A 55,507-nucleotide genomic window follows, 5' to 3' on the forward strand; every position below is an offset into this window, starting at 1 on the left:
GGCGGCGCGGCGACGTCGTCCTGGTGCACGACTCGGCGTTGCCGTGGTTGTTGCGGACGGCCGACTACGTGGTGCGGAACGAGCGGCGGCGGCAGCGGTTCCGGTGGCTGAACCTGCACAAGCAGGTGCCGGCCACCGACGAGCCCGATCACGCCGACCGGGTGGCCGCGCGGATCGACGACGAACGCGAGGCCCGGCAGTTGCGGGCCTTGCTGGCGAAGTTGCCGCGGCACGAGCAGGAGATCGTCGAGCTGTGCTTCTGGAGCGGCCTCGACGCGCAGTCGGCGGCCGTCGCACTCGACGTACCGCTCGGCACCGTGAAGTCCCGGCTCGCCCGGGCGCGGAAGCGCCTGCGCGAGCTCAGCGTCGTCGTACCGTCGGATTCCCTGGAGAAGCTGTCATGAACGAACTGCTCACCCGCCGGCCCGACCACCCGCTGCCGCCCGAGACCCACGAGCGGATGCGCGCGGACCTGCTGGCCGCCATCGAGACCAAACCACGCCGCACCCTCGCACCGATCGTCGCGGCCGCCGCCGTGCTCGTCGTCGTCGCCGGTCTGATGATCGCCGTACGAACCAAGCCGCACACCGCCCCGCCCGCCGCCCGGCCGAACGCGACCCGGGCGCTGACGGCGGCCGAGACCGAAACCCTGCGCACGCAGTGCCTGACCGAGGCGAACCGGATCACCAGCAAGTCACTGCCGCATCCGTTCACCGACTTCAAGGTGGTACGAGCGTTCGAGTTCACCGGCGTGCGGGATCCGAAGGTGGTCAGCACCTGGCTGATCGGCTACGGCATCGAGAAGTTTCCGCAGCCGAAGGGGATGCCGGAACTGCCGGACCGGAGCCATCCCACGTACTGGCTGTGCAGCCGGACGGCGGGCGGCGTCGTCAGCGAGCCGAGTATCCGCTTCGGTCCCGGCGCCCGGTTGTCCGGCAGCCCGTTCATGCGAATCGCCCGGAACGCCGGGGTGTACACGAAGACGGTCGCCCGGATCACGGTCCAGCCGAAGGGCGGGTCGCCGCTCGACGCCGTACTGCAGGACGGCTTCTGGTTCGCCCCGACCGTCGGGCGTACGGACTGGGGACCGTACGACTCCGACGATCCGGGCCGCAACGACTTCGTGATCCGGGCGTACGACGCCGACGGCAACCTGCTCGGCACCGACAGCGGGATCGACCCCAGCGCGCCGACGGTGACCTGCCCGTTGGTGTTCGTCACGCTGCCGAACGGGAAGACCGACACGGTGCCGAAGACGCCGACGCCGCCCGAATGTGTCGAGTACCGCTGGCCCTCCTAACCGACGGAGGGGCCGAGGCCGAGGGACTGCGGCGTGCTGGAGTCGGGGGAAGGCTGGTGCAGGCCTTCGTCCAGCGCGCCGTACTCGGTCATCAGGGACGGGCTGCCGCCCCACGGGGTCTGTTCCTCGGCGATGAGGGTGTTGGTGGTGAGCAGCAGGCCGGCGACCGAGGCGCCGTTCTGGAGGGCGGAGCGGGCCACCCGGAGCGGGTCGATGATGCCCATCGCAAGCATGTTCCCGTAGCGGCCCTCCAGGGCGTCGAAGCCCTCGTCGACGTCCATCGCGGTCGTGCGTTCGAGCACCTCGGCGCCGGAGTACCCGGCGTTCGCGGCGATCAGGTACGCCGGTTCGCGCAGCGCGCGGCGGACGATCTCCACGCCGATCCGGTAGTCGCCCTGTACGTCGAGGTCGTCCAGCGCGGGCGATGCGTGCAGCAGCGCCATCCCGCCGCCCGCGACGATGCCCTCGGCCATCGCGGCCCGGGTTGCCGACAGTGCGTCCTCGACACGATGCTGCAGCTCCTTCAGCTCGACCGGTGTCGGCGCGCCGACCCGGATGATCGCGACCTTGCCGGACAGTGCGCCGATCCGCTCCGTCAGCACGTCCTCGTCGACGCCGAACGTCGCCCGCTCCAGCTCGGCCCGCAGCTGCGCCACCCGGAACGTCACGTCCTGCTCGTGCCCCGAGCCGGCGACGATCGCCGTACGGTCGGCCGTCACCCGCACCTGGTCCGCCCGGCCGAGCTGGTCGATCGTCATCGTCTCCAGGCTGAACCCGGAGTGCCGGCTGTACACCGCGCCGCCCGTGATCGCGGCGATGTCCTCCAGCTTGTGCAGCCGCCGGTCGCCGAAGCCGGGCGCCTTCACCGCGACGCACTGGAACAGCCCGTTGACGTGGTTGTGCACCAGCATGCTGAGCGCCGTACCTTCGAGGCTCTCCGCGATGATCACCAGCGGCCGCGGCTCACGCATGATCTTGTCGAGCAGCGGCATCACCTCCTGGACCTTGGTGATCTTCTCGCTGCACAGCAGGATGTACGGGTTGTCCAGGACGGCTTGCAGGCTGCCCGGGTCGGTCACCATGTACGGCGACAGGTACCCGTTGTCGAACTCGAACCCCTCGACGAAGTCCACGCTCATCCCGTGGACGGCGGACTCCTCGACGGTGACGATCCCGCCGTCGCCGACCCGGTGCAGCGCGCGGGCGATGACCGCGCCGACCACGTCGTCGTCGTTCGCCGAGATGGCCGCGACCCTCGCGTAGTCGAGCTCGGTCTGCACCGGATGCGCGACCTCGCGGAGCCGGTCGACGAGCTTGCCGACGGCCAGGTCGATCCCCCGTTTCACCAGGACCGGGTTGCCGCCGGAACCGATCGCGGCCATCCCCTCGCGGATGATCGCCTGCGCGATCACGGTCGCGGTGGTGGTGCCGTCGCCGACGATGTCGTTGGTCTTGATCGCGGCTTCCTTGACCAGTTGCGCGCCCATGTTCTCGAACTGGTTCTTCAGGTGCACCTCGCGGGCGATCGTGACGCCGTCGTTGGTGACCACCGGCGAGCCGGTGATCTTCTCCAGGATCACGTTGCGGCCCTTCGGGCCCAGCGTCGACTTCACCGCGTCGGCGAGCTGGTCCACCCCCGCCAGCAGAAGTTCCCGGGCGTTTTCACCGAATCGCAGTTCCTTTGCCATCACTTACCTCCGGGCACCAGGATCGCGCGGCCTCTGATCCGGCCGGCGTCGAGATCGGCGACCGCTTCGACGGCCGCGTCCAGCGGGTAGGTCCGGGTGTGCAGCGTGACCTTCCCGGCCTGCGCGAGCGCCATCAGCTCGGCCAGTTCGTTGTACGTGCCAACGATGTTGCCGACGATGTTCCGCTCGGTCGAGATGATGTCCAGCGTCGGGATCCGGACCTGGCCGCCGTACCCGATGACGAAGTACGACCCGCCCCGGCCGGTCATCGCGAAGCCGTCCTGCTCCGCGCCCTGCTCGGCGACGAAGTCGAGTACGACGTGCGCCCCGGCGCCGTCGGTCAGCTCCAGCACCTTCTCCACCTGCTTGCCGTCAGCAACCACCGTCTGGTCCGCGCCGAGCTGCTCGGCCAGCTTCAGCGCGTCCGGGTTGCGGTCCACGACGATGATTTGCGCCGCCGTCAGCGCCTCCAGGCACTGGACGCCGATGTGTCCGAGACCGCCCGCGCCGATCACCACGGCCGTCATACCAGGAGGCAGCAACGGCAGCGCCTTGCGCACCGCGTGGTACGCCGTGATGCCCGCGTCCGCGAGCGCCGCGACGTCCTCCGGCCGGGTACTCGGATCCAGCTTCACGCAGGCCCGCGCCGAGGTCAGCAGGTACTCCGCCATCCCGCCGTCGCTGTCGAGCCCCGGGAACGTGCTGTTCGAGCAGTGCATGTCGTCCCCTGCACGACACGCACGACACAGCCCGCAGGTCGGTGTCGGGTGCAGGATGACCGTGTCGCCGACCTGCACGTTCGTGACCGCGGAGCCGACCTCGTGCACCCAGCCGGCGTTCTCGTGCCCGATCGTGTAGGGCAGCGCCGGGTGCATCGCGGCGTCCCACTGCCCCTCGATGATGTGCAGGTCGGTACGGCACACGCCGGCGCCGCCGATCCTGACGACGACGTCCAGCGGGCCTTTCACGACCGGTTCCGGTACGTCGTCGACGACTGGTTGCTGGTGGTACCCGTGCAGTCGAACGGCCTTCATCCCAGCTCCTCCTCGCCCGCACCGGTCGCGGCGTACCGGTGCCTCAGCATTCCCCTGCAGATCCCGGTGTTGGCCTCGATCCCGGTCCGCGTCAACCGCGCCAGCCCGAGATGCCGCGCCGCCTCCCCCGGCCCGATCGGCGCTCCTGTCTCCACGTCCACCAGCAACGGCGCGTCCGGCCCGGCAGGCAGCCCGAGCTCCGCCCGCCGCCGAAGCAGCCGCTCCAGCGCCGCCGTCGCCGGCACGTCCCCGACCACACACCCCACCGGCTCGATGCCCACAGCAACCAGTTCCCGGCAGACGACATCAGTCCCTGCCAGTACCGACTTTCGGACGAACGTACGGCGCAGTTCGTCCAACTCCCCCGCCGCCTCCCCGGCGAATGTCTGCACGAAACCAGCTCGCGCTGATACCCCTGCATTGATCTGGGTAGCGGCGAAGTGGTCTTCCAGGGCTACGTCCACCGTGCGCACGTGGGGTAGCGCCGCGACGGCGTCGTACGCGTCGGCCACCATCAGGAAGGCGAAGTTGGGGGCGCAGAAGTAGGTCGGGAGGCGGAGGCGGACGACCGCGTCGCCGGCGGCCGACACGACGCAGGTGGACACGAAGCCCAGCGTCGTGATCGGCTCGTCCAGCTCCGGGTCCCGGACGGCACCCAAGGCGTCCAGCACCCGGTCCCGTTCGGTGACGACGGCTGTCATCAGGAAGCGACCAGATTCAGTTGCAGTTCGTTCGGAACCTTCAGGTCGTACAGCCTGGCGGCGTTCAGCCCGAGGATCTTCTTCTTCCCCTCGACCCCGAGCCGCGGGTAGTCCGCGAACTCCGGATCGTCCGGGAACTCCCAGTCCACGAACCCCTCGACCTGCCACTTCGGTTCCCAGATCCCGTAGTCGCTGCCGAACGTCATCTTGTCCTCGCCGACCCAGAACAGCAGCTCGCCCATCACCTTGGCGAAGAACCGCGGCCGGGCGTGCATCAGGCCGCCGATGACGACCGACAGACCGGCGTACACGTTGGGTTCCTGGGTGGCCATGAAGCAGAAGTCCTCGATCCGCGGCAGGCCGACGTGCTCCACGATGAAGTTCAGCTCCGGGAAGTCGGTCGCGGCGTGGTCGACGTCCGAGACGTCGAACGCGTCCTTGTCCAGCGGCCAGATCGTCGGGCCCTTGTGGACGTGGATGTTCTTGATCCCGAGCTCCTGCGCCTTCGCCAGGTAGGTGTACGCCGCCGGGTCGGTGAGCTTGTACCCACGCGATCCCGCGTTCCACTCGGCCGTGTAGAGCTTGACGCCCTTCGAGCCGTACCGGTCGACGTTCGCCGCCAGCTCCACCAGCCCGGCGTCGCCGTCGCGCGGGTCGAAGCGGGTGTTCAGCACGAACATCCCCGGATGCTTCTCCCCGAGGTTCGCGTTCTGCTCGGTGGTGTTGAAGCCTTCCTTGTACCACTCCTTCAGGTACGTCGGCTGGAAGATCGCCACGTCCACGTAGCCGTCCTCGAAGACGTCCTTCATCAGGTCGTCCTCGGTGTAGCTCATGAACTTCTCGATCGGCCAGTGGGTCTCCTTCGGCCCGAGGCCCTGGTACGCGTGGAAGCACTCGATCCAGCCCTTCGCGTACTGCTCGGCCCCCGGCACCCAGTTGTCCGGGCCGGCCTTCCACATGTGCATGTGGCTGTCGACCACGAAGTACTTCTCACCGTTCTTCTCGTACACGGACAGACCCCCTTGTCAGCTGGATGCGGTCAGGTCGAAGCCGATGTAGTCGGCGGCGTCCTCGGGGTTGGCGAACATGATCGTCCGATCGTCCAGGTGCACCATCCGCCCGTAGTGGGTGGACATGTTCTCCTCGAACTCGGCCTGGTCGAAGTACCCGGGCTCCTCGCCCAGCGCTTCGGAGATGTCGTCGTACACGAAGTCCATCCGGCCGACGGCGTCGACCCGGATCATCGACGGCAACGGCGTCACGGTGACGTTGTCGTAGGCCTTCATGACGTCCGCGACGACGACGCCGACCTGGTTGTTCATCAGCGTGACACCGCACTTGTTGGACGCCGTGTTGTCGGACTTGAACGGGCTCTCGACGACCGTCTTCAGCGTGGTCACTGTGCCAACTCCTTCGGTTCGGTGAGGCCCAGCGCGGTGACGATGCCGCTGAACCGGCTCTTCACGCGGTCGAGCCCGTCCTCGAACCGCGGCGGTTTGGCGTCCGGCTGCGACCAGAGCGGCTGCAGGGTCCGGGCCGCGGCCAGCGCCTTCGCGGTCCAGGTGCTCGCCCAGCCCGCCAGGATCGCCTTGTTGTGGTCCGCGAACTCCTTGTCGTTCGTGAGCAGTTCGAACATCGCGGTGGTGTAGCGCAGGTCGCGTTCGGCGAAGTCGTACTCCGCCGCGCCGATCACCGTCGGTGTCACGAAGTCGCCGTTGCGCGGGGCGGCCTGCTGCACCAGTTGGCTGCGGAACAGTTCGCCGACGAGCGGTTCGAAGACGACGTTCGCGGCGAAGATCGCCTCGCACCAGTCGTCGATCGCGGTCAGTTCCTCGGCGACCTCGCGGACGCCCTGCCAGGCCGGGTCGTGGTTCCAGGTTTCCAGGTGCGCCGTACCGTCGAAGCCCTCGATCTCCTCCGACAGCGTGAGGTTGTAGAGGGCGAGGTCCTGCGCGGCGCGGATCCGGTGCATGCTGTTCACCGAGATCGCGTTGTTGTGCATGTTCGTCGGTGCGCGCCGGTTCGCGTTCGCGTACAGGTAGAGGCCGAGGCCGTGGTCGACGTGCATCCAGGCGCCGACGTGCTGCTCGACGAACCGCACCCAGTTCGGGTTCCACTGCTCGAAGGCCTTGGTCGCCTTGGCGGCCTCGACGTTCTGGGTGACCTGGCGGACGACGTTCGAGTTGTAGCGGTAGAGCGTCAGCTCCCACTCCTCGTTCGGGTCGCGGAACTCGTGCCAGCCGGTGGCCGGCCATTCCTGGACGAACAGTCCGCCCGTACCCGGTCCGCGTTCCGGCGACGGCTTGTCGGAGCCCCACGCCTTCAGCACGGTCCAGTCCATCGGATAGCCGCCGCGGCCGTCGGCGAAGCCGTACAGCCAGCCCTGGCTGAGGTAGTGCCGCGGATCGGGCTGGACGTCGACCGTCACGTCCTCGTAGTGGCTCTGCTTGCGCTTCTGCGGTTTGTAGTAGTTGTAGTGCCGCAGGGTCGAGTCCGGGAACTCGCGGGCGCCGGCTTCGGCGTCGGTGAAGACCGGCTTGGGCACACTGCGTTCGGTTTTACCAAAATCCGGCGCAGCTTCCTGTGTGGTACTCATCTTGCCTCCAGCACCTTCGAGTCACCGGCGTCGCCGGTCGTCGTGAACTTGTCGTAGTAGATGTGCTTGGTCGCCACGCCGAGCCGCTCGAGCAGCGGGATCGCCGCCTCGACCATCGGCGGCGGGCCGCACACATACGCGTCGGCTCCGGTCAGGTCCGGCTCCAGCCGTTTCACTACGTCGGTGATCAGGCCGTTCTCGCCGTCCCAGTCCTCGTCCGACAGCGCCGGTACGTACTTGAACCGTGGCAGCGGCAGCGCCCGGAGCTCCTCCTCGAAGCACAGGTCCCTGGGCGTCCGCGCGCCGTAGTAGAACGTGGTCGGCCGGTCGATCCCGCGCTCGGCCATCGACCGGAGCAGCGCGAGGATCGGCGCCAGCCCGGCGCCGCCGCCGAGGAAGACCAACCGGGCGTCGAGGTTGTCCCGGAGGGTGAACACCCCGAACGGCCCGGTCAGCTCCAGCCGGTCGCCGACCCGCAGACGCCGGTCGAGGAACTCCGAGAACACGCCGCCCGGGTACACCTTGATGACGAACTCGAGCTCGCCCCCCTCCCCGTTGACACCGCCTCGGCTGGAGGTGTTCGCCATCGAGAACGACCTGGTCTGATCGGTGTCCGGGACGGCGATGTCGACGTACTGCCCGGGGAAGTACTTCAGCTCCCCGGGCTCGGTCAGCCGCAGCACCAGGTGCCGCAGGTCGTGGGTCACCGGGGTGATCGCCACGACCTCGGCCGTACGTTCCTGGATCGGCAGCCCGGAGCGGATCATGTCCGCGTCGTAGTTGAGCAGCTCGATCGTGAGGTCCTCGAAGGCGTGCGCGCGGCAGAGCAGCGTGTAGCCCTCGTCCAGTTCGTACTCCGGGAGCGCGAAGGTGCTGTAACGGTCCAGGTCGATGTCCTCACCGTCGAGGACGAACGACTTGCAGGACGCGCACTGCCCCTCCTTGCAGCCGTGCATCAGCATCACGCCCTGCTCGGCCGCCGCCCGCAGGATCGTCTGGTCCTCGTCGACCTCGATCTCGATGCCGACCGGTTCGAACCTCACGACGTGCTTCATCAGGCGTCAGCTGGTGCCGGGCGGCCGGCGGGGCCTCCCTTGACGTAACGGGCGGCGAACGCGGTGCGCTCGTCGTCGGACATCTCGTTCAGCAGGACGTTCGGGCTCGCCAGCGGCGGGCACTTGCGCAGGTGGTCGAGCGTCCACATCTTGCTCGGGTCCAGGTCGAGGTGCGGCTGCGCGACCATGGTCTTGCCGTCGTCGCGGACGAAGCCCATGTCGGACACCACATCGGCCCAGTTCCAGCCGTGGTACAGGGTCTCCCACTCGCGGTGACCGATCAGCTTGCCCATGTTCGGCGTGTTCCGGCCCATGTACGTCGGGCGGAACGCGGTCTCGTCGGTCCACTTGCACATCTCGTGGCAGTACGTCCGCCACTGCCCGTCGACCTTCGCCATCACCATGTCCTCACGGACCAGGCACGGCACCATGCACGTCCAGCAGCGGTGCGGGTACTCGTAGTCCACGTCCTCGAACACGATCGGCTTGTGCCCGTTCGGCCGGGAGAGCCGGTTGTAGTTCTCCCACCACGCGCCGTACTTGTCGTACCAGCCCGGGTACTTGTACTCGAACCACTCGAAGTCCTTGTCGGTCATCGGGTCGATCCGCCAGTAGTTGGCCAGCCACCCGGTGGCGAAGAACTGCGCGACCTCGTGCACGTAGCCCTTGTTCCAGATCTGGTTCCAGGACTCCTCGATCAGGTCGTGCGGGATCTCGAGTCCGTACTTCTCCAGCGGCACCAGGTAGCTGCGGTAGTAGTCGTCGTAGATCCAGCGGCGCCACATCTCGGCGTACGACTCGCGGTCCTTGCGCCGGTCCTTGGTGCCGTACTCGATGAACGTGCCGATCGCCGCGTCGACGACGCGGTGGTTGTTCCACCAGGCGTACCGCAGGTCGCGGGCCAGCAACTGGTGGTTGTCCTCGTCGGCGAGCGCCATCAGGAGGGTCGCGTAGCCGTTGCTGATGTGCCGCGACTCGTCCGACTGCACCGAGTGGAAGACCGTCGGCAGCAGGTAGTCGCCGTTCGCGGCGGCCTCGGCCGGCATCGCGACGAACAGCGTGTTGGTGAAGGCGGTCTCGGCCACGATCGTCAGGTAGATGCTGGCCGCGGTGATCGCGTCACCGGTGATGAACCCCTCGGCGAACTGCCGGCCGATGGTGCCGCAGTAGTCGCTCTGGAAGTTCCGCAGGCTGGAGTTGAAGCCCGCCGGGTCGATGTAGTTGTTCATGTACAGGCGTTTGAGGTTCTGCTGGATCGTCGAGTGCCTGACCTCGTCGATCATCTGGATGGCCTGCCCGTTGTGCAGTTCGGGGTTCGGCACGGTCCGGAACAGCAGCGGCATCGCCCGCGCGGCGGAGATCTCCGGCAGCGGGATGATGCTCAGGAACAGCTTCTGCCATTCCAGCCAGCGTTCCTGGACCTGGCGGAACATGTTGCCGCGGATCGCGCCGTCCGAGGCGCCGTACACCCGGTGGTCCTTCTCCTCCTGCATCGGGAAGTACGACCGCAGCACCTGCTTCAGCGGGTCCTTCTTCTGGGCCTTGCGGAACGTGTAGTCGGTGCCGTACTGGGAGACCGGCTCGTGGTACGCCGGTTCCCAGGACAACTCCTGGATCTTCTGGTGGGCCTTCGCCACACTCTGGCGACTCATGGCACTCCTCCCGCTCATGTGACCGGCTGTCACCTGCAGTACAGCCCGGGCCGGAGTGTGATGGAGGTCTCAAATTGAGAAGCCGTCAGGAATCGCCGAAGAACGTCTCCCGGAGCTCCGCCAGCTTGGCGTCCTTCTCGTCCGTGAGCCGCTGATCGCCTTGCGGATCGGGCCGGATCCCCAGGCAGCGCAGCAGTTCCGCGGCCGGTTCGCCCGGATGCCCGGTGGCGCCGAGGACCGGGTGCAGGCCCGCGTCGGCGAGGTGCTCGAAGACCAGGTGTACGACCGACCACGGGTTGTAGGACTCGTCCTCCATCTGCCCAGCACAACCTAGCGGCGAGCGGTCGGTTGTCTCATTCTGAGACAGCGCTTGCGGCCCACTGCACTACGCTCGAAGGGAGCGTCAGGGAGGCCCCGTGGACGAGCTCACACCTACGGCGGACGACAACCTCCGGACCGCGACGGCCCGGCTGAACTTCCTCACGTTCGATCCTGTCGAGGTCCGCGACGTCCGGCCGCCGATCCTCGCCTCCTGGGTCCGGTCGCAGCACTGGAACCTGCCGCCGGACCGGATCCAGTTGCCGTACGTCGCCGACCCGGACCTGGAGGTCCCGCTCGCCCGGAGCGCCGGCCCGGTGCTGCGCAAACTCCACGAGAACCTCGACGGCCAGCCGATCAGCGTCATCCTCACCGACAGGTCCGGCCTGGTGCTGCAACGGCTGACCGCGGACGCCGGCCTCGCCCGGCACCTCGACAAGGTCTACCTGGCGCCGGGCTTCAGCTACGCGGAGGAGTTCGCCGGGACGAACGGGATCGGGACCGCGCTGGAGGGCGGCGGGCCGATGCAGGTGTTCGGCCACGAGCACTACGCGGAGGACCTGGAGGACCTCGCGTGTGCCGGCGTACCGATCAAGCATCCGCTGAACGGCAAGACGGTCGGCGCCATCGACCTGACCTGCTGGCGCAAGGACGCCGGGTCGCTGCTGATGGCGCTGGCGAAGACGACGGCCGAGAACATCCGTGCCGCGTTACTCAAGGACAGCTCGACCCGCGAGCTGACCTTGCTGGAGACGTACCTGCAGCGCTCGCGGCGGCTCGGCGACCTGGTCATCGCGGTCGACGAGGATCTGCTGCTGATGAACGCGAAGGCGCGCCAGTCGCTGGACACCGACGACCAGCGCGCGGTCCTGGCGTACGCCACGGAGATCCTGCAGAGCGGGACGACCGAGGCGATCCTGACCGAGCTGCCGAGCGGGTCCTGGGTCCGGATCACCTGCCGGCCGGTGGGCGCCCGGCCCGGCGCCGGGATCATCCAGGTCAGCCCGCAGTCGACGGCCCTCGCCGTACGGTCGCCGGAGTCCGGGCACCGCCCGCCGCCGCGGCCGGTGCTGCCCGGGCTGGTCGGCCGGAGTGCGCCGTGGCTCGGCAGCAGCCGCGAGGCCGACAACGCGTGCCGCGCCGGTCAGTGGGTCGTGCTGACCGGCGAGCGCGGCGTCGGCAAGGTCGCGCTGGCGCGGGCGGCGCACCGGCAGAACAAGGCGGGCCTGTTCCACATCGTCGACGCCACCCGCGACGGCTTCCCCGCGGAACTCGACGCGGAGCTGTCCGACGACTCGGTGCAGACCCTGGTCGTCCAGCACGTCGAGGCGCTCGACCCGGCCGGCGTCGCCGGTCTCGCGGACGCGCTGTACGGCGTGCTCGAACGGCGGCCGTCCGAGCCGCCGTGGGTCGTGCTGACCCTCACCGGTGACCAGCCGCAGCACCTCGGCGAGCTGCTCACGCTGTTCCCGCTGACCGTCGAGGTCCCGCCGCTCCGCCACCACATCGAGGACGTCCGCGAGCTGGTCCCGTACTTCCTGGAGCAGCTCAGCCACGGCGAGCTCACCTGCGGTCCCGACACGATGCAGCAGCTGCTGCGCTCGGCGTGGCCCGGCAACACGGCGGAGCTGTGCCAGGTGCTGCAGCAGGTCGTCGTACGGCGGCGCCGGGCGGGCGTGATCGTGCCCGCGGACCTGCCGGGCCGGACCCAGGCGGTCAGCCGGCGCAGCCTGAGCCAGCTGGAGGCGCTCGAACGGGACGCGATCATCCGCAGCCTGATCGCGAACGACGGGCACAAGGGCCGGGCCGCGAAATCGCTCGGGATGTCCCGCGCGACGATCTACCGGAAGATCCACGATTATGGAATACAGCCTCCGTAAGTGTGATCGGAGCTGCACCTGAAATCGTCGTTCCTGACAGATTTGATCAGATTGCTCTTGCCGCGAGCCTGCCGCTCGGGGTGAGATTGCTCCATGACTGACACGCGACCCACCTCGGCGGCGGAGGGGCAGGGCTTCTCGTACCGGCCGTTCATCTGGCTCGCGGTCGCGACGTTCTCGATGGGCATCGACGGCTACGTGCTGGCCGGGCTGCTGCCGCAGATCGCCGGCGACCTCTCGGTCACCCCGGCGGCCGCCGGCCAGCTGATGTCGGTCTTCGCGTTCACCGCCGCGCTCGCCGGTCCCGTACTCGGCACGCTGACGTCGCGGTGGGAACGCCGTACGACGATCGTGCTGTCGCTGGGCGTGTTCGTGCTCGGGAACGTGGTGGTCGCGGTCGCGACGAACTACCCGGTCGCGCTCAGCGGCCGGGTGCTCGCGGCGCTCGGCGGCAGCCTGCTGAACGCGGCCGTCACCGGGTACGTGATCGCGCTGACCCCGGCGGAGCACCACGGCAAGGCGTTGTCGTTCGTGCTCGGCGGGTGGATGACCGCGACCGCGCTCGGCGTACCGATCGGGCTGGTGATCGGGCAGTCGAGCTGGCGGTTCCCGATGATCATGGTGGCCGTGGTCGGCACGATCGCGCTGGTCGGCATCATGCTGCGGCTGCCCCAACTGCATCTGCCCGGCGGCACGCTGGTCGAACGGCTCCGGCCGCTCGGGCAGCCGCGGCTGGTGGCCGGGTTGCTCGTCACCAGCGGCATCCTGTGCAGCAGCTACGCCTGCTTCACGTACGCGACGCTGATCCTCGAGCCGCACTTCCACGTCAAGTGGGCGATGATCGCGATCATGTTCGGGTACGGCGTGTCGAGCATGGCCGGCAATGCGGTGACGGGCCGGCTGGTCGACAAGTTCACCGCGCTGAAGGTGCTGACCGTCGTACTCGTCGGACTCTTCCTGAACGCCGTTCTCGGCATGATCGCCCTGATGTTCGCGCCGGCGATGCTCGCGGCGGTGTGGGGGCTCGTGTGGTTCTTCTCGGCCGGGGTCGGCAACGGCGGCGGCGCCGTACCGCAGCAGGCCCGGCTGGCCTCGATGGCGCCGGACTCGGCCGCGATCGTGATGGCGCTGAACGGCAGCGCGATCTCGCTCGGCGGAGCGATCGGTAGCGCGCTCGGCGGCGTCGCACTGACCGCGGGCGCGGCGCCGAACGGGCTGCTCGGCGTCTCCGCCGTCGTGCTGGCGCTCACTGTCGGGCTGCATCTGCTGGTCGCTCGTGCTTCAAAAGCCGCCGCAGGGTGACCGAGACCTGCGCCGTTGAAACGGAGTTCTCGTACCGGCCGCTGGTGTGGCTGGCCGTCGCGACGTTCTCGATGGGGATCGACGGGTACGTCCTGACCGGGTTGCTGCCGCACATCGCGGCCGACCTGCACGTGAGCGTGGCCGCGGCCGGGCAGTTGATGTCCGCCTTCGCGTTGACCGCGGCGTTCGCCGGGCCGGTACTCGGTACGGCGACCTCGCGCTGGGAGCGCCGTACGACGATCGCGACCGCGCTGGGCGTGTTCGTCGTCGGCAACCTGGTCGTCGGATTCGCGACGACGTACCCGATGGCGTTCGCCGGGCGAGTGCTGGCGGCGCTCGGTGCGTGTCTGCTGAACGCGGCCGTGAGCGGTTACGTGATCGCGGTGACGCCGGTCCGGCACCGCGGGAAGGCGTTGTCGTTCGTGCTCGGCGGATTGCTGACCGCGACCGCGCTCGGCGTACCGCTCGGGCTGCTGATCGGGCAGTCGAGCTGGCGCTACCCGATGGTCCTGGTCGCCGTGATGGGCACGGTCGCGCTGGCCGGCATCCTCCGCGGCCTCCCGCGCCGGCACCTCCCGGCCGGGCGGCTCGCGGACCAGCTCAGGCCGCTCGGACGGCCTCGGCTGCTCGGCGGGCTGCTCGTCACGACGGGCGTGCTGGCCGGCAGTTTCACCTGCTTCACGTACGCCGTCCTGATCCTCGGCCCGTCCTTCCCGGCGGGCTGGATGATCGTCGCGATCATGTTCGGGTACGGCGTCGCCAGCGCGCTCGGGAACGCGATCACCGGGCGGCTGGCGGACCGGTTCGCGGCGCCGCGGGTCCTCACCGTCGTACTGGTCGTCCTGTTGCTGAACTCGGTTCTCGGGATGACAGGGCTGCTGCTGATGTCGTCCGGCGTCATCGGCGTGACCTGGTTCTTCGTCCAGGGCGTCGGCAACGGCGGCGCCGCCGTACCGCAGCAGGTCCGGCTGGCCGGCCTCGCCCCGGAGTCGCCCGCGATCGTGATGGCGCTGAACGGCAGCGCGATCTCCCTCGGCTCGGCCCTCGGAAGCGGCCTCGGCGGCGTCGCCCTCGCCACCGGCCTGGCCCCGGACGGACTGCTCGGCGTTGCGGCCGTCGTCCTCGCGCTGACACTCGGGCTGCACCTCACCGTCGGCCGCTAGAATACGGTCATGGCCGGAAAGCTGCGGATCGTGCTGGCGGCGACGCCGTCGTACCTGAAGATGGTGTTCGCGCCGGAGAGTATGGCGCGGTTGGAGACGCTCGGGGACGTCGTCGTACTGCCTGATCCGGGGAACGCCGACGCCTTGCGGGCCGCCTTGCCCGGGAGCGACGTACTGATCACGTCGTGGGGTGCGGCGCCGCTGACCGCGGAGGTGCTGGACGACGCGGACCGGCTGCGGCTGGTCGCGCACAGTGCGTCGTCGGTGAAGCACTTCGTCACCGACGAGGTGTTCCGGCGCGGGCTGCGGATCACGCAGGCCGGGCAGGCGATGGCCGAGCCGGTCGCGGAGGTGTCGCTGGCGTTCACGTTGAGCCTGCTGCACCGGATCCAGCGGTTCGACCACGCGATGCACGCCGGCCGCTGGCGGGACCCGGTCCCATCGCAGCATGGGCTGACCGCGTCGCGGATCGGGGTCGTCGGCGCGTCGCGGACCGGGGCGGAGTACATCCGGATGCTGGTCGCGCTCGGGGCCGAGGCGGTTGTCTACGACCCCTATCTCACCGACGAGCGGGCGGCCGGGCTCGGCGTACGGCGCATCGCCCTGGACGAGCTGCTCCGCACCAGCAGGGTGGTCGCGCTGCACGCGCCGACGCTGCCCGAGACGCACCACCTGATCGGCGCCCGCGAGCTGGCCCTGATGCCCGACGGCGCCGCGCTGGTGAACACGGCCCGCTCCTGGCTGGTGGACACGGACGCGCTGCTCGACGAGCTGCGGTCCGGCCGGCTGGACGCCGCGCTGGACGTGTTCGACGAGGAGCCGCTGCCGTCGGACAGCCCGTTCCGCGGCCTGCCGAACGTCCTGCTCACCCCGCACCAGGCTGCGGCCACCGTGGAGTGCTACTTCGGGATGGGTGCGATCACGGCCGACGAGATCGAGCGGTACGCCGCCGGGCAGCCCCTGCGGTACGAACTGACCGAGGCTGCCCTCGCCCGGATGGGGTGATCAGCAGGTCGCGGTCGAAGCGGTCCGCAGCGCGCGCCGGTGCAGCGGGTCCAGGTGGTGGCGGGCCGCACCGGTCGCGTCGGCGACCACCAGCGCGATGTCGCAGTGCAGGCCGCTCTGACGCAGGTGATCCACGCGGACCAGCTCGGCCAGCAGTTGGGTGGTGATCGCGTCGAGCTTCTGCCGGATCACGTTCAGATCCGGACCGCTCGTCGGCGCCTTGTCCGGGTTCGCCGCCCAGTACGCGAGCAGCCCGCGCTGCACCACCTTGCTGGCGTCGATCTGCGCCTGGAAGAACGCCGCCGTCGCGTCCGGGTCGATCCCGAGCTGCACCGCGGACGCCCGGACCGAGGTGAGGATCTGCTGCTCCCGGACCGGGTCGTCGACCGGCTTGCCGCTGAAGTACTTCGACGCGGCCACGTCGTCGCCGACCAGGATCCGCTGGATGACCAGCTCGGTCAGCCCGTCGAACGTCACCTGGCCGTCGTGCACTCCCCCGAGCTGCACGGACGGTTCAGGTGCCGCGTTCGCGGCCGGCACCAGGAGGAACGACGTACCGGCCGTGGTCGCCACCACGGCCCCGGCGATCAGCTGACGAAGCACTTGCGCCACCTCTCCACGACGGTTCCGGACCGGCAGGCGACTGTACGCCGCCAGGGGTGCACGAACATTCACTTTTCACCAGGATCGAACCCATCCGGGCCGCGACCGGTGCCGAAGTACCTCCGACAGCACCCTTCGAGGAAGGCACACCAGTCATGCCCGCGAACGCTACGGTGAGCTGATCGTGACCGAACCCACCGCGCTCCCGTGGCCCGGCGGACCGCGGCAGCGGGCCGGGGCGATCACGGACGGCGACCTGCTGACGCTGACCGCGACCGGTGACGTGGCCGCGTTCAGCACGCTCTACGACCGGGTGTCGCCCTGGGTGTTCGGCCTGGTCCGCCGGATCCTGCGGAACCCGGCGCAGTCCGAGGAGGTCACCCAGGAGGTGATGCTCGACGTCTGGAGGACGGCCGGCCGGTACGACGCCGGCCGCGGCTCGGCGCACTCGTGGATCCTGACCATCGCGCACCGCCGCGCGGTCGACCGGGTGCGCTCCGAGCAGGCCGCCGCCGACCGCACCGAACAGGTCGGCGCCCGGTCGGTCGACGTCGAGTTCGACCAGGTCGCGGACACCGTCAGTACCCGGCTCGAGGCCGAGCAGGTACGCCGCTGCCTCGGCACGCTGACCGAGCTGCAACGCGAGTCGATCGAGCTGGCGTACTACAACGGCTACAGCTATCCCGAGGTCGCCCAGCAGCTCGGCGCCAAGCTTCCGACCATCAAAGCGAGAATGCGCGACGGCCTGATCCGGCTCCGCGACTGCCTCGGACCTGAGAAGGGGCATGCGTCATGACCGAATCCGACGTGCACACCCTCACCGGCCCGTACGTCCTCGACGCGCTGCCGGACGACGAACGCGCCCGCTTCGAGGAGCACCTGGCCGGCTGCGCGTTCTGCCGGACCGAGGTCGCCGAACTGCGGGCCGCCGCGGTCAAGCTCGCCACCCAGGTCGCCACTCCGCCGCCGCCCGCGCTCAAGGCCGGCGTGATGGCCGCGATCGAGCACGTCCGCCAGCTCCCGCCGCTGGTCCACGAGCCTGCACCTCTGGTACGGCGGCGCCTCGGCCGCCGCTCGGTCCTCGCACTCGCCGCCGCCGGCGCACTGGTCGCAGCGAGCGGCGGGATCGCGATCGACCAGTACCGCGGCCGGACGAGCGCGGAACAGGCGAGCCGCCAGGTGGCCGCCGTACTGGCCGAGCCCGACGCGCACACCGTGCACGGCACCGTCCGCGGCGGCGGCCAGGCCACGGTCGTCACGTCGGACCGGGCGGACAAGTCGGTCGTCGTACTGCGTGACCTGCCGGCGCTCCCGTCCGGCCGGACCTGGCAGCTGTGGATGATCGACCCGCGGCAGACCGCGCACTCGATCGGCCTCGCGGCGGGCGACCTGACCCGGGTGATCAACGGCTCGACGACCGGGATGACGACGTTCGGCCTCACCGTGGAACCCGACGGCGGCTCGCGAACCCCGACGCTGCCGGCGGCGGCGCTGATTCCGCTTGAGTAGTCTCCCGCCATGGTGACGGCGGAGGTACGCGAGCGGGTGCAGGCCAGTTTCGATCGCCAGGGGCTGATGGAGCATCTCGGCGCCCGGATCTCGTACATCGGCGCCGGCGAGGTGCACATCCAGCTGCCCAGCCGGCCCGAGGTCACCCAGCAGCACGGCTACTTCCACGCCGGCGCGACCAGCTCGATCGCCGACAGCGCCGGCGGGTACGCCGCGTTCACCCTGTTCCCCGAAGGTACGTCGGTCCTCACCGTCGAGTTCAAGATCAACCTCCTGGCCCCTGCCGAGGGCGACCACCTCGAAGCGGTCGGCACCGTCATCAAGCCCGGCCGCACCCTCACCATCTGCCACCTCGAGGTCTTCGGCGTCACCCCCACCACCCGCACCCTCGTCGCCGCCGGCCAGCAAACCCTCATCCAGATCGAGGCCCGCACCGAACGCTGAGTACTCGGAGCTGGCGGTGACGGCGCCCGAGGTGAAACCGATCGAACAGCCGACGTTCAGTCAGCCTGCCGAAACGCCGGTTTCGTCGGCGAGCCCCAGCGAACCGCCGGCCAGCCCCAGCCGGACCCGGGGGTCATGGGTCCCATCCCCACGCCCACGGGCCGGAGCACTCGACCTTTCGACGGTCCGGGACTGCACCGCGCTCGATCGGGTCCCGGTCGAGAGGTGGCAGGTGAAGAAGGGAAAGCCAGTCACGGAGTGGCTCGGCAAGACCCGCACCCTGGTCTGCACCTGGGCATACCGTCAGCCGCCGTATTCGCTCACCGTGATCGTGTACCAGCAAAGCGTCTACGACACGACGATCTTCAGCGACGCCGAACCGAAGGAAATCGAGGTCGGCGGACTCCCGGCCTGGTCCGGGGCGCGGATGCGGGTTCGGCCGACCTGCGAGGTCGTGATCGACACCCACGAGGGCCAGCACGCGGTCGTCGACTACAACGTCACCGGCCCGATCGACGGACGCACCGTGAACTGCGCCGTCATGCCGGAAATCGCCGCCGGCGTGATCACGCACCTGCGCTGATCAAGACGGCGCAGCTTGCCAGGAGCCGAACTCGTGGTCATCGCAGCGATGAGTTCGGGGGGTCTCGGCGGTCTACAGGAATGACAGCAATTCCTGGAGGGCCTTGTGCGAGAACGATGGGTTTTGGGGTTGACCTCGCTCGGTTCGTTCATGGTGGCGTTGGACACCCTGGTGGTGGCCGCGGCGCTGACGACGATTCGGGCTGATCTCGGTGCGACCGCCGAGCAGCTGGAGTGGACGGTCAACTCGTATGCGTTGAGTTTTGCGATGCTTCTGATGACGGCCGCCGCGATCGGCGACCGCCTGGGGCGGCGGCGTACCTATGCGGCCGGCCTGGCCCTGTTCACCGCCGCGTCGGTCGCCTGTGCGCTGGCGACCTCGCTGCCGTTCCTGATCGTCGCGCGGACGGTGCAGGGGGCCGGTGCGGCGTTCGTGATGCCGTTGGCGATGAGTCTGCTCGGAGCGGCGTTCCCGCCGGAGCGGCGGGGTCGCGCGATCGGGGTGTTCAGCGGCGTGACCGGGATCGCCGTACTCGGCGGTCCGCTGATCGGCGGCGCGGTCACCGAGGGGCTGTCCTGGCAGTGGATCTTCTGGATCAACGTGCCGATCGGCGTGCTGGCGATCGCGCTCGTGCTCACGAAGGTCCCGGAGAGCACCGGCCCGGCCCGGCGGCTCGACCTGGTCGGCGCGGTGCTGATCAGCCTCGCCGTACTCGGACTGGTCTGGGGCACGGTGCGTGGTGAGTCGCAGGGCTGGACGAGCGCCGAAGTACTGTCCGCGTTCGCGATCGGTGTCGTGATGCTGATCGCCTTCGGGCTCTGGGAACGCCGTACGGACCATGCGATGGTCCCGCTCACGTTCTTCCGGAACCGGACGTTCACCGCGGCGAACTCGGCCGGTTTCTTCCTCAGCGCGGCGCTGTTCAGCGCGGTGTTCTTCCTCTCGCAGTACATGCAGGTCGTGCTCGGGTCGGCGCCGCTGAAGGCCGGGCTGCAACTGCTGCCGTGGACGGCGACGCTGTTCGTGATCGGGCCGATCGCGGGACGCCTGGTCGACCGGGTCGGCGAACGCCCACTGGTCGTCATCGGTATGACGTTGCAGGCGGCCGGCATGTTCTGGGTCAGCCGCGGCACCAGCCACTACTGGGAGCTCGTCGTACCGCTGATGGTGACCGGGTCCGGGATCTCGCTCGCGATGCCGGCGGCGCAGAGCGCGGCGATGTCCGCGCTGCCAAGGGAATCGGTCGGGATCGCGTCCGGCGTCTACAGCATGAACCGCCAGCTCGGCGGCGTGGCCGGGGTCGCGGTCCTCGGCTCGGTGTTCGCGGCCGCCGGCGGCTACACCGGTCACGGCTTCACCCGGGCACTCGCGGGTTCCGGCGTACTGTCGTTGCTCGCGGCGCTGTCGGGCCTCGCACTCGCGGCCCGTGCCCGGGCAACCCGGCCGGCCGAGGCGAAGGTGGTGGAAGGAGTCCGATGAACCTCGAGGAGGAGTTCGCGGAGCATCGGGGCGAGCTGGTCGCGCACTGCTACCGGATGCTCGGCTCGCTGCACGACGCGGAGGACGCCGTACAGGAGACCTACCTGCGCGCCTGGCGCGGTCACGCGGACTTCGAGCACCGTTCGTCGGTCCGGACCTGGCTGTACCGGATCGCCACCAACGTGTGCCTGAACCTCCTGCAGCACAGCAGCCGGCGGGTCGTCCCGTCGGCGCTGGGTGCCCCGGGCAACGATCCGGAGGACATCCACGCCCAGGCGCTCGAGGTGCCGTGGCTGGAGCCGTTCCCGGACCAGCTGCTCGGGGCCGACCCGGCCACCGTGGTCGGCGACCAGGCGAGTCTGCGGCTCGCGATGGTCGCCGCCATGCAGCACCTGCCGCCACGGCAACGCGCCGTACTGATCCTCCGCGAGGTGCTCACCTGGCCGGCCGCCGACGTCGCGTCGTTGCTCGACACAACGACCGCCGCGGTGAACAGCTCGCTGCAGCGGGCCCGGGCCGAGCTCGCCCGGCTGCGGCCGCGCGAGGACGAGCTGAGCGAACCGGACGAGCCGCTGCGGCGGGCGTTGCTGGACCAGTTCCAGGCCGCGATGGAGAGCAAGGACCTCGTACTCCTCGAAGGGTTGTTCACCGCGGACGCCCGCTGGGAGATGCCGCCGATCCCGACCTGGTTCAGCGGGCGGGCCGACGTACTGCGGCTGCTCGACTCGAAGCTCCGCCCGGGTCCGGGCCGGCGCCGGCTGGTCGCCACCTCGGCGAACGGGCAGCCGGCCTTCGCGATGTACATCCGCGGCGCCAACGACCAGTTCCACGCGCACTCGGTGAAGGTGCTGACGCTCACGAAGAACGCGGTCTCGGCAGTGCTCGCGTTCCACCAACCTGCTCTGTTCCCGGCCTTCGGGCTGCCTTTGATCTGTGGGAGATCCTGATGTCCTTGGCAACTACTTTGCGAGACCTGCACGTCCCCGGTACGCCGTTGGTGGTACCCAACGCCTGGGACGCCGCCTCGGCGCGACTGGTCGAGCAGGCCGGGTTCGCCGCGGTCGCGACCAGCAGCAACGCGACCGCCGCGGTCCTCGGGTACGACGACGGCGAGCACGCGCCGGTGGCCGACGTACTCGCCGCCGCGGCCGGGATCGCCCGGTCGGTCCAGGTCCCGGTGACGGTCGACTTCGAGCGCGGGTACTCGTTGAAGCCCGCCGAACTCGTCGAGCGGTTCCTCGCCACCGGCGCCGTCGGCCTCAACCTGGAGGACTCCGACCCGGCCTCCGGGGCGATGGTCGACCCGGCGGAACAGGCCGATTTCCTGGCCGCCGTACGGGCCGCGGCCGGTGACGCCCTGGTGATCAACGCCCGGATCGACGTCTTCATCCGCAAGGCCGGTACGGCGGCAGAACAGTTACGGACAGCTATCGATCGCGGTACGAAATACCTGGCCGCCGGCGCTGACTGTGTGTATCCGATCGGGGTCGGCGACCTCGACGTGATCGGCTCGCTGACCACCCGGCTCGACGGCCCGGTGAACGTCGCGTACGGGCAGGGCGCCCACTCGGTCGCCGACTACGCCGGCCGCGGCGTGGCCCGGGTCAGCTTCGGCCCGATGTTCCAGCGGCACCTGTACGGCGTGTTCGCCGGAAGCGTACTTCCGGCGCTGCAGGCGGACCGGAATCCGTTTACCGGATGAACGCTTCGCCAACCCCCGGCGAGTCCTTGTGTGGAATCCACCGGATCGGGTAAGACGGGCTAGGTAGTGGAAGGCAACCATCGAGGAACGGGGAAAGACGATGGGTTTGTTCGACGAACTGAAGGACAAGGCCGAAGAACTGGCCAAGGAGCACCCGGACCAGGTCAACCAGGGCCTGGAGAAGGCCGGTGAGTTCCTGAACGAGAAGACCGGCAACAAGTTCGGGGACCAGATCGAGCAGGGCGAGAACTTCGCCCGGGACCAGCTCGGCGGCCAGGGCGACAACCAGGACAACAACCAGTCCTGACGCAGCACACTCTGCGGCCGCGGCGATCTCGCCGCGGCCGCCGCGTGTCCGGCCGCGCTCTCAGCTGAATCGCGGCCGGCTCTCAGTCGGCGCTCAGCGCCAGATCACGGCTTCGATCTCGCGGCGCTGTTCCGCGAACAGTCCGTTGTCGGTGGTCTTCGTGAGCAGCTCGCGCAGGTCGGCCTCGAAGGCCGGCCGGTCCGGGCCGAACTGGTGCGGTGTCGAGCTCGACAACGAGAACACCGCCGCGACCACGTCGTCGACGGTCCGGTCCTCGACCTCGTCCCCGCCGACGACCAGCCTGGTCGGACCGGCGTACCCGGCGGCCCGCATCACGTCCTCCTCACCACCCCGCGTGCCCGTCGGCAGCGCGCTCCGGCCGGCCCGCCGTACCGGACCGAGGTAGCGGGTCACCAGCTCGTCGATCGCGGACCACGGCGGCCGCGGATGCGGCAGCTCCTCGTCCCCGTCGACGCCCCGGTGCGTGGTCGCGCCAACGTGTACCCACGCTCCACCGTCCGCGAGCATCCCCCGGACCGACCTGGCAACCAGCGCCTGATCCATCCAGTGGAACGACTGCGCGAACGTCACCACGTCGAACGTCCCGAGGTCCGCGGGCAGTTCCTCGGCGCGCAACTGCCGCCATTTGGTGTTCCGTACGCCGGTCTCCGCGGCCCGCGCCGCCGCCACGTCGAGCATGTCGGCGTCCGCGTCGACCCCCACCGCCTCCGCGAAGTACGGCGCCAGCAGCAGCGTCACCGGTCCCGGGCCGCAGCCGACGTCGAGCAGTCGGCCTCTACCGTTCAGCCGCAGTTCGTCCCGGAGCGCCTCGCCCAGCGCCACCGGGTACGCCATCCGGCCGACCGCATAGTGCTGCGCACTGCCGGCGTACAACGTCTCGTCCCATTCCCAGTCATCCACCCGCCGAGGCTAGACGGTGGACCAGCTCGCGGGTAACTGGATAAAGCTCGGAGTAGGCGTGGAAGAGGGTCTCGTACGTCGGTGCCGTGGCCGGGTCGGGTACGACGACGTGGTCCGGCCGGGTCCAGTCCGTGGTCGGGGGGACCGCGCCGACGCCGATCGCGGCGAGCAGCGCGTCGCCGTACGAGGCGCCGATCGTCTGCTGTGGAACGGTTTGCCGGATACCCGCGACATCGCTGACGATCTGTGTCCACAGGCCGCCCTGTGTGCCGCCGCCGACTGCGACGACGCGTTCCGCCGTGCCGAAGACGTCGAGGATCTGCCGTACGCCGCAGGCGATTCCCTCGTACGTCGCGCGCAACAGGTGACCGCGCTGGTGGCGGAGGGTGAGGCCGGCGATCACGCCGCGCGCGAGCGGGTCGTAGATCGGGGTGCGTTCGCCGCTGAAGTACGGGAGGAGGACCAGGCCCTCGCTTCCCGGTGGTACGGCGGCTGCCTCGGCCAGGAGGGTGTCGAACGGGACCCCGCCGGTGAGGTCCTGCAGCCAGGTGGTGATGGTGCCGGAGGTCGCCATACCGGCGGCCAGCGTGTGCGAGCCGGGTTCGACGCCGGACGTGGTCCAGAGTCCGCGGGCACTCGTTGGGGCGGCCAACACTTGGACGAAGAACATCGTCGAGCCGTACATCAGCATCAGGTCGCCCGGGCGGCGGACGCCGACGCTGAACGCCTCCGCCCAGGCGTCGACGGTGCCCGCGACGACCGGCGTACCCTCGGCGAGGCCCGTCTGCGCCGCGGCGTCCCGGCGTACGGTGCCGATCTGCTCGGACGGCCAGACCAGCCGGGGCAGGGCGAGGCCCGGGAGGACCTGCTCGACCCAGTCGGTGGCCCAGTCCTGGCGGTGGATGTCGTAGAACGGGTCGCACTGGCTGGCCGTGTGGTGGTCGAGGATCCACTCGCCGGTCAGGTGGGCGACAACGTACGTGTGGGCGCTGAACCAGCGGTCCCGCGGGCGCCACGCGTCGCCGGCCTCCCGCTGCAGCCAGGCGAGTTTCGGGCCGATCGCCTGGCTGGACAGGTCTTTCCCGCAGCGTTCGAGGATCGCGTCGGCGCCGAGCAGGTCGGTGATCTCGGCGATCTCCCGGGTCGACCGGGTGTCGACGCCGTACAGGATCGCCGGGCGCCGCGGGCGGAGGTCGTCGTCGGTCTGCACGACGCACGGGCCGAGGCCAGAGACGCAGACCGCGACGACGTCGGTGGGGTCCAGCTCGGCCAGGACCTGCACGACGTCGCCCCACCAGTCGCATTCGGGGTCCATCTCGGCCCAGCCCGGCCGCGGCAGGCTCGGCGCGTGGTCGCGGCGGGCGACCGCGACCACGTCACCGTCGAGCGTGCAGCGAACGGCCTTCGTACTGCCGGTCCCGATGTCGACCCCGATGACGAATCTCATCCCCTGATTGTCCAGGTGTACGGCGCGTTCGCGGTCAGGGACACCTCCTCGCGGCGTGCTCCATGCCTGACGACGACTGTTGTGTCGCGGACGGCGGTCAGTACCGCGGTTGCCTTGGTTGTGGACCAGGTGAGGTCGACCGCGATGCCGCCGCGGGCGCGCAGCCCGGTGATCTCGCCGGCCGGCCAGGCTTCCGAGAGCGCGGGGAAGACCTCGAGCTCGCCGGTGTGGCTCTGCAGGAGCATCTCGGCGATGCCCGCGGTGGCACCGAAGTTGCCGTCGATCTGGAACGGCGGGTGGGCGCAGAACAGGTTCGGGTACAGCCCGGAGCCGTCGCCCACGTAGTCGGTGCCGGAGTCGCCGGCCGGGGTGAGCAGTTCGCGGACCAGGCGGTGCGCGGCGGCGCCGTCGCGAAGCCTTGCCCACAAGGAGATCCGCCACGCCAGCGACCAGCCGGTGCTCTTGTCGCCACGGAGTTCCAGGGTACGGGCGGCGGCCGCGGCGAGGTCCGGCGTACCGTCCGGGGTGATCTGGTCGCCGGGGTGCAGGCCGATCAGGTGCGAGGTGTGGCGGTGCTGCGGCTCGGCTTCCGCCAGGTCGTCGCGCCATTCCTGGAGTTGGCCCCGGGCGCCGATCCTGGGGTCGGGGATGCGTTTGCGGGCGGCCTGGAGGGCGTCGACGAGCGGGTCGGTGAGGTCCAGTACGGCGGCCGCGTGGGCGCAGCGGTCGAAGAGGTCCGCGATCAGCGACAGGTCCATCGTGGACGAGGTGGTGACCGAGGCCGGCTTGCCGTCCGGGGCGATGAACTCGTTCTCCGGCGACGTGGACGGCGCGGTGCCGAGGGTGCCGTCGGGAAGCTCGACCAACCAGTCCATCGCGAACTCGGCGGCGCCTCGGAGGGTCGGCCAGACGTCGCTCAGGTACTCGCGGTCGCCGGTGAACGCGTAGTGGTCCCAGAGGTGGCGGCACATCCAGATGCCCGCCATCGGCCAGTTCGCCCACTTCGGGTTGCCGTCCACGGGGGCGGTCCAGCACCACGCGTCGGCGTTGTGATGCGCGGCCCAGCCGTTGGCGCCGTACAGGTGCTGTGCTGTGCTTTTGCCTGCGTGGGCGAGGTTCTTGACGTAGGTGAGCAGCGGCTCGTGACACTCCGAAAGGGACGTGGTCTCGGCGGGCCAGTAGTTCATCTCGGTGTTGATGTTCACCGTGTAGTTACTGCTCCACGGCGGCTGGAGATGCTCGTTCCAGATCCCTTGCAAGTTCGTCGGCAGTCCCCCGGGCCGCGAACTCGCAATCATCAGATAACGCCCAAAGTTGTAGATCAACGCCGCCAGCCCCGGATCGTCCCCCGCCTCCATCAGCCGCCGGTCCGTCGTCAACTCCACCCCGGAAGGCAGGACGAGCACGGACCGCCGGAACAGTTCCTGGTAGTCGCGTGCATGTTCCGCCCGCAGCGTGTCCGCCTCGTCGAGGGCCGCGCGTACGGCGGTGTCCGCCAGTTCACGGCATGCTTCGGACGAACGGGTCGGCGTCGTGTGCGGGTCCTCGTAGCCCGTCGCGGTGGAGAGGACTACCAGGAGGTCCGTCGCGTTGGTGATGGTCAGGTTGTCGGGTGACGGGGTGAGCGTGCCGTCGGTGTGGGCACGCAGTACGACGGCAGCGTTCATGCCGCTGTCTTCGCCGTCGGAGTATTGGATCGGCTCGCCGGTGCCCTTGTGGGGCGGGGCGACCGAGGACGGGCAGGTGGCGAGCAGGGCGAGGCCGTTGTCGCCGAGAGCCTCAGTGGTCGACCGGAGCTGCGAGGTGAGACTGAGGCGCACCGAGACCGGCTGCGAAGCGCCGAGACGTAGGATCAATGCCCCGGCCGGCGCACTCACGTAGACCTCCTGCCAGACCTCAACCCCGTCGATCGTGTACTCCGCCCGCGCGACCGCCTCGTCCAGATCCAGGCGTCGCCGATACCCCGCGACCGCGCCGCCGCGCGCGAAGTCCAGCACTAGATCACCCAACGGCAGATACGCCTGCGAGTGCCCACTTTGGAACCCGCCCGCGAGCTCCTCCGCCGCCCGCACGTCCCCGCGCGCCAGCGCCTCCCGCACCCGCTCGACCGCGGCCGCGCCGACCTCCCCGTTCGGCGTCGACAGCCGCCGCGTGGTCGCCGGGCTCCCCGACCAGCAGGTCTCGTCGTTCAGCGCGATCCGGTCCCGCCCGGTACCGCCGAACCACATCGCCCCGATCCGGCCGTTGCCGAGCGGCAGCGCCTCCAGCCAGCTCGCGGCGGGAGCGTCATACGTCAGCTCGGTGGCAGTCATCCGATCTCTCATAGCCGGAATCCTCCCCCGGCCGCGGTCCCGCCCGCGACCTGGGGTCCGGGTACTGGTCAGCGACGACTCACGCCGCCTTGGCGAACTGGGTCGCGTACAGGTCGGCGTACAGCCCGCCCTGCGCGAGCAGCTCGTCGTGCGTGCCGCGCTGCTGGATCCGCCCGTCGTCGAGCACCAGGATCACGTCGGCGTTGCGGATCGTCGAGAGCCGGTGCGCGATCACCAGCGACGTACGGCCGACCAGCGCGTTCGCGAGCGCGGTCTGGACCGCGGCCTCCGATTCGGAGTCCAGGTGCGCGGTCGCCTCGTCGAGGATCACGATCGACGGCGACTTGAGCAGCAGCCGCGCGATCGCCAGCCGCTGCCGTTCGCCGCCGGACAGCCGGTACCCACGGTCGCCGACCACGGTGTCCAGCCCGTCGGGCAGGCTGTCGACGAGCGTCGCGATCTGCGCGGCCTCGAGCGCCTCGTGCAGTTCCGCGTCGGTCGCGTCCGGCCGGGCCAGCTGCAGGTTCGCGCGGATCGTGTCGTGGTACAGGTGCGAGTCCTGCGTGACCACCCCGATCGCCGCACGCAGCGAGCTCTGGGTGACCTCGCGTACGTCGTACCCGCCGACCAGCACGGCGCCGCCGGTGGCGTCGTACATCCGGGAGACGAGCGACGAGAGCGTGGACTTGCCGGCGCCGGACGGGCCGACGACCGCGACCAGCTGCCCGGGCTCGACGGTGAACGTGACGTCCTTCAGGACCTCGTCCCCGGTCTCCGCGGACAGCGTCGCGACGGACTCGAGCGAGGCCAGCGACACCTCTTCGGCGGACGGGTAGTGGAACGACACGTGGTCGAACTCGATCGACGGCTCGGCCGTTGCCGGCAGCACCTTCGCGTCCTTGCGGTCGGCAACCATCGGCGGGAGGTCCAGCACCTCGAGCACCCGCTCGAAGCTGACCAGCGTGGTCATCACGTCGACCTGGATGTTGGACAGCGCGGTGAGCGGCCCGTAGAGCCGGTTCAGGTACGCCGTCAACGCGACGACCGTGCCGATCCCGAGCGTCCCGGCGACCGCGAGTACGCCGCCGACGCCGTACACGAGCGCGACCGCGAGCGCGGCGACCAACGTCAGCGAGACCCGGAACACGCTGGCGTACATCGCGGTGGTGACGCCGATGTCGCGGACCCGGGCGGCCTTGCCGGCGAAGTCCCGCGACGAGTCCTGGGTGCGGCCGAAGACCTTGGCGAGCACCGCGCCGGCGACGTTGAACCGCTCGGTCATGGTCTGCGCCATCGTGGCGTTCAGCTTGTACGTATCCGCCGTTGCCTCGCGCAACTTTCCGGCGAGCAGCCGGGCCGGGATCACGAACAATGGCAGGACGACGAGCGCGAGCAGCGTGATCTGCCACGACATCACGAACATCGCGGCGAGCACGAGAACGACGCTGAGCAGGTTGCTGACGACGTTCGAGAGCGTGGACGTGAAGGCCTGCTGCGCGCCGAGTACGTCGCCGTTCAGCCGCTGGATGAGGGCGCCGGTCTGCGTGCGGCTGAAGAACGCGACGGGCAACTGCTGGACGTGGTCGAACACCGCGGTCCGGAGGTCGTACACGAGACCTTCACCGATCCGCGCGGAGAACCACCGCTCGCCGAGCGTGATGGCGCCGTTCGCGAGCGCGAGGACGGCGACCACGAGCGCCAGCCAGACGACGACGTTCGCGTGCCGGGGCACGATGCCCTTGTCGATGATCGCCTTGAACAGCAACGGGGTGACGGCGCCGGTGCCGGCGTCGAACGCCACCAGGACGAGAAAGGCGGCCAGATAGCCGCGGTACGGACGGGCGAACCCGAGAATCCGGCGGAGCGTGCCCGCCGACAGTTTGTGATGCCGGACCGAGGAGTCCTTGAGCAGCGAACGCATCGCGCGTCCACCCCCACCGCCCCCGCCCGGGATGCCGGAAAGCTGCGACATGCAGTTCCTTTCGCCAGGGACCAGATATACTGAGGTTAACTCACTATGAGCAAACCTCACAAGATCCCTGTTTTGTTCCCGGAGGGGAGATGTGATGAGCCCACGCGCGGGGAGCAGGCGCTCCTCCGTCGCGCCTGCTCCCCGCGCTCCCTCCCACCCCGCTGGTTCCGCCCCAGCCGCATGCCCGCGACCGACCGATGGCGCCCCTTGCACGGAGGACCCCCGGCCAACCACCCCGACGCGCGCTCCACACCGCACCCGCGCCGCGGGGCGATCTGCAACTAGGCTCTGCACATGCGCGAGCCCGACGAACTCGACGACGCCGCCGAGCAGATCGCGGCGCTCCTGGACGGCATCGTCCGGCGCCAGCGCCGGGCCTCCCGGGAGGGGTTCGGGGAGAACGTCACGCACGGCCAGTTCCGCGTCCTCCGCACCCTGGACCACGCCGCCGAGCCGATCCGCCTGAGCGAACTCGCCGCCCGCCTCGGCATCGTCCCCCGCTCCGCCACCTCGGTCGTCGACGACCTGGAGGCCGCCGGCCTGGTAGCCCGCCACCCCGACCCCCACGACCGCCGCGCCACCCTCGTCGACCTCACCACCAACGGCCGCCAGATCCTCACCACCCTGCGCGAAAAACGCCGCGACGTAATGGTCAGCCAGCTGTCCCGTCTCAGCCCCAGCGAGCAGCAAACCCTCGCCCATCTCCTCGGCCGCCTGGCTGAGGAATGAGCGGGCAAGTCGGACGCGCCGCCCCGGAGACAACCCAGCCGCCGACCACCTAGAGTGAGGAAGGGCTGGTTTCTGTGTCCATCGGGTCGCTGGGGGCAGCATGGGACGACGTCGGGGCTTCTTCGCGGAGATGGAGCATCAGCGGAATCTGCGGCTGCGGCAGGCTGCCCGCGAACAGCGCGAGTGCGAGCGACTGATCGCCCAGGCACAGCGCGAACGCGAGCGCGCCCGGAAAGCAAGCGCACAGGCCGACAAGCAGGCCGCGAAAGAGGCCGCTGCACGCTACGCACAGGCTCGTCAGGCCGAGACCGCGGCATTGAACAAGGACCTCGCCGAGCGCCTCGCCGAACTCGACGGCCTGCTGACCACATCACTCAGGACCTCAGCGCGAATCCCGTTCGCGGCGTTGCGCAAGCAACCCGAGATCACTCGCTTCGACCCGGGACCGGACGGCGTACCGACCGCACCGCCCGCATGGACCGACTACGCTCCTCCGCCCGCGAGCGCGATACTGCGGATGTTCAAGAAGCAGGCAGTTGAGCGCACGATGGCAGAACGCCAGGCAGCATTCGCGGCGGCGGAGAAACAGCATCGAGCCGACGAGGCAAATCGCATCCAACGGCGTCAGCAGGCCGAGCGAAAACATCGGGCCGACGTGGCGGCGGCCCGCCAACGCGCCGAGGACGCCAACGCGAAGGTGGATGCGTTCGAACAGGCTTACCGGCATGGGCGTCCCGAGGCGGTCAACGACTACCTCGAGATGACCTTGGAGGCGCGCCCGCTGCCGGCCGGTCTGCCTTCGGAGGTCGAGGTCGCCTACCAGACGGACAATCGGCGATTGATGGTCGTACTGGACGTTCCCGGCGTTGATGCGATCCCGGCCGATGCCGAGTACAGGTATGTCCGCACCAAGGACGAGATCAGCACGAAAGCGCGTCCACCGCGAGAGATCAACCAGCGGTACAGCAATCTCGTCGCCCAGCTCGTACTGCGAACAATGCGCGACGCGTTCGACGTCGCCGACAAGAACCTGGTGACCGAAGTCGCGGTCAGCGCCTTCGTCTCGACCCGCAACAAGGACACCGGCAGGCCGGAGCGGCCCTGCCTGGTCAGCCTGATGACCACCCGCGAGCAGTTCGGCGACCTGGTGCTGAGCGAGCTCGATCCCGGTGAGTGCCTACGGCACCTGAACGCGTTGGTGTCGAAGCATCCCTGGGACCTCGAAGCTGTCAAACCTGTCTTCGACCCGGACCTGTCGCGGTACAAGATCATCGACGCGCACGACGCCGCCGCGGGCCTGGACAGCCGGCAGGTCCTCCTCGACCTCGACCCGATCGAGTTCGAGTTCCTGGTCCGGCAGCTCTTCGAGGCGATGGGGATGAAGGCATGGTCCACCCAGGCATCTCGCGACGACGGCGTCGATGGGGTCGCTGTGAACGAGGATCCAATCATGGGCGGCGTCTGCATCATCCAGGCGAAGCGCTACAGAGGCGTGGTGTCGACTGAGGCGGTCCGTGCCCTCGCCGGAACAATGGGACAACTGAAGGCAAGCCGTGGCGTCCTCGTCACTACCTCTTGGTTCGGCAAGCAGTCGCACGACTTCGCTGCCGAGCACGGTCGCATCCAGCTGATCGAGGGCCCACATCTGAAGCAGATGCTGCAGGAGTACCTCGGCCTCGATGTAGTCATCGGTGAGCTGAAAGGCGCACCCAAGCGCCTCTAGCGCGCTGGGTCGCGGATACCCCGCCAGATGTCCGCGACCCAGGCTCTGACCTGGCTCAGGCCTTCTTGAGGTGGGCGACGATGCCGGTGAGGTCTTCGGCGAGGCGGTCTTCGCGGATTACGTGGCCGCCGCCGTCCTCGTGGGCGGTGTACGGGATGTTGGCGGCGTCGAGGGCGGCCTTGAACTCGCGTTGGCCGGCCAGGACCTCGCGCTCGTTGGCGAGGTCGAACGGGTCGGGGCCGGGACTGGTGCCGGCGACCATGAAGATGCGCTTGCCGCGGTAGCGCTCCAGGTTCTGCATCGGGTTGTCGTTGGTGACCCGGGTCTCGTCCCAGAGCGGGGCGCCGTAGATCGTCCCGCCGGCCAGGTCGGCGGCCGCGGACGACACGTTCGCCCAGTGCACGACCAGGCCGTTGTCGCGGCGCAGGCTCGGCGGGCCGGAGTGCGCGCTGATCGAGGAGAAGTGGCCGTAGTACTTCGCGGTGTACTTGAGCGCGCCGAAGCCGCCCATCGAGAAGCCGCCGACGGCGCGGCCGGCGAACTCGGCGTACGTGCGGAAGTTCGCGTCCACCCACGGGACCAGCTGGTTGAGGTGGAAGCTCTCCCAGTTGTGCGGGCCGGAGTTGCTGCTCACCGGGTTCGAGTACCAGCCGGCGTGGCCGCCGTCGGGCATCACGACGATCAGCGGCTTGTCGGCGGTCAGCTCGCGGATGTGGTGGTGGTCGAACTCCATGAAGTCGCCCAGGCCGCCGTGCAGCAGGTACAGCACCGGGTACGTGCGCCCGCTGGTGTGATAGTCACTCGGCAGCAGGACGTTCACTGCCGGCGCCCAGCTGATCTCGGCGGTCTGGAAGCGGTAGTACCACATCCGCGGATCGCTTTCGTTGCGATCGGTGATGTGCAGGCCGAATCCGTCGTCCGCGGCGCTCGCGGCGAGGGAGGTGGCCAGAATGGTGCCGGCGCCGAGGCCGGCAGCGACGGTCAGCCCGCCGGCGGCCTTGAGCATCGTGCGCCGGGTGGGGCGTGGTGCGCTCACCATGATCTCCTGAGGAGTGAGGGACAGAACAGATCACCGTCGGTGACGGCGTCGATCTAAGTTAGTAGCATAACTTTGGGGTCAGCCCCGAACAGAGGAGGGTTGTGACAGCGCATCCGCCCCGCCGGAAGACCGGCGGTCGCCAGGCACAGATCACGGTCGCGGACATCGAACGCGAGGGGCTCCGGCTCGGCCTGCCCAACCTGACCGTGAACGGCGTCGCGACCGCGCTCGGCGTCAGCCCGACGGCCCTCTACCGGCACGTCGACGGCAAGGCCGGCCTCGAGGCGCTGGTCGGCGAGGCGGTACTGCACGACCTGCAGATCGTCGACGATCCTGCGGACGGGATCAAGGCCCATCTGCTGTCGTTCGCGCAGCAGATCCGCGAGTTCGTGCTCGGGCATCCGGGGCTGGCGGGTTACATGCAGGGGCTGTTCCCGCGCGGCGAGGCCGGCATCCGGCTGCAGCGGGAGGCGGTCGAGGCGCTCGGGCGGCGCGGGTACGGCCCCGGCGCCGCGCTGATGCTGTCCGGTGGGGTCGCCGCGCTCGCCATCAACCTGAGCGCTGCCGAGGAACGCCATCGCCCGTACTTCGAGGGCTCGCACCGGCGCGAGCTCGAGAAGGTGTACGCCCTGCTCGCCAACGACGGCGTACTCGGCGGCGCGCAGGCCGAACTCCCCGCCATCAGCGGCGAGGCCTACTTCCGGATGGTGATGACCGCCTGCATCCGCGGCCTCGTCACCGCCGCTGCCCCCGGCCGCCCGGTCGACGACATCCTCAGCGAGCTGGGCTTCGAGGAGTCGCCGCGCTGAGCTGGGCGAGGACGGCGAGGACGCGGCGGTGGCCGTCTTCGGTTTCGGGGAGGTCGAGCTTGGTGAAGAGGTGGCGGACGTGCGCCTCGACCGTGCGTTCGCTGAGGTAGAGGCGCTTCGCGATGCCGGTGTTCGTGAGGCCTTCGGCCATCAGTGCGAGTACGCCGCGTTCGCGGTCGGTCAGGGTTGCCAGCGGGTCGCGGTGCGCCATCAGTCCGGCGACCACCTGCGGGTCCAGGGCCGAGCCGCCGTGGGCGACCCGCTCGGCGGCAGCGAGGAACTCGGCCACGTCAAGTACCCGGTCCTTCAGCAGGTAGCCGAATCCGCCGAGCGAGACGAGTTCCACGACGTACTGCGTCTCGATGTGTTGTGAGAGCAGGAGTACGCCGAGCTCCGGGTGCGCTCGCTTCAACGCCTGCGCCGCCCGCGCACCTTCGTCGGTGTACGTCGGCGGCATCCGGATGTCCGCGACGACGAGGTCCGGGCCGTACGACGTGACCGCGCCGGGCAGGGCGTCCGCGTCACCGAGCGCCGCGACGACCTCATGCCCACCGTCGACGAACAACATCCGGAGCCCTTCACGCAGCAGCACCTGATCCTCGGCGATCACCACCCGCAGCCCTTCGCGGGGTGGTGGCTGGTCGTCGGTGGTCACGAGTCGCATGGCAGCTCCGCGACGAGGGTCGTACCGGTACCTGGCCGGCTCTGTACCTGGAAGGTGCCGCCGAGCGCGGCGACCCGGTCGGCGAGGCCGGTGAGGCCGGTGCCGTCGCGGGGTGCGGCGCCGCCGATGCCGTCGTCGACGACGCGGATGAGGAGGTGGTCGCGGTCGTGAGCGGCGACCAGGTCGACGCGGGTCGCGGACGCGTGCTTGACGGCGTTGGTGAGGCCTTCGCAGCAGATGAAGTACGCCGCCGCCTCGACGCCGCTGTCGAACCGCTGGTCCGGCATCCGCACCGACACCGGCAGCGGAGCCCGCCGCGCCAGTTCCGCACACGCCGGCCCCAACCCTGAATCCAACTGCGCGGGCGGCAACCCACGCGCCAACTCCCGCAACTCCCCGATAGCCACCGCCGCCTCCGCGACGGCCCCCTCCAACGTCTTCTGAACCGTTGCAATTTCGTGCCCGGAATCCAGTTGGTGCTGGGCGTGGCGGAGGGCCAGGCCGATGGAGACCAGGCGTTGCTGGGCGCCGTCGTGGAGGTCTCGTTCGATGCGGCGGCGTTCGGCGTTGGCGGCGGTGACTATGCGGGCGCGGGAGGCTTTCACCTCGGTCAGTTGGAGGTTCAGTTCGGCGCGGAGGCGGGCGATCTCGACCGCCAGGCCGCCGTGTTCCAGCACCTGCCGTACCAGCTCCGGCCCGAGCGGGCTCGAACCGTCCGACAGGACCACCCCGACCGGCTGATCCCCCCGCTCGATCGCGATCCGCTGCCGTCCGTCGATATCAGCCTGAGGATTGCCGTCCAGGTCGGCGTAGTGGCGGGTCTCGGGGAGGTAGAGGAGAAGTTCGAGCGTGGGGTCGGTGAGGATTTCGCGGAGGACCGTCCGGACGTCCTCCGGCGGTCGGCGGCCGGCGCGTACGTCGTCCAGGAACGCGGTCATCCGGCGCAGGGCGTCGTACCGCGAGCGGTTGAAGCGGCGGTCGACCACGTCCTGGATCCGTGCACGCAGCGACCAGAACAGCACCGCGCACACCAGCGTCGCGACAGCGACCGTCCACCCCGACCCACGCCCAAGGAGGGTGCCCAGGGCAACGGTCACGACGGCGTACGACGCCACCAGCAGCACTGTCAGCCCGGCGTACGCGACCGTCCGGCTGATCACGAAGTCCACGTCGTACAACCGGTACCGCAGGATCGCCGCCCCCGCCGCCAACGGCAGACCGGTCAGCGCGACGGCCGCGATCACCCCCGCCGCTGGACTCGCGTACCAGAGCGCGAAGCTCGTCGGCAACGCAATCCCTGCAACCACCGCCGCGAGCACAAACCACTTCAGCTGTTGACGTTCCAGCCCCTCCGACCGCCGGAACCGCACCGCCAACGACGCCACCGCCGCGAGCAACGCCCCCAGGAACAGCGGCATCCCGACCCCGAGCAGCACCCCGGTCGGCAGCCCGGCCACCGCGATCGGATTTCGTCCCGACACGAAGTCCCGCCCTCGTTCCGGACTCAACGCCCACGCGGCCGCACTGACCAGCAATCCGGCGGCACCCACCCACGGCACCGGACGCCAGCGCCGCCCCGGCAGCCGCCCGGTCGGGAACAGCAGGAACGTCAGCGTCCACCCGTACCCGCTCGGCAGCCAGCTGACCGCCGAGATCGCCTCGCCGACGGGGCCGCCCGGCCACCCCTCCGCGGCCGCGCGGAGACCCCATCCGTGGGCGAGGTCGGAGGCGAGCGTGTTCAGCAGGCCGAAGCCGAGGAACAGCCACCCGATCGCGTTCTCCGGCCGCCGCCACGCGATCACCGCGCCGGCACCGACCGTGGCCAGGTTGAACAGGACGTACAGGAGCGTGTCGTAGACCGGCTCGAGCCGCCACGACAGGATGATCGCGGCGATCTCCGCGAGCACGCTCACCCCGAACATCCCGGCGATCGCCGGCCGACGCCCACCCACGGCACCATCGTGGCAGCGCCGCGCCCTCCCGCCAACAGTGCTGGCACCTACATCGAACGCCGTACTGCTGCCGATGCGGACGGCCACGCCCCGTTCCTACCGTCGAACCACTGTCTTCGAAAGGTGGGGAACCATGAACCGCAGTCTGTCCGGCATCGGCCTGATCGGTGCCGCGATCACCACGCTGACCGGGATCGCCGTCGAGGCGTTCGTGAAGCCGGCGTCCACGATCTCCGACCAGCAGTGGAGCTACCCGTGGAGCACCGGCGCGTTCGTACCGGTCTCGGTCGGGTACGCCGTACTCCATCTGCTGGTGTTCCTCGGCATGGTCGCCCTGTTCCGCGCGCTGGCGTCGCGCGCCGGCCGGATCGGTGCCGCGATCGCCGGCGCCGGCACGCTGGTCCTGCTGGTCGCCGAGCTGCTGTCGCTCCCGATCGCCGACCGGCGCCTCACCGACACCGGGCCGCAGGTGGTCGGCGCGCTGTTCGGCGTCGGCGTCGCACTCACCGCGATCGGCCTGCTGGTGGCCGGGGTCGTCGTACTGCGGTCCTGGACCGGCTGGCAGCGGTACGCCGCGATCGTGGCCGGCGGCTGGGCCGTGGTGATGATCGGACTCAGCACGACCAGCGCGCTCCCGCTCGGCGTCGCGATCTACGGCGTCACGTTGTGCGTGTTGTTCACCGCGGTGCGCACGTACGCCACACGGCCCGTAGCGGATGCCCGGATCCGCGCGCGGATCGAGGGTTAGGGTGCGTCGCCGCCTCCCACGCCGTCGCGAGGAGGCGCGTGCCCTAGTTGCCGCTGGCAAGGACGCGGGCGGTGGCCAGTTCGAAGAGGAGGGTGTTGATCGGGGTGGGGACGCGGGACTCGCGGCCGAGGCGTACGACCGCGCCCGTCCAGGCGTCGAGTTCGGACGGGCGGCCGGCGATCAGGTCGCGCTGGAGCGAGGTGGTGCCGTCGGCGGGGAGCTGGTCGATCCAGTCGAGGGTGCGTTCGACCACGTCGGCGGCCAGCGGGATCCCGCGGCCGCGGGCCAGGTCGCGGATCTCGCTGGTGGCCTCGGTGAGGAGTTGCCGGGTGGCGGGCTGGGTGCGGAGTACGCCGTATCCGGCGTCGGTCGCCGTACCGAGGCCGCCCGTCGGGACCACCGACAGGAACTTCGTCCACAGGGCCGCCCAGATGTCGTCCGGGATCGTGGCCTCCAACCCGGCGCCGACGAACGCGTCCCGAAGCCGCTCGAGCCGCGGGCTCGCCGCGTTCGCCCATTCGCCGACGTTGAGCTTCCCGTTACCGAGGTGCCGGATCACGCCGGGACCCTCGACGTACGCGATCACCTCGGCGGCCCCCGGCAGTACCGCGTCCTGCCCGTACACCTGCGCGACCTGGTCCGGCGCCTCGACGCCGTTCTGCACCGTGACGATCGCGGTGTCCGGGCCGACGAGCGGGCGGATCGTCTCGATGGCGTCGGGCAGCTGCCAGGTCTTCACGCAGATCAGCACGTAGTCGACCACCCCGAGCTCGGCCGGGTCGCCGGTGGCGCGCACCGGCAGCTGGAGATCCCCCGCCGGGCTGTGCACGACAAGCCCGATCGACCTGATCGCCTCCAGGTGCTTGCCGCGAGCCACGAACGCGACGTCCTGCCCGGCCGCCGCCAGCCGGGCACCGAAGTACCCACCCACGCCGCCGGCCCCGACGATCCCGATCTTCACGCCCATCTCCTCTGTTAAGGGTTTCAGCTGATGATAGGAGCCCGCGGATTGAGGACTTCACGCAATCCTGCGGTCCGGGCGGCGGGCGGGTGGTTGATTGGCGGTCATGCGCACACCGACGACGACACCGGCCCAGGCCGCCGGGATGATTCGCCGCGACCAGGAACTGCTGCTCAGCCTGGTCGACGGCAGGACCGAGGACGAACTCCGGAAGCCGTACGCCGTTCACGACGGACCGCTCGGACACTTCTGCGACTCGCTGCACGATCTGGTCGCACACGTGCTGATGTGGGACGAGATCAACCTCGCCGTACTGCAGGAGGCGCGGGCGGGACGGCCGCACTGGAGCCTCGACCCGCGCTGGGAAACCGCGGAGATCGGCAGCGCGGTCAACCGCGGAGGCGTCGAGGCGGCCCGGCGGATCCCGTCGGAGCTGGTTCTGCACCGCTACCGCAGCGTCGGCGACGCGCTGGTCGCCGAGATCACGCGGTACGAGGAAGCAGCCTGGGCGGATCCGGCCACCGGGGCCGGGTTCGACGGCGGGATCGGCGCCCTGACTGAATACGTATCCACCACGCCCGACGGGATGTTGTTCGCGCACGCGGCGCGCCACCTGCGGCCGGTGTCCGCATGACGATCGTCGACAATCCACAGTTCGGCCCGGAGACGGACGCGCTGCTGAAGCACCTCGCCGATCTGCCGACCACGCCTGGCCTCGACCCCTACGAGGCGCTGCTCCTGGACCGCGAAGACCTCCCCGACCCCGCGATCGCCGGCGAGCCCGACCCACGAGTCACCACCGAAGACATCGCCATCCACCTTCCTGGGCGAACACTGCAGGCCCGTGTGTACCGGCATTCGATCCGCCCGCGCCCGATCCTCCTGTGGCTGCACGGCGGCGGCTTCGTCGGTGGGGACCTCCGCGACATCGAGTACGCGACCTCCCGGATCGCTGCCTATGGCAACGTCACGGTTGTCTCGCTCAACTACCGCCTGGCCCCCGAAAACCCTTGCCCGGCAGGACTCGAGGACGCGTACGACACCCTCGGGTGGCTACGCGAGAACCTTGACGGCGACGGCCGGATCGCGATCGGCGGCCAGAGCGCAGGCGGCGCGTTGGCGGCTGGCGTCTGTCTGAGAGCACGCGACGCCGGTACGCCGCTGCCCGATCGGCAGATCCTCTGCTACCCGGTGCTCGACCTGCACCCGAGCGCCGAGTGGCACGAGTGGTACTTCGGTCCCCGCGAGATCCCGGCCGGCGCCGTACCACTGCAGGCCACGTCGCTCGCAGGCCTCCCGCCGACGCTGATGCTGGCCGCCGGGCGGGACTGGCTGCGCGCCGACGCGGTCGCGTATGCGGGTCGGCTGGCGCGGGACGGCGTACCGACGGAGCTGGTCGAGTATGCCGACACGATGCACGCGTTTCTGAACTTCCCGGCCGCGTTGTCGGCGGGGCGGCACGCGGTCGAGCTGATCGCGGCGGACTTGCAGGCTGCGTTCAGCGCACGCCGCTCATGAACGAACTGCTCCAGTCGTCCGACCCGCACTGCGGAACAAAGTTGCCGCTATCCGGCCAAAAGTTCCCGATGAGACCGGCCACGGCCATGCCGACCCGGTGGTATCGCCGCTCGATCTGCGGCTGCAGTACCAGCGTCCTGCTGGTGAAACCCTTGGCAGGCTAGTGGTCTGCTCGGTGGGTGAAGAAGCGGGCCGGGTTGCCGGCGGCGCGTGGGTTGGAGGCCAGCCAGCTGGTGAAGGACTCGGGGTGGCGGCGCTCGAGTTCGTCGAGGTAGGCGCGGCGTACGTCGACCATCGCCTGCCGGTGGTCGGGGCGAACGGCCCGCTCCAGCTGGGTGAAACTCCGGCGCCAGGCGAGGCACAGCTCCTCGTCGGTCAGCTCGCCGACGCTGCGGACGACGGCGGTCAGGTACTTCGGCAACGGCAACTCCTCCTGCAGGAAAGGCGCCGACAGCAACTTCTTCTCCCCCCGCCGACGCCGCCGCCCCCACCCGAACCGCCCACCACGATCCCCCCGCCCGCGCCGCCCCGCCCCGAAGCCCACACCACCCTCTCCATCACCCAGGCTGCCCAACCCCGCACCACGCTCCCCCTCACCCGGCATTCCGGACCCCGCACCGCGCTCCTGGTCACCCAGGTTGCCGAAGCCCGCGCCACACTCGGGGTCACCCGGGTTGCCGAAGCCCGCGGCACGCTCCGGGTCACTCGGGTCGCCCGAGCCGTCGCCGAAGTCCAGCGGACCCCACGGCGAATCACCGGCCCGGTCGCCACGGTCAATCCCCCACGCGGCGCCCGCGCCCCCCGACGCACCGCGGTCGCGGCCGCGGTTGCGGGCACGGGCGAACCAGCCGGACCTCGTCGAACCGCCGCCGGGTTCGCCCCGGCCAGATCCGGCACGGCCAGCCCCGCGCCGGCCCGAGCCGACACCGCCAGACCCGGCACTGCCAGACCCGGCGCTACCAAACCCAGCCGCACCAAGCCCGGTGCGGCCGGAGCCGGTGGGGTTGGTGTTGGCTCGGTTTGGGTTGGTCCAGGCGGGTTCGGTTTTTGGTGGTGTGGCGCGTAGCCAGGTGACGACGGGTGGGGAGACGCCGAGGACGAGCAGGATCAGCATCACGGTGCGCGCGCCGACGGCGGCGGCGTAGCCGCAGATCGCGAGTACACACAGCGCGCCGAGCACCGCCCCGCGTGGCACCGTGCGGAGCAGGTCCGCGTTCGGCAGGTCGCGTCCTAAGCCGACGCTCAGGCAGACCGCGCCGATCGTGAACGCAGCCACGAGGAACGCCGCCAGATTGGTCGACGGTGACACGAACACCAGCGCCGTGAGCACCCCGATCGTGGCCAGCAGCCCGACGGCCGCCCGCCAGATGCGCTCGTACCGCGGCCCGACGTCCACCATTCTCACCAAGTGCCCCATCACCCGGTCCTCCAACCGGAGTCGGACGGCTCCTAATCCAGTGTTACTCGTTTTAGCGCTTCTATGAAGGCTCTTGTTGCCGGCGGGTCCGGCGGTTCGCCGTACGTCGCGAGCAGGATGCGCCGGAAGACCGGGAGTTCGGTCGTCCGGACGCCGGCGGCGCGGTGTGCGCGCAGCGCCAGGCCGGGTGCGGTGGTGACGCCCAGACCGGCCCGGACGAAGGCCTGCTTGACGATCACGTCGTCGCTGGTGAACGCGATCCGCGGCGTGAACCCGGCGTCCGCGCAGTGCTCCAGCAGCTCGCGACGGCAGTTCACGCAACCGGCGATCCAGTCCGAGTCCCGGTGGTCGGCCAACGTTTCCCCGGTACGCCGGCTGAGCAGGTGGATCGGGTCGTCCCGCAGGTACGTGTAGCGGATGCCGTCGTCGGGCTGCTCGTCGTCGTACCGGAACACGATCGCGAGGTCGAGCTCGCCGGCCCGCAGTTGCTGTACGGCGACCCGCGGGTGTACGTCGGTCAGTTCGAGCTCGAGGCCCGGGTGATCGCCGCGGAGCTCGGCCGCCGCGGGCGGGACGAGTTCGCTGAGTGCCGAGCTGAACGCGCCGACCCGGACCCGCCCGGAGCGCAGGCCGACGAGCGCGGCGAGCTCGGCGTCGGCGGCGTCGACCCGGCCGACGATCTCCGCGGCCCGCCGGGCGAGCAGCTCGCCTGCCGGGGTGAGCCGGATGCCGCGGCCGGACTTGCGGACGAGCTTCGCACCGGTGGCGGCCTCCAGCCGGGCGAGGTGATGACTGACGGTGGGCTGCGTGTAGTGCAGCGCCGCGGCCGCCGCGGTGACCGAACCGTGCGCGGCGACCGCGGCCAGCACCCGCAGCCGGACGAGGTCGAGCATGTATCGATGGTATCTATGGATCGGGCACCGAATTGGCATTGGACGCATGGAACCGGCCCGGCGCAGGCTGGTGGTCATGACGGTGATCTGGCACATGACGATGTCCCTCGACGGCTTCATCGGCGACCGCGACGACGGCGTCGGCTGGATGTTCCTCGGCGACAGCGCCCCGTCCGGGCTGCCGGCCGAGGTGGTCGCGGGCTGCGGCGCGTTCCTGTGCGGCGGCCGGCTGGTCGAGGTGATGAGCGAGAACCGCCCGTACGGCGGGAAGTGGACCGGCCCGATCCTGATCTACACGCACAAGGATCCGGCGTCCAACCCGGTGCCGGAGTTCACCTACGTCTCCGGCGACATCCGCGACGTAGTGGCCGACGGGATCAAGGCGGCGGGAGCCAAGAACCTGATCGTCACGGGCGGCGCCGTACCCCGGCTCGCACTCGAAGCAGGCCTGGTTGACGAGATCGTCCTCCACATCTCCCCCGTACTGCTGGGCGAGGGCACCCGCTTCTACGACAGTCCTGGGGTCTCGCCGACCCGCCTGAAAGTACTCGCATCCGACGGCCTGAACTTCAGATTCGCAGTTGTGAAGTGATCAGCTTTCCCACCTGATCGAGTTCGATCAGGAAGCCGTCGTGGCCGTACGGCGAGCTGATGAGGTGGAGCGGACCGGCGGCTGGATGGGCTGTGGTGATGGCCCTCGACTGTGCGGGGAGATACAAGCGGTCCGAGTCGACGGCGCCCACCACCAGACGCGACTTGAGCGTCCCCAGCACCTCAGCCAGGTCGCCCGAGCGGCCGCGGGTGATGTCGTGGGTGTTCATGGCTTGAGTCAGGGCGACGTAGGAGCCGGGGTCGAAGCGGTTGACGAGTTTGGCGGCGTGATGGTCGAGGTACGACTCGACCGCGAACCTCGGGTCGTCAGGCCCCTGGCGGGTGCGGCCGAAGCGGGTGGCCAGTTCGTACTCGGAGCGGTAGGTGATGTGCGCGATCCGGCGCGCGACGCCCAGGCCCGCGACCGGCGTACGGCCCGTGCCGTAGTAGTCGCCGTGCTGCCAGTCCGGGTCGGACGTGATCGCGGCGAGCTGCGCCGCGCACCAAGCGATCTGCTCGGCCGAGGCGGCGGGCGTCGAGGCCAGGACGATCGCCGTACCGACGCGATCCGGATACAGGAGCGGCCACTCCAGTGCGCGCATCCCGCCCATCGAGCCACCGATCACCGCCGCCCAGCGATCGATGCCCAGGGCATCGGTCAGCGCGGCCTCGGCGGCAACCTGGTCCCGGACGGTGAGCGCGGGGAAGCGACTCCCCCACGCCCGCCCGTCCGGGGCCTCGGTCGACGGCCCGGTGGTCCCCTGACAACCACCGAGCACGTTGGCCGCGACGACGAACCAGTCCGCCGGGTCGAGGTACCGCGTCAGCCCGTCCCACCAGCCGGGCGTCGGCTGTCCGGGGCCGGCCGGACCGATCACGTGCGCGTCACCGGTGAGCGCATGACAGATCAGTACTCCGTTGCTTCCGGCAACGTTGGGCCGGCCCCAGGTCTCGTAGGCGATCCGTACGCCGGGCAGCGTCGTACCGCTCTCCAGCCGGAGCTCACCGACCTCGGCGAACTGTTTCACTTGGCTGCCGCGAACCCGACCTCCAGGTCGGCCAGGATGTCGTCGAGGTGCTCGATCCCGACCGCGAGCCGCACCAGCCCGGGCGTCACACCGGTCGCCGCCAGTTCCTCCTCCGCCAACTGGCTGTGCGTCGTCGACGCCGGGTGGATGACGAGCGAACGTACGTCGCCGATGTTCGCCACGTGGCTGTGCAACTTGAGCGCGTCCACGAACCGCTTGCCCGCGTCGACACCACCCTTGATCTCGAACGACACCACGGCCCCCGCACCACGCGGCGCGTACTTCTGGGCCAGCTCGTACCACGGCGACGACGGCAGGCTGGCGTACGCGACGGAATCCACCTCGTCCCGCTGCTCCAGCCACTGCGCCACCTTCAGCGCGTTGTCGACATGCCGCTCGATCCGCAGCGACAGCGTCTCCAGCCCCTGCGCGATCAGGAACGCGTTGAACGGCGACACCGCCGGGCCGAGGTCGCGCAGCCACTGCACACGCGCCTTCAGGATGTACGCCAGGTTGCCGAGGTCCGACCCGACGCCGAGGTCCCGCGCGTACGTCAGCCCGTGGTAGCTGGGGTCCGGCTGGTTGAACCCGGGGAACCGCTCCGGGTCGGCCGCGTAGTCGAACTTCCCGGAGTCCACGATCACGCCCGCGATCGCGGTCCCGTGGCCGCCGAGGTACTTCGTCGCCGAGTGCACGACCACGTCCGCGCCGTGCTCGAGCGGGCGGATCAGGTACGGCGTGGCGACGGTGTTGTCGACGATCAGCGGAACGCCCGCGGCGTGCGCGACGTCCGCGACGCCGGCGATGTCGAGGATCTCGCTCTTCGGGTTCGCGATCGTCTCCGCGAAGAACGCCTTGGTGTTCGGGCGGACGGCGGCCCGCCAGGACTCCAGGTCGTTCGGGTCGTCGACGAACGACACCTCGATCCCGAGCTTCGGGAACGTGTAGTGGAACAGGTTGTACGTCCCGCCGTACAGGCTCGGGCTGCTGACGATGTGGTCGCCGGCCTCGGCGACATTCAGCAGCGCGAGGGTCTCGGCGGACTGTCCGGACGCGAGCAGCAGCGCCGCCGTACCGCCCTCCAGGCTGGCGATCCGCTGCTCGACCGCGTCCTGGGTCGGGTTCTGGATCCGCGTGTAGATGTTGCCGAACTCCTGCAGCCCGAACAGACCGGCGGCATGGTCGGTGCTGTCGAAGGTGTACGACGTGGTCTGGTAGATCGGCAGCGCCCGCGCCTTGGTGGTCGGGTCGGTGGTCTGGCCGGCATGGATCTGCCGGGTCTCGAACGACCAGCTGGGTTCGGTCATCTCGTCCTTCTTTCGGGGTCACGTTCCGTGATCAAAAGGTACTAAATAGATCGACTTACTGTTCTCTGTCTCAGGGAATGGACGGTTGCAATGCAACCGGTTGCATGGTGAACTCACGACCATGACTCGGATCGCGATCGCCGGCGCCGCCCACCCGCACGTGGGCTACCTGACCGCGGAGCTCGACCACCTCCCCGGAGCCGTCCTGGTCGCGGTCGCGGACCCGTCCCGGGAGACCGCCGAGCGGTGGGCCGCGCCGTACGACGCGAAGGTCTTCACCGACCACCAGGAGATGCTGCGCGAGGAGCGGCCGGACGTGGTGATGGTCGCGGGGATCTACGGTGACCGCGGGCGTGTCACGGTCGACGCTCTCAACGCGGGAGCGCACGTGCTGGCGGACAAGCCCTTGTGTACGACGCTCGCCGACTTGGACGCGATCGAGGAGACCGCGCGGCGGACCGGCCGGCACGTGACGGTGCTGTTCGAGAAGCGCTACTACCCGGTGACGCTCGCCGCGCGGGAGATCCTCGGCCGGCTCGGCACGATCCACGGCGTGGTGTCGTCCGGCCCGCACAAGCTCAACCGGCCGACCCGGCCCGCCTGGTTCTTCGAGCCCGAGCAGTACGGCGGCGTACTGAACGACCTCGCCGTCCACGACATCGACGCGGCCCTCCTCTTCACGGGCCTGACGAGCGGGACGGTGAGCGGCGCGGTGGTCGGCGGCTCGTACGGCGTGGCGACGCTGAACGGCGCCGGTGCGGTCGTCACGGCGGGCGTCGACTGGATGAACCCGGCCGGTTCGCCGGTGCACGGCGACTACCGGATGAAGCTCATCGGGACGCACGGGACGGCCGAGCTGCTGTGGGCGCGCAACCGGCTCGTCCTCACCACGCACGAGGCGGCGCCGTACGACGTACCGCTGCCGGCCGGCCACCGCCCGGCGGAGCTGCCGCTGCAGGCACTTGCCGCGGGCAACGAACCGGACATCACCACCGAACGCAGCATCCTCGCCACCCGGATCGCGCTGCTGGCGCAGCAGTCGGCCGAGCACGGCGGCGTACCCATCGACTGGTCCATCGGATGCTGATCCATCGAACGAAGGGGGGTCCCATGCGTTTTGCTCTGATTGGTGCCGGCGCGATCGGCACCGTGCATGCGCGTCTGATCGACGCGCTGGGTAACGAGGCCGTGCTGGTGGCGGTGGTCGATCAGAACGTCGAGCGTGGCGGGAAGCTGGCGGAGCAGTACGGCGCGCACGTCTACGCGACCCCGGCCGAGGCGTACGCGGCCGAGGAACTCGACGCGGTCGGGATCTGCCTGCCGAGCGCGTTGCACGCGGACGTGGCGATCGAGGCGCTCGAAGCCGGCAAACACGTGATCGTCGAGAAGCCGGTCGACATCACGCTCGAAGCCGCGGACCGCCTGCTCGCGGCGCAACAAGCGACCGGGCTGACGGTGTCGGTGATCAGCCAGCGCAGGTTCCAGCCGCCGGTCGCCCAGATCCGCGCGGCGATCGACGGCGGCGCGCTCGGCCGGGTGACCTCCGGGATCGCCGAGTCCGCGTTCTTCCGCCCGCAGTCGTACTACGACGGCGACGACTGGCGCGGCACGCTCGCGGTCGACGGCGGCGGCGCGCTGATGAACCAGGGCATCCACGCGCTCGACCTCCTCGTCTGGATGCTCGGCCGCCCGGTGCGGGTCAGCGCGCAGACCGGCCGGCTCGCCCACGAGGGCATCGAGGTCGAGGACCTGGCGGGCGCGTCGATCGTGTTCGAGAGCGGCGCGATCGGCCTGATGCTCGCCAGTACGGCGGCGTACCCGGGCCGTCCGGTCCGCCTGACGATCCACGGCGACCAAGGGACGGCGGTCCTCGACGACGACGCGCTCGCGTACTTCGCGTCCGCGAACGGCGAGCCGCCCGAGGCCGCCGCGCTTCCCGGCCCCGACGACTGGGGACCGGTCGAGCTGGCGCATCTCGCGCAGTACCGCGACTTCATCGCCGCCGTCCGCGAGGGTCGCCCGCCCGCGGTGACGGTGGAAGCCGGCCGGCGCTCGCTGGCGACCGTGCTGGCCGTGTACGAGTCCGCCCGTACCGGGCGTCCTGTCGAGTTGGAGAACTGATGCGCATCGCCCTGGTCGGGACCGAGAACAGCCACGCCGACGAGATCGTCAAACACCTGAACGTCGAGCAGATCGCCGGCGGCACCCGCATCGTCGCGCTGGCCGGCGCCGACGACGAGCGGAACCGGAAGCTCGCCGCGGCCGGCGGGATCACGAAGCTCGTCCCGACCTCGGCGGAACTCCTCGGCGAGGTCGACGCGCTGATCGTCACGAACCGCGACGGCGCCCTGCACCGCGAGCACGCCGTACCGTTCCTCGAGGCCGGCGTACCGGTGTGGGTGGACAAGCCGCTGGCGGCGAGTACGGCGGACGCGCGGGCGATCCTGGACGCGGCGCGCAAGGGTGGCGCGGCGGTCACGTCGTACTCCGCCGTGCGCTGGGTCGCGGACGCCGACGTACTCGCCGGCGCGGGGATCGACGACCTGCAGGCGGTCACGGTCACCGGACCGGCCGATCCGGACAGCGAGTACAGCGGGATCTTCTTCTACGGCATCCACTGCGCCGACCTCGCGCAGCGGCTCGCGCCGGGCGAGCCGGGTCCGGTCGAGGTCGAGCGCGTCGGGTCGACCGTGGTCGTGCGGTACCAGTCCAACGGCGTCCTCGTGACGCTGCAACTGGTCAAGCCGACCGAGGCGGGACGGGTCCCGTTCCACGCGGAGCTTGTCGGGCGGACGAAGGTCGTGAGCAGCGACGTACGGCTCGACTCGGAGTACGTCGTACCGGGGCTGAAGGTCTTCCTGCGGATGCTGGAGACAGGCGAGCGGCCGCTCGACGACGCGACGATGCTGGCCCCGATCACCGTGCTGGAGCAGGTGTGAGGCGGCTCGCCGCGGTTCTCGCGTTGCTGCTGGCGTTCGGCACCGTCGTACCGGCCGGCGCGGCGCCGGGGCAGCAGACGTACACCCAGGACCGGGCGATGTGGGTGTGGGAGCAGAACTCGTACCCGGCCGTCCTCGACCGTGCCGCGCGGGACAAGCTCGGGCGGATGATGGACGACACCACCACGTTCGGCTCGGACCCGGTGCGGACGATCTACCTCGGCGTCGCGGCGTACCAGGGCAAGGACATGCTGCGGGACTCGCGCCACCAGGTCGCGTCGTTCGTCCAGTGGGCGCGCGGCCGCGGGTACCACGTCCAGGCGGTGATCGCGGGCGGTACGACGCCGCCGTACCTGGGGGCGCTGCCGAAGTACCAGCATCTGGCCGTCGCGGAGTTCCGGAAGGTCCTCGACTACAACCGCTCGGTCCCCGCGGGTGCCCGCTTCGACGGGGTCAACGTCGACATCGAGCCGTACCTGCTGCCGGAGTGGAAGGAGCCGGGGACGACGCTGCCGACGGACTGGCTGAACCTGCTGCAGAAGTTCGTCGACCTGCGCAACAAGTCCGGGCAGCGGCTGCTGGTCGGACCGGCGATCCCGTTCTGGTTCGACAGCTCGACCTGCTGTACGGCGATCACCTGGCACGGCAAGACCGCGCCGCTCAGCGACCACGTGCAGGACCTCACCGACTACGTGGCGCTGATGGACTACACCGACACCGCGACGGGGATCATCGCGCGGGCCGAGCACGAGCTCGCGTACGCCGTCTCGATCGGCAAGCCGAAGTCCGTGGTGATCGGCGTGGAGACGAAAGACCTGTCCGGGACCAGCGATCCGCCGTCGGTGACGTTCTACGAAGAGGGACGCACGTACATGGAGGCGGAGCTGGACAAGGTGTACGCCGCCGAGTCCTCGTCCCCGGCGTTCGCGGGCATCGCCATGCACCACTACGGCAGCCTCCTGCTGCTCCCGTCGGTCTGGGGCCCCGGCGGCGTGTACTACCCCCTCACACGATCCTGACCCGAACCGTTCAGGAGGTATGAACAAGTACGAACGACGGGTCGCGGGCGCCGACTGGGAGAGCGTCACGGCCGAGGTGAACGACCTCGGCGGTGCGCTCCTCCCGCAACTGCTGACGCCGGCCGAGGCGGCGACGATCGCCGGGATGTACGACGAGGTGCGCCGGTTCCGGGCGACGATCGACATGGGCCGGCACCGGTTCGGCGAAGGGCAGTACCGGTACTTCGACCAGCCGTTCCCGGAGGCGGTCGACGCGCTGCGGCACGCGCTCTACCCGCGGCTGCTGCCGATCGCGCGGGACTGGTACGCCAAGCTCGGCCGCGACGCCGAATGGCCGGACACGCTCGACGAATGGCTGGACGTCTGCCACCGCGCCGGCCAGACCCGGCCGACCCCGATCCTGCTGCGGTACGGCGCCGGCGACTGGAACGCGCTGCACCGCGACCTGTACGGCGACAAGGTGTTCCCGCTGCAGGTCGTGATCAACCTGAACGAGCCCGGCATCGACCACACCGGCGGCGAGTTCCTGCTCGTCGAGCAACGCCCGCGCGCCCAGTCCCGAGGTACGTCGACACTGATCCCGCACGGGCACGGCCTGCTGTTCACGACCCGCGACCGCCCGGTCCGCTCCTCCCGCGGCTGGTCGGCCGCACCGGTCCGGCACGGCGTCTCGGCGATCCGCTCAGGACAGCGCCATACCCTCGGGCTGGTCTTCCACGACGCTAAATGAGGTCGTTGCAGATGTCCCATGCAGCCTGCTGAACGAGGGCGGCCGTCTCCGCGTCGAGGCCCTTGACCGGTACGTCGATGCCGACCGGGTCCGCCTCGAGCAGCGCGATCAGGAACACGCAGGCGCCGAGGTAGCTGCCCGCGAGCGTCGGGTGGCTGTTGTCGGACTCGTGCAGCACCGGCTTGTCGTGGGCGGCCAGGAACCGCTCCCAGACCATGCCGACCGGGATCAGCGTCCCGCCCAGCTCGGCCGCGGCTCCGGCGTACGCGTCGGTCAGCGCCTGCTGCGTCTCCGGCGCGTTGCTGCGCGCCCACGTCAGGTAGAACGCGGTCCGCGCCCCGGCCGCGGCGATCGCCTCGTGGAAGTCGCGGGCGCTCGCCCGGAAGCGGTCGGGGCTCTTGATCGGCAGCGTGCTCTGCTCCTGCAGTACGACGACGTCGTACCCGCCGTTCGCGATCGCGTCGAGGGCCTTGCCGGCGTTCAGGTGCTGCCGCAGCGAGGCGCCGCCGACCGAGATGATCCTGTGCTCGACCTCGATCCCGCGCGCCCCGGCGAGGTCCTTGAGCAGCTTGGGCAGGTTGTTGTTGGACGTGAAGCTGTTCCCGACGAAGAGGATCCGCACCCACCGAACGCTACTACTCATTTGACCGCCGGCGCCGGGCGATGTTGGCTGTCGGGATGTTGCGGATCGTGCCGGTCACCGACGACGCGACGCTGCTGGACTGGCAGCGGGTGCACAACGAGATCATCCCGACCGCGCCGCTCTCGGTCGCGGAGATCCGCGAGCGATCGACGCGGAACGTGCTCGAGGTCGCGTACGACGACGACGTACTGGTCGGCTGCTCGACGGTCCGGCCGCCGTCGGCGGAGACCGCGGCGGCGGTGGTGATCGCCCGGGTGCTTCCGGCGTACCGGCGGCGTGGTTTCGGTACGGCGATCTACGAGCACTGCCTGCGCCGCGGGCAGGAGCTCGCGGACGGGATCGAGACGCACATTCTCTCGAGCAATGCCGACGGGCTGCGGTTCGCCAAGGCGCACGGGTTCGTCGAGGTGGAGACGTACCTGCTGCCGGGCGACACGATCCCGTTCGTCGAACTACGGTTGTGACCATGCGATTCTCGGTGAACATTCCGAACTTCGGCGACTTCGCCGACGCCCACACGGTCGCCCGGGTGGCTCGCGCGGCCGAGGACGCCGGCTGGGACGGGCTGTTCTTCTGGGACCACGTCGTACACAGCAAGAAACAGCGGCGCGGGCAGCCGTTCGGGGATCCGTGGATGCTGATGACCGCGGCCGCGCTGGCGACGTCCCGGATCAAGCTCGGCCCGCTGGTGACGCCGGTCGCGCGGCGGCGCCCGGAGCAACTCGCCCGGCAGGTCGCGACGCTGGACGCGCTGAGCGGCGGCCGGGTGATCTTCGGCGCCGGGCTGGGCGGGCCGATCGACGACGAGTTCGGCAGCTTCGGCGACGAGACCGACCCGAAGGTGCTCGCCGAGAAGCTCGACGAGGGCCTCGACCTGATGGCGGCGTACTGGTCCGGCGAGCGGGTCGACCACGACGGCAAGCACTATCGCGCCGACGACGTGGAGTTGCTGCCGGCAACCGTCCAGCGCCCGCGCCCGCCGGTCTGGATCGCCGGGTACTGGCCGCGCAAGGCCCCGATGCGGCGCGCGGCCCGCTGGGACGGCGCCGTACCACTGTTCGCGAACGCCAACCACGGACAGGCCCCGGCGGTCGAGGACGTACGCGCGCTGGTCGGTTTCCTGACCGGCCAGCGCGCCGACCGGAGTACGCCGTACGACGTGATCGTCGGCGGCATCAGCCCGGCCGCCGACCCCCGCCCCCTCATCGAACCCCTGGCCGAAGCCGGCGCCACCTGGTGGGACGAACGCCAACTGATCACCGGCACCGACTTCTACCGCCTCACCCCGGTCCTCCGCCGCATCGAGCAAGGCCCACCGAATCTGTGAACCTAAACTGACCGGCATGAGCGACGAGCATCCGTCCTGCTGTGCGCCCTCGCGTGGGGGGAGCGCGGCGCCGCCGCCGGTGGTGGGTGGTCGCGGGGAGCATCGGATCGAGCAGGTCGAGGTCGGTGGCGGCGTGTTCGCGATGGGGAACAGCAACGGCGACGAGAACAGCGGTGACGGCGAGACGCCCGTCCATCAGGTCGAGCTCGCGCCGTACAGCATCGACGCGACCAGCGTGACCAACGCGGACTTCGCGCGCTTCGTCGACGCCACCGGGTACCGGACCGAGGCGGAGACCTTCGGGTACTCCGCCGTGTTCCATCTCGCGCTCGCCGCCGCACCGGACGAGGTGATGGGGCCGGCGTCCGGGACCCCGTGGTGGGCAGGCGTCCGCGGCGCCGACTGGCGGCACCCGGGCGGCTCCCGGTCCGACCTGGACGGGCTCGCGGACCACCCGGTCGTGCACGTGAGCTGGAACGACGCGACGGCGTACTGCAAATGGGCCGGGCGGCGGCTGCCGACCGAGGCCGAATGGGAGTACGCCGCCCGCGGCGGGCTGGACGGCAAGCGGTACCCGTGGGGCGACGAGCTGATCGCCGACAGCGACTCAGGGTGGCGGTGCAACATCTGGCAGGGCGAGTTCCCGAGGACGAACACCGAGGAGGACGGCTTCCTCACCACCGCCCCGGTGCGGACCTTCGAACCGAACGGGTACGGCCTGTGGCAGATGGTCGGGAACGTGTGGGAGTGGTGCGGTGACTGGTTCGGCCCGCGGTACTACAAGTTCTCCCCCGCCGCGAACCCGCCCGGCCCGTCGCTCGGCGCCGCCCGGGTGATGCGCGGCGGCTCGTACCTGTGCCACGACTCGTACTGCAACCGCTACCGCAACGCCGCCCGCTCGTCGAACACGCCGGACTCGTCAATGGGCAACGCCGGCTTCCGTACTGTCGCTCGCTGACAACCCCGGGGTGGTCGCGGCCACCGCTGCCACGGCCGCGACGCACAGCAACGCCCCGGACGCCAGCGACGCGACCGGCGAGGTCAGCTGCGCGACCACACCGCCGCGAAGGTTGCCGAGGTCAGGTCCTGCCTGGCCGACGATCTGCTCGGCGGCACTCACCCGGCCGAGCAACTCCGCCGGCGTGTGGAGCTGGACGATCGTACTGCGGGACACGACGGCCACCGTGTCCGCGGCACCGGCGATCGCGAGACACGCCAACGCCAGCCACGGCACCGGCGAGAACGCGAACAACAGCAGGGCGATCCCCCACGCCGCCGAACCGCACAACATCACGACCCCGTGCCGCGGCAACCGGGTGAACGTACCGGAGAACAACGACGCGGCAACCCCGCCGACGGCGATCGCGGTCAGGAACAACCCCAACGTCCGCGGGTTGTTCCCGAACCGCTCCGCGTTGATCACCGGGAAGAGGCTGACCGGCATCGACAACACGGTCGCCGCCAGGTCGGTGATCAGCGCGCCGCGGATCACCGGCGTCACGCTGATGAACCGCAGCCCGTCCCACACGCCGCGCAGGCCCGGCTTCGCGGTGGTCTCGATCTGCATCCGCGGCAGGCCGAGTACGCCGTACAGCGCCGCGAGGAAACTGAGCGCGTCGACGAGATAGCAGACGCCGACACCCCACGCGCCGATGATGACGCCACCCAGGGCCGGGCCGAGCAGCATCGCGCCCTGGAACCCGATCCGGTTGAGCGCGATCCCGGCCGCGAGCTGGTCCCGGGTCAGCAGCTTGGGGAGTACGGTCCGCGCGACCGGTCCGGCGGTCGCGCCGAACGAGGCCTGTACGGCGATCAGCGCGAGCAGGACGCCGACCGGGACCCGGCCGAAGAACAGCTGGCTCGCCATCACGGTCGCGACCAGCCACTGGCCGATCGTGGTGACGAGGTAGATCCTGCGGCGCTCCAGCCGGTCCACGAGCGTGCCCGCGAACAGGCCGAGCACGATCAACGGCAGCGCCTGCGCGAGGCCGACCGCGCCGGTCCACGCCGGGCTGGACGTCTGGTCCCAGACCTGGAACATCACCGCGACGAACGTCAGCTGACCACCGAACCCGGACAGCACCTGCCCGATCCACAACCGGCGGTACGTCAGGACTTTCAGCGGCCTGAGGTCGATGAGCGCGTTCTTCACCGCAGTTTCATCCCAGCTTCTCTGCGATCCGGTCATGGAAGCTCTTCCGCGCAAGGGCTTCCTCGACGTCGCGGACGACCTGGGACATCGGGTACGGCAGCTCGGCCTCGAGCTCGGCAAGCGCGTCCTCGGTCGCCCGCCACTCGGCCGCCAGCAGCTCGACGAGCTTCTTGGACTTCGCGGTCAGCGTCACCTGCTTGCTGCGCGCGTCCGTCCCCGGCACCGTCCGGACCAGCCCGGCGGTGCGCATCGCGGCCACCTTCTGGCTGAGTGCCGAGTGCGTACGCCCGATCGCGTCGGCCAGCTCGGTGATCGTCATCGGGCCCTTGAGATGCAGCTGGAGCAGCTCACGGACGTACGTCGGCTTCAGGCCCTGGATCGCCCGGTCGGTGTAGATCCGGCCGATCTCGCCGTCCATCCGGGTCAGCAGCTCGTGCAACGGCCGCCACAGACTCTGCTCAGTGGGATCCTCCATGCGCAGATCATAACAGTACTTATATAAGTGCTGTTACTTTTGCGCGGGAGCCGGCCGCGATCCAGGCGCCGGCGAGGGCCGCGGACAGGATGCCGATCAGCGCGAGTACGGCGAACCCGTAGCGGGTGTCGGTGCGGCCGGTGACGAGCGACGCGATCAGCATCACCACCACGGTGGCCGCGAGCCCGAACCCGTTGGCCACGCCGAACGCGTGCCCGACGCGATCCTCGTCGACGGACGTCATCAAGAGCGACCGGGTGGCGATCCGCGACTGCCCGAACAGGAACGCCCCGAGCAGCACGAGCCCCATCAGAGCGGGCACACCGAAGAGCGGCTGCAACACCAACAGCCCGCTACAAACCACGAACCCACCCACCGCCAGCCGTACGTCCCCCAACCACTTCCCCGACCACCGGTAGACCGCCGCCGCCAACAAGAACCCCACCCCACCCAACGCATCGGTCAGCCCGAGCACACTCGCCCCGCGATGCCACTCCCCCACCACAAGCACCGGCATCAACGCATTGAACACCGTCACGACAACGAGCCCCTGCCCGAACAACACCACCAACGGCCCCAAACCAGCCGCCGGCAAAACCACAAGTCCCCGTAACACGGCGAGCGCACCACCCTTGGCGGAGACGGCGCCACCCGCCGACGCAACACCCCCGGACCGCACGGCGCCCGCGGCGGGGGCGGCGCCACCTGCCGACGCAACACCCGTGACCGGCACAGCACCCCCGCACGGCGCCGCACCCCTGACCGGCACAGCACCCCTGGCAGGCGCGGCGCCCCTGGTGGGGGTCGCGGCGGAGGCGACGGGTGGGGTGACGGCTGAGTTGCCGGGTGGGGTGGTGGGTGCATGCTTCGGGCCTGCTGCAGTTATCAGCAGCGCCGAGAGGGCGAAGGTGCCTGCGTTGAAGGCGAACAGGGGTTGGGGGCCGAAGTACTGGAGAGCTACGCCACCGGCCGCAGCGGAGAGGAGCATGCCGGACTGGAGGGCTATCTCGTAGTGGGCGTTGAACTGCCGCAGGCGGTCCGCGGGGACGCGTTCACGGATGAGGGCGGCACTGGCAGGGGTGAACTGCGCCGCGATCACCGCGAGCGCGAAGTTGGTCGCGTAGACGAGCGGCTGCTGCGCTACCCCCAGCGCGAGCCCGACCGGCAACGCGAGCGCCGTACCAGCACTCAGCACGTCGCACACCACCCACAGCCGCCGCCGGTCGAACCGGTCCGCGAGCCGGCCGAAGTACGGCGAGAGCACCGCCTGCGGGACCGCGACGGCGATGAACAACCACCCGACGTCGAGCATCGACCCCTGCGCGCGGACCAGCAGCAGGGCAGCGCCGAGCAGCTGGATGTTGTTCCCAAGGGAGGTGATGAACGTTGCAGGCAGCAGCAACCGGGTCCGCGAAGTCACCCACCAACGGTGACAGCCATACCTGACAAAGACTGGCAGCGTTTATTTCCGCTACCGCAGTTGCGTAAATGCTGCTACGGTTCTTTTCGACACCGCAGTAGCGATAAAGGAGGCGGCACATGGTCCCGCGCGGACGCCCACGCGACACCGGGGTCGAGGCCAAGGTCCTCGACGCCGCGATGGCCGAGATGCGGGCCCGCGGGTACGACGGGATGTCCGTCGACCGGGTCGCCGAACGCGCCGGCGTCGCGAAGACCACGATCTACCGGCGCTGGCCGAGCAAGGCCGAGCTGGTGATGGCGATGATCACCGAGCTGACCAGCGCCGTACCGTTCGACCCGACCGGCGATCCGCGCCATGACCTCGGCGAGTTCGTCGCGGGGATCGCCGCCGCGCTGGACGCGATCCCGACCACGCTGGTCGCCGACCTGGTGGCCGCGGCCGCCCGCG

Annotated in this window: 56 protein-coding genes (2 of these 56 only partly in view); 30 read left to right on the forward strand and 26 right to left on the reverse strand. The window is 70.0% G+C overall.

What is annotated here, in order from left to right; translation table 11 throughout:
• Together ACQHIV_RS20010 and ACQHIV_RS20015 are read left to right on the forward strand one after the other, a co-directional pair.
• Positions 1-404, forward strand: the 3' portion of a protein-coding gene (locus tag ACQHIV_RS20010) for an RNA polymerase sigma factor (RefSeq protein ID WP_427896218.1). It extends 154 nt beyond the left edge of the window; 404 of the gene's 558 nt are visible here — the last part of the coding sequence; the start codon falls outside the window, past its left edge; its stop codon occupies positions 402-404.
• A complete protein-coding gene (locus ACQHIV_RS20015) occupies positions 401-1,300 on the forward strand; it encodes a hypothetical protein (protein WP_427896219.1) in 900 nt (299 codons plus the stop codon). The genes ACQHIV_RS20010 and ACQHIV_RS20015 overlap by 4 nt, the downstream gene beginning before the upstream one ends.
• Here ACQHIV_RS20015 and groL read toward each other — a convergent pair.
• From groL to ACQHIV_RS20060, 9 genes are all read right to left on the reverse strand, one after another.
• Positions 1,297-2,991, reverse strand: coding sequence for a chaperonin GroEL (gene groL, locus ACQHIV_RS20020; protein WP_427896220.1), 1,695 nt, complete (start codon positions 2,989-2,991; stop codon positions 1,297-1,299). The genes ACQHIV_RS20015 and groL overlap by 4 nt on opposite strands.
• Positions 2,988-4,022, reverse strand: a complete 1,035-nt coding sequence (locus ACQHIV_RS20025; RefSeq protein WP_427896221.1) for an NAD(P)-dependent alcohol dehydrogenase — start codon at positions 4,020-4,022, stop codon at positions 2,988-2,990. Before ACQHIV_RS20025 ends, groL begins: the two co-directional genes overlap by 4 nt.
• Positions 4,019-4,723, reverse strand: a complete 705-nt coding sequence (locus ACQHIV_RS20030) for an iron-sulfur cluster assembly protein (protein WP_427896222.1) — start codon at positions 4,721-4,723, stop codon at positions 4,019-4,021. The genes ACQHIV_RS20025 and ACQHIV_RS20030 overlap by 4 nt, the downstream gene beginning before the upstream one ends.
• The gene (locus tag ACQHIV_RS20035) at positions 4,723-5,733 is read right to left on the reverse strand and encodes an amidohydrolase family protein (RefSeq protein WP_427896223.1); all 1,011 of its coding nucleotides are present in this window, start codon (positions 5,731-5,733) and stop codon (positions 4,723-4,725) included. The genes ACQHIV_RS20030 and ACQHIV_RS20035 overlap by 1 nt, the downstream gene beginning before the upstream one ends.
• A gap of 15 nt (positions 5,734-5,748) precedes the next feature.
• On the reverse strand, positions 5,749-6,123 hold the full coding sequence (gene mimD, locus ACQHIV_RS20040) for a propane 2-monooxygenase effector subunit MimD (protein WP_427896224.1): 375 nt from the start codon (positions 6,121-6,123) through the stop codon (positions 5,749-5,751).
• The gene (locus ACQHIV_RS20045; protein WP_427896225.1) at positions 6,120-7,268 is read right to left on the reverse strand and encodes a hypothetical protein; all 1,149 of its coding nucleotides are present in this window, start codon (positions 7,266-7,268) and stop codon (positions 6,120-6,122) included. Before ACQHIV_RS20045 ends, mimD begins: the two co-directional genes overlap by 4 nt.
• A 47-nt stretch (positions 7,269-7,315) precedes the next feature.
• On the reverse strand, positions 7,316-8,362 hold the full coding sequence (locus tag ACQHIV_RS20050; RefSeq protein ID WP_427896226.1) for an NADH:ubiquinone reductase (Na(+)-transporting) subunit F: 1,047 nt from the start codon (positions 8,360-8,362) through the stop codon (positions 7,316-7,318).
• 11 nt (positions 8,363-8,373) lie between these two features.
• The gene (locus ACQHIV_RS20055) at positions 8,374-10,026 is read right to left on the reverse strand and encodes a hypothetical protein (protein WP_427896227.1); all 1,653 of its coding nucleotides are present in this window, start codon (positions 10,024-10,026) and stop codon (positions 8,374-8,376) included.
• 85 nt (positions 10,027-10,111) lie between these two features.
• Positions 10,112-10,342 (reverse strand): hypothetical protein, encoded by a 231-nt coding sequence (locus ACQHIV_RS20060; RefSeq protein ID WP_427896228.1) that lies wholly within the window; start codon positions 10,340-10,342, stop codon positions 10,112-10,114.
• 100 nt (positions 10,343-10,442) lie between these two features.
• Here ACQHIV_RS20060 and ACQHIV_RS20065 point away from each other — a divergent pair, with 100 nt between their 5' ends.
• The 4 genes from ACQHIV_RS20065 to ACQHIV_RS20080 all read left to right on the forward strand — a co-directional run bounded on the left by ACQHIV_RS20065 (position 10,443) and on the right by ACQHIV_RS20080 (position 15,694).
• Complete coding sequence (locus ACQHIV_RS20065) at positions 10,443-12,224, forward strand: sigma-54-dependent Fis family transcriptional regulator (protein ID WP_427896229.1); 1,782 nt, start codon at positions 10,443-10,445, stop codon at positions 12,222-12,224.
• 93 nt (positions 12,225-12,317) lie between these two features.
• The gene (locus ACQHIV_RS20070) at positions 12,318-13,526 is read left to right on the forward strand and encodes an MFS transporter (RefSeq protein ID WP_427896230.1); all 1,209 of its coding nucleotides are present in this window, start codon (positions 12,318-12,320) and stop codon (positions 13,524-13,526) included.
• Positions 13,523-14,689: an MFS transporter gene (locus ACQHIV_RS20075; RefSeq protein WP_427896231.1), complete on the forward strand. Its 1,167-nt coding sequence runs from the start codon at positions 13,523-13,525 to the stop codon at positions 14,687-14,689. Before ACQHIV_RS20070 ends, ACQHIV_RS20075 begins: the two co-directional genes overlap by 4 nt.
• Before the next feature lie 9 nt (positions 14,690-14,698).
• Positions 14,699-15,694 carry a hydroxyacid dehydrogenase gene (locus tag ACQHIV_RS20080; RefSeq protein ID WP_427896232.1) on the forward strand — a complete coding sequence of 332 codons (996 nt, stop codon included), beginning with the start codon at positions 14,699-14,701 and terminating at the stop codon, positions 15,692-15,694.
• Here the strand turns inward: ACQHIV_RS20080 and aroQ are convergent, their stop codons facing one another.
• On the reverse strand, positions 15,695-16,297 hold the full coding sequence (gene aroQ, locus ACQHIV_RS20085; protein ID WP_427896233.1) for a gamma subclass chorismate mutase AroQ: 603 nt from the start codon (positions 16,295-16,297) through the stop codon (positions 15,695-15,697).
• A 184-nt stretch (positions 16,298-16,481) separates the two neighbouring features.
• Between aroQ and sigK the strand changes: the two genes are divergently transcribed.
• The 8 genes from sigK to ACQHIV_RS20125 all read left to right on the forward strand — a co-directional run bounded on the left by sigK (position 16,482) and on the right by ACQHIV_RS20125 (position 22,321).
• The gene (sigK, locus tag ACQHIV_RS20090) at positions 16,482-17,093 is read left to right on the forward strand and encodes an ECF RNA polymerase sigma factor SigK (RefSeq protein ID WP_427896234.1); all 612 of its coding nucleotides are present in this window, start codon (positions 16,482-16,484) and stop codon (positions 17,091-17,093) included.
• Positions 17,090-17,806 (forward strand): anti-sigma factor, encoded by a 717-nt coding sequence (locus ACQHIV_RS20095; protein WP_427896235.1) that lies wholly within the window; start codon positions 17,090-17,092, stop codon positions 17,804-17,806. Before sigK ends, ACQHIV_RS20095 begins: the two co-directional genes overlap by 4 nt.
• Positions 17,807-17,815: 9 nt before the next feature.
• On the forward strand, positions 17,816-18,250 hold the full coding sequence (locus tag ACQHIV_RS20100; RefSeq protein WP_427896236.1) for a PaaI family thioesterase: 435 nt from the start codon (positions 17,816-17,818) through the stop codon (positions 18,248-18,250).
• Between the two features lie 31 nt (positions 18,251-18,281).
• A complete protein-coding gene (locus ACQHIV_RS20105; RefSeq protein ID WP_427896529.1) occupies positions 18,282-18,833 on the forward strand; it encodes a DUF3558 family protein in 552 nt (183 codons plus the stop codon).
• A gap of 150 nt (positions 18,834-18,983) precedes the next feature.
• On the forward strand, positions 18,984-20,312 hold the full coding sequence (locus ACQHIV_RS20110; protein WP_427896237.1) for a DHA2 family efflux MFS transporter permease subunit: 1,329 nt from the start codon (positions 18,984-18,986) through the stop codon (positions 20,310-20,312).
• Positions 20,309-21,259 carry a sigma-70 family RNA polymerase sigma factor gene (locus tag ACQHIV_RS20115; RefSeq protein WP_427896238.1) on the forward strand — a complete coding sequence of 317 codons (951 nt, stop codon included), beginning with the start codon at positions 20,309-20,311 and terminating at the stop codon, positions 21,257-21,259. Before ACQHIV_RS20110 ends, ACQHIV_RS20115 begins: the two co-directional genes overlap by 4 nt.
• The gene (locus ACQHIV_RS20120) at positions 21,259-22,014 is read left to right on the forward strand and encodes an isocitrate lyase/PEP mutase family protein (protein WP_427896239.1); all 756 of its coding nucleotides are present in this window, start codon (positions 21,259-21,261) and stop codon (positions 22,012-22,014) included. The genes ACQHIV_RS20115 and ACQHIV_RS20120 overlap by 1 nt, the downstream gene beginning before the upstream one ends.
• Before the next feature lie 100 nt (positions 22,015-22,114).
• Positions 22,115-22,321, forward strand: a complete 207-nt coding sequence (locus tag ACQHIV_RS20125) for an antitoxin (protein WP_427896240.1) — start codon at positions 22,115-22,117, stop codon at positions 22,319-22,321.
• Between the two features lie 93 nt (positions 22,322-22,414).
• Here ACQHIV_RS20125 and ACQHIV_RS20130 read toward each other — a convergent pair whose 3' ends face one another.
• The 4 genes from ACQHIV_RS20130 to ACQHIV_RS20145 all read right to left on the reverse strand — a co-directional run bounded on the left by ACQHIV_RS20130 (position 22,415) and on the right by ACQHIV_RS20145 (position 28,973).
• Positions 22,415-23,242, reverse strand: a complete 828-nt coding sequence (locus tag ACQHIV_RS20130) for a class I SAM-dependent methyltransferase (protein ID WP_427896241.1) — start codon at positions 23,240-23,242, stop codon at positions 22,415-22,417.
• The gene (locus ACQHIV_RS20135) at positions 23,235-24,689 is read right to left on the reverse strand and encodes an FGGY-family carbohydrate kinase (protein ID WP_427896242.1); all 1,455 of its coding nucleotides are present in this window, start codon (positions 24,687-24,689) and stop codon (positions 23,235-23,237) included. The genes ACQHIV_RS20130 and ACQHIV_RS20135 overlap by 8 nt, the downstream gene beginning before the upstream one ends.
• Positions 24,686-27,013 (reverse strand): glycosyl hydrolase family 95 catalytic domain-containing protein, encoded by a 2,328-nt coding sequence (locus ACQHIV_RS20140; protein ID WP_427896243.1) that lies wholly within the window; start codon positions 27,011-27,013, stop codon positions 24,686-24,688. Before ACQHIV_RS20140 ends, ACQHIV_RS20135 begins: the two co-directional genes overlap by 4 nt.
• Positions 27,014-27,080: 67 nt before the next feature.
• Positions 27,081-28,973 carry an ABC transporter ATP-binding protein gene (locus ACQHIV_RS20145; protein WP_427896244.1) on the reverse strand — a complete coding sequence of 631 codons (1,893 nt, stop codon included), beginning with the start codon at positions 28,971-28,973 and terminating at the stop codon, positions 27,081-27,083.
• Positions 28,974-29,267: 294 nt separating this feature from the next.
• Between ACQHIV_RS20145 and ACQHIV_RS20150 the strand changes: the two genes are divergently transcribed.
• Positions 29,268-29,702 carry a MarR family winged helix-turn-helix transcriptional regulator gene (locus ACQHIV_RS20150; protein ID WP_427896245.1) on the forward strand — a complete coding sequence of 145 codons (435 nt, stop codon included), beginning with the start codon at positions 29,268-29,270 and terminating at the stop codon, positions 29,700-29,702.
• Between the two features lie 130 nt (positions 29,703-29,832).
• Positions 29,833-31,425: a restriction endonuclease gene (locus ACQHIV_RS20155; RefSeq protein ID WP_427896246.1), complete on the forward strand. Its 1,593-nt coding sequence runs from the start codon at positions 29,833-29,835 to the stop codon at positions 31,423-31,425.
• Between the two features lie 55 nt (positions 31,426-31,480).
• Here the strand turns inward: ACQHIV_RS20155 and ACQHIV_RS20160 are convergent, their stop codons facing one another.
• A complete protein-coding gene (locus ACQHIV_RS20160) occupies positions 31,481-32,461 on the reverse strand; it encodes an alpha/beta hydrolase (RefSeq protein WP_427896247.1) in 981 nt (326 codons plus the stop codon).
• A 104-nt stretch (positions 32,462-32,565) separates the two neighbouring features.
• On the opposite strand from ACQHIV_RS20160, the gene ACQHIV_RS20165 reads away from it, so the two are divergent.
• A complete protein-coding gene (locus tag ACQHIV_RS20165) occupies positions 32,566-33,273 on the forward strand; it encodes a TetR/AcrR family transcriptional regulator (protein WP_427896248.1) in 708 nt (235 codons plus the stop codon).
• Here the strand turns inward: ACQHIV_RS20165 and ACQHIV_RS20170 are convergent.
• Together ACQHIV_RS20170 and ACQHIV_RS20175 are read right to left on the reverse strand one after the other, a co-directional pair.
• Positions 33,239-33,937 (reverse strand): LuxR C-terminal-related transcriptional regulator, encoded by a 699-nt coding sequence (locus tag ACQHIV_RS20170; protein WP_427896249.1) that lies wholly within the window; start codon positions 33,935-33,937, stop codon positions 33,239-33,241. The genes ACQHIV_RS20165 and ACQHIV_RS20170 overlap by 35 nt on opposite strands.
• Positions 33,925-35,889, reverse strand: coding sequence for a sensor histidine kinase (locus ACQHIV_RS20175; protein WP_427896250.1), 1,965 nt, complete (start codon positions 35,887-35,889; stop codon positions 33,925-33,927). The genes ACQHIV_RS20170 and ACQHIV_RS20175 overlap by 13 nt, the downstream gene beginning before the upstream one ends.
• Positions 35,890-36,022: 133 nt before the next feature.
• Here ACQHIV_RS20175 and ACQHIV_RS20180 point away from each other — a divergent pair, with 133 nt between their 5' ends.
• The gene (locus ACQHIV_RS20180) at positions 36,023-36,637 is read left to right on the forward strand and encodes a hypothetical protein (protein WP_427896251.1); all 615 of its coding nucleotides are present in this window, start codon (positions 36,023-36,025) and stop codon (positions 36,635-36,637) included.
• Positions 36,638-36,680: 43 nt separating this feature from the next.
• Here ACQHIV_RS20180 and ACQHIV_RS20185 read toward each other — a convergent pair whose 3' ends face one another.
• The gene (locus ACQHIV_RS20185; RefSeq protein ID WP_427896252.1) at positions 36,681-37,598 is read right to left on the reverse strand and encodes a 2-dehydropantoate 2-reductase; all 918 of its coding nucleotides are present in this window, start codon (positions 37,596-37,598) and stop codon (positions 36,681-36,683) included.
• Between the two features lie 106 nt (positions 37,599-37,704).
• On the opposite strand from ACQHIV_RS20185, the gene ACQHIV_RS20190 reads away from it, so the two are divergent.
• Both ACQHIV_RS20190 and ACQHIV_RS20195 read left to right on the forward strand, forming a co-directional pair.
• Positions 37,705-38,232: a hypothetical protein gene (locus tag ACQHIV_RS20190; RefSeq protein WP_427896253.1), complete on the forward strand. Its 528-nt coding sequence runs from the start codon at positions 37,705-37,707 to the stop codon at positions 38,230-38,232.
• Positions 38,229-39,116 (forward strand): alpha/beta hydrolase, encoded by an 888-nt coding sequence (locus ACQHIV_RS20195; protein ID WP_427896254.1) that lies wholly within the window; start codon positions 38,229-38,231, stop codon positions 39,114-39,116. Before ACQHIV_RS20190 ends, ACQHIV_RS20195 begins: the two co-directional genes overlap by 4 nt.
• A 160-nt stretch (positions 39,117-39,276) precedes the next feature.
• Here the strand turns inward: ACQHIV_RS20195 and ACQHIV_RS20200 are convergent, their stop codons facing one another.
• Positions 39,277-40,533, reverse strand: a complete 1,257-nt coding sequence (locus tag ACQHIV_RS20200) for a hypothetical protein (RefSeq protein WP_427896255.1) — start codon at positions 40,531-40,533, stop codon at positions 39,277-39,279.
• A 32-nt stretch (positions 40,534-40,565) separates the two neighbouring features.
• The gene (locus ACQHIV_RS20205; protein WP_427896256.1) at positions 40,566-41,426 is read right to left on the reverse strand and encodes a LysR family transcriptional regulator; all 861 of its coding nucleotides are present in this window, start codon (positions 41,424-41,426) and stop codon (positions 40,566-40,568) included.
• A gap of 76 nt (positions 41,427-41,502) precedes the next feature.
• Between ACQHIV_RS20205 and ACQHIV_RS20210 the strand changes: the two genes are divergently transcribed.
• On the forward strand, positions 41,503-42,018 hold the full coding sequence (locus ACQHIV_RS20210; protein ID WP_427896257.1) for a dihydrofolate reductase family protein: 516 nt from the start codon (positions 41,503-41,505) through the stop codon (positions 42,016-42,018).
• Here the strand turns inward: ACQHIV_RS20210 and metX are convergent.
• Both metX and ACQHIV_RS20220 read right to left on the reverse strand, forming a co-directional pair.
• Positions 41,996-43,045 carry a homoserine O-acetyltransferase MetX gene (gene metX, locus ACQHIV_RS20215; RefSeq protein WP_427896258.1) on the reverse strand — a complete coding sequence of 350 codons (1,050 nt, stop codon included), beginning with the start codon at positions 43,043-43,045 and terminating at the stop codon, positions 41,996-41,998. The two genes, ACQHIV_RS20210 and metX, sit on opposite strands and share 23 nt — an antisense overlap.
• Positions 43,042-44,352, reverse strand: coding sequence for a bifunctional o-acetylhomoserine/o-acetylserine sulfhydrylase (locus ACQHIV_RS20220; protein WP_427896259.1), 1,311 nt, complete (start codon positions 44,350-44,352; stop codon positions 43,042-43,044). The genes metX and ACQHIV_RS20220 overlap by 4 nt, the downstream gene beginning before the upstream one ends.
• Before the next feature lie 121 nt (positions 44,353-44,473).
• On the opposite strand from ACQHIV_RS20220, the gene ACQHIV_RS20225 reads away from it, so the two are divergent.
• The 5 genes from ACQHIV_RS20225 to ACQHIV_RS20245 are packed head-to-tail and all read left to right on the forward strand — an operon-like array spanning position 44,474 to position 49,040.
• Positions 44,474-45,439 carry a Gfo/Idh/MocA family protein gene (locus ACQHIV_RS20225; protein WP_427896260.1) on the forward strand — a complete coding sequence of 322 codons (966 nt, stop codon included), beginning with the start codon at positions 44,474-44,476 and terminating at the stop codon, positions 45,437-45,439.
• Positions 45,440-45,462: 23 nt separating this feature from the next.
• Entirely contained in the window at positions 45,463-46,473 is a 1,011-nt protein-coding gene (locus ACQHIV_RS20230; protein ID WP_427896261.1) for a Gfo/Idh/MocA family protein, read from the forward strand.
• Positions 46,473-47,291, forward strand: coding sequence for a Gfo/Idh/MocA family protein (locus tag ACQHIV_RS20235; RefSeq protein ID WP_427896262.1), 819 nt, complete (start codon positions 46,473-46,475; stop codon positions 47,289-47,291). The genes ACQHIV_RS20230 and ACQHIV_RS20235 overlap by 1 nt, the downstream gene beginning before the upstream one ends.
• The gene (locus tag ACQHIV_RS20240; protein WP_427896263.1) at positions 47,288-48,310 is read left to right on the forward strand and encodes a hypothetical protein; all 1,023 of its coding nucleotides are present in this window, start codon (positions 47,288-47,290) and stop codon (positions 48,308-48,310) included. The genes ACQHIV_RS20235 and ACQHIV_RS20240 overlap by 4 nt, the downstream gene beginning before the upstream one ends.
• A 19-nt stretch (positions 48,311-48,329) precedes the next feature.
• Positions 48,330-49,040: a 2OG-Fe(II) oxygenase gene (locus ACQHIV_RS20245; protein ID WP_427896264.1), complete on the forward strand. Its 711-nt coding sequence runs from the start codon at positions 48,330-48,332 to the stop codon at positions 49,038-49,040.
• On the opposite strand, the gene ACQHIV_RS20250 is transcribed toward ACQHIV_RS20245, so the two are convergent.
• Complete coding sequence (locus ACQHIV_RS20250; RefSeq protein WP_427896265.1) at positions 49,033-49,662, reverse strand: SGNH/GDSL hydrolase family protein; 630 nt, start codon at positions 49,660-49,662, stop codon at positions 49,033-49,035. The genes ACQHIV_RS20245 and ACQHIV_RS20250 overlap by 8 nt on opposite strands.
• Before the next feature lie 56 nt (positions 49,663-49,718).
• On the opposite strand from ACQHIV_RS20250, the gene ACQHIV_RS20255 reads away from it, so the two are divergent.
• The 3 genes from ACQHIV_RS20255 to ACQHIV_RS20265 are packed head-to-tail and all read left to right on the forward strand — an operon-like array spanning position 49,719 to position 51,968.
• Positions 49,719-50,147, forward strand: coding sequence for a GNAT family N-acetyltransferase (locus ACQHIV_RS20255; protein ID WP_427896266.1), 429 nt, complete (start codon positions 49,719-49,721; stop codon positions 50,145-50,147).
• Between the two features lie 2 nt (positions 50,148-50,149).
• Entirely contained in the window at positions 50,150-51,010 is an 861-nt protein-coding gene (locus tag ACQHIV_RS20260; protein WP_427896267.1) for an LLM class flavin-dependent oxidoreductase, read from the forward strand.
• A gap of 16 nt (positions 51,011-51,026) precedes the next feature.
• Positions 51,027-51,968: a formylglycine-generating enzyme family protein gene (locus ACQHIV_RS20265; RefSeq protein WP_427896268.1), complete on the forward strand. Its 942-nt coding sequence runs from the start codon at positions 51,027-51,029 to the stop codon at positions 51,966-51,968.
• Here ACQHIV_RS20265 and ACQHIV_RS20270 read toward each other — a convergent pair.
• From ACQHIV_RS20270 to ACQHIV_RS20280, 3 genes are read right to left on the reverse strand one after another with little or no spacing between them, the layout of a single operon-like run.
• On the reverse strand, positions 51,930-53,162 hold the full coding sequence (locus ACQHIV_RS20270) for an MFS transporter (protein ID WP_427896269.1): 1,233 nt from the start codon (positions 53,160-53,162) through the stop codon (positions 51,930-51,932). The two genes, ACQHIV_RS20265 and ACQHIV_RS20270, sit on opposite strands and share 39 nt — an antisense overlap.
• Before the next feature lie 7 nt (positions 53,163-53,169).
• Entirely contained in the window at positions 53,170-53,637 is a 468-nt protein-coding gene (locus tag ACQHIV_RS20275; protein WP_427896270.1) for a MarR family winged helix-turn-helix transcriptional regulator, read from the reverse strand.
• Positions 53,638-53,656: 19 nt separating this feature from the next.
• On the reverse strand, positions 53,657-55,057 hold the full coding sequence (locus ACQHIV_RS20280) for an MFS transporter (RefSeq protein ID WP_427896271.1): 1,401 nt from the start codon (positions 55,055-55,057) through the stop codon (positions 53,657-53,659).
• Positions 55,058-55,176: 119 nt separating this feature from the next.
• Here ACQHIV_RS20280 and ACQHIV_RS20285 point away from each other — a divergent pair, with 119 nt between their 5' ends.
• Positions 55,177-55,507: the 5' portion of a TetR/AcrR family transcriptional regulator gene (locus ACQHIV_RS20285; RefSeq protein ID WP_427896272.1), read on the forward strand. The gene runs 236 nt beyond the window's last position; 331 of the gene's 567 nt are visible here — the first part of the coding sequence; the start codon lies at positions 55,177-55,179; its stop codon lies beyond the right edge, outside the window.

The organism is Kribbella polygonati, assembly GCF_050320105.1.
Classification (GTDB): Bacteria; Actinomycetota; Actinomycetes; order Propionibacteriales; family Kribbellaceae; genus Kribbella.

Excerpts from the sequence above, each read along its gene's own strand:
- ACQHIV_RS20015 (WP_427896219.1), top strand. The coding sequence starts at position 401 with ATGAACGAACTGCTCACCCGCCGGCCCGACCACCCGCTGCCGCCCGAG.
- ACQHIV_RS20025 (WP_427896221.1), bottom strand. The coding sequence starts at position 4,022 with ATGAAGGCCGTTCGACTGCACGGGTACCACCAGCAACCAGTCGTCGAC.
- ACQHIV_RS20030 (WP_427896222.1), bottom strand. The coding sequence starts at position 4,723 with ATGACAGCCGTCGTCACCGAACGGGACCGGGTGCTGGACGCCTTGGGT.
- ACQHIV_RS20055 (WP_427896227.1), bottom strand. The coding sequence starts at position 10,026 with ATGAGTCGCCAGAGTGTGGCGAAGGCCCACCAGAAGATCCAGGAGTTG.
- ACQHIV_RS20060 (WP_427896228.1), bottom strand. The coding sequence starts at position 10,342 with ATGGAGGACGAGTCCTACAACCCGTGGTCGGTCGTACACCTGGTCTTC.
- ACQHIV_RS20070 (WP_427896230.1), top strand. The coding sequence starts at position 12,318 with ATGACTGACACGCGACCCACCTCGGCGGCGGAGGGGCAGGGCTTCTCG.
- ACQHIV_RS20080 (WP_427896232.1), top strand. The coding sequence starts at position 14,699 with ATGGCCGGAAAGCTGCGGATCGTGCTGGCGGCGACGCCGTCGTACCTG.
- ACQHIV_RS20095 (WP_427896235.1), top strand. The coding sequence starts at position 17,090 with ATGACCGAATCCGACGTGCACACCCTCACCGGCCCGTACGTCCTCGAC.
- ACQHIV_RS20100 (WP_427896236.1), top strand. The coding sequence starts at position 17,816 with ATGGTGACGGCGGAGGTACGCGAGCGGGTGCAGGCCAGTTTCGATCGC.
- ACQHIV_RS20110 (WP_427896237.1), top strand. The coding sequence starts at position 18,984 with ATGGTGGCGTTGGACACCCTGGTGGTGGCCGCGGCGCTGACGACGATT.
- ACQHIV_RS20115 (WP_427896238.1), top strand. The coding sequence starts at position 20,309 with ATGAACCTCGAGGAGGAGTTCGCGGAGCATCGGGGCGAGCTGGTCGCG.
- ACQHIV_RS20120 (WP_427896239.1), top strand. The coding sequence starts at position 21,259 with ATGTCCTTGGCAACTACTTTGCGAGACCTGCACGTCCCCGGTACGCCG.
- ACQHIV_RS20125 (WP_427896240.1), top strand. The coding sequence starts at position 22,115 with ATGGGTTTGTTCGACGAACTGAAGGACAAGGCCGAAGAACTGGCCAAG.
- ACQHIV_RS20135 (WP_427896242.1), bottom strand. The coding sequence starts at position 24,689 with ATGAGATTCGTCATCGGGGTCGACATCGGGACCGGCAGTACGAAGGCC.
- ACQHIV_RS20140 (WP_427896243.1), bottom strand. The coding sequence starts at position 27,013 with ATGAGAGATCGGATGACTGCCACCGAGCTGACGTATGACGCTCCCGCC.
- ACQHIV_RS20145 (WP_427896244.1), bottom strand. The coding sequence starts at position 28,973 with ATGTCGCAGCTTTCCGGCATCCCGGGCGGGGGCGGTGGGGGTGGACGC.
- ACQHIV_RS20150 (WP_427896245.1), top strand. The coding sequence starts at position 29,268 with ATGCGCGAGCCCGACGAACTCGACGACGCCGCCGAGCAGATCGCGGCG.
- ACQHIV_RS20155 (WP_427896246.1), top strand. The coding sequence starts at position 29,833 with ATGGAGCATCAGCGGAATCTGCGGCTGCGGCAGGCTGCCCGCGAACAG.
- ACQHIV_RS20170 (WP_427896249.1), bottom strand. The coding sequence starts at position 33,937 with ATGCGACTCGTGACCACCGACGACCAGCCACCACCCCGCGAAGGGCTG.
- ACQHIV_RS20180 (WP_427896251.1), top strand. The coding sequence starts at position 36,023 with ATGAACCGCAGTCTGTCCGGCATCGGCCTGATCGGTGCCGCGATCACC.
- ACQHIV_RS20190 (WP_427896253.1), top strand. The coding sequence starts at position 37,705 with ATGCGCACACCGACGACGACACCGGCCCAGGCCGCCGGGATGATTCGC.
- ACQHIV_RS20195 (WP_427896254.1), top strand. The coding sequence starts at position 38,229 with ATGACGATCGTCGACAATCCACAGTTCGGCCCGGAGACGGACGCGCTG.
- ACQHIV_RS20200 (WP_427896255.1), bottom strand. The coding sequence starts at position 40,533 with ATGGGGCACTTGGTGAGAATGGTGGACGTCGGGCCGCGGTACGAGCGC.
- ACQHIV_RS20205 (WP_427896256.1), bottom strand. The coding sequence starts at position 41,426 with ATGCTCGACCTCGTCCGGCTGCGGGTGCTGGCCGCGGTCGCCGCGCAC.
- ACQHIV_RS20210 (WP_427896257.1), top strand. The coding sequence starts at position 41,503 with ATGACGGTGATCTGGCACATGACGATGTCCCTCGACGGCTTCATCGGC.
- ACQHIV_RS20220 (WP_427896259.1), bottom strand. The coding sequence starts at position 44,352 with ATGACCGAACCCAGCTGGTCGTTCGAGACCCGGCAGATCCATGCCGGC.
- ACQHIV_RS20225 (WP_427896260.1), top strand. The coding sequence starts at position 44,474 with ATGACTCGGATCGCGATCGCCGGCGCCGCCCACCCGCACGTGGGCTAC.
- ACQHIV_RS20230 (WP_427896261.1), top strand. The coding sequence starts at position 45,463 with ATGCGTTTTGCTCTGATTGGTGCCGGCGCGATCGGCACCGTGCATGCG.
- ACQHIV_RS20235 (WP_427896262.1), top strand. The coding sequence starts at position 46,473 with ATGCGCATCGCCCTGGTCGGGACCGAGAACAGCCACGCCGACGAGATC.
- ACQHIV_RS20245 (WP_427896264.1), top strand. The coding sequence starts at position 48,330 with ATGAACAAGTACGAACGACGGGTCGCGGGCGCCGACTGGGAGAGCGTC.
- ACQHIV_RS20255 (WP_427896266.1), top strand. The coding sequence starts at position 49,719 with ATGTTGCGGATCGTGCCGGTCACCGACGACGCGACGCTGCTGGACTGG.
- ACQHIV_RS20260 (WP_427896267.1), top strand. The coding sequence starts at position 50,150 with ATGCGATTCTCGGTGAACATTCCGAACTTCGGCGACTTCGCCGACGCC.
- ACQHIV_RS20265 (WP_427896268.1), top strand. The coding sequence starts at position 51,027 with ATGAGCGACGAGCATCCGTCCTGCTGTGCGCCCTCGCGTGGGGGGAGC.
- ACQHIV_RS20275 (WP_427896270.1), bottom strand. The coding sequence starts at position 53,637 with ATGGAGGATCCCACTGAGCAGAGTCTGTGGCGGCCGTTGCACGAGCTG.